Genomic DNA, 57226 nt, shown 5'->3' with positions numbered 1-57226 from the left:
GGTGCGCATGGTCGTGTCCGAGCTGCGCGGCGAGAAGATCGACATCATCCCCTACAACGACGAGCCCGCCCGGTTCGTGGCCAAGGCGCTCTCGCCGGCCCGCGTCCGCGAGGTGCTGGTCGACGACTCCAACCGCCAGGCGACGGTGATCGTCCCGGACGACCAGCTCTCGCTGGCGATCGGCCGCGAAGGCCAGAACGCGCGGCTCGCCGCGCGGCTGACCGGGTGGCGGGTCGACATCCGCTCGGAGACCGAGTTCCACAAGGACGAGGAATCCAGCTACGAGGAGGAGGAGACCGGCGGCCGCTGCGCCGCGATCCTCGCCAACGGCCGGCGCTGCCCGAACGCGGCGCTGCCGGGCTCGCGCTACTGCGGCCTGGACGCCCATCAGGCGCTCGCCAACAAGGACACCGACCGCGTCGGCGCGTAATTGGGGAAGGCAGCCCCTCCGCCCCACACCGATCATCCGACCTAATCACGAGCCCGAGCGGCGGTGCATCGGGTGTGGGGCGCGCTCTGCGAGAGCGCGTCTCATCCGGTTCGCTAACGTGAAGGGGCTCGTGGTACCTGATCCACGAGCGACCCTGCCTGGTCGCGGCGCATGGCTGCACGCTGCGCGCGACTGCTGGGAGGCGGCGACTGCACGTCGCGCCTTCAACCGCGCCTTCAAGGCGCCCGTTTCCATACCACAGGACACCGTAGACTTCACTCACACATGGCCAAGAAGCGCGTCCACGAGCTAGCCAAGCAGTACGACATGCCGATGCCGGAGGTCGTCAAGCGTCTGCAGGCATACGGCATCGAGGTCAAGGCTGCGGCCACCGCTGTGGACGAGAAGCTCGCCGACGCGGCGCTGACCGGCAAGGCCAAGCCCAAGGCGGCGTCCAACGGCGCCCCGGCCAAGAAGGCCCCGCCGGTCGTGCAGCAGCGCGCCGGCTTCGGCCACGGCACCGCGCGCGCCCCGCGCGCCGAGAACCTTCCCAAGCCGAAGGCCAAGCCCTCGCAGCCCCCGCGCGGTGAGGATTCCCGCCCACCCGGGCAGCGCAACGGCCAGGGCGGACCCGGCCAGGGCCAGCGCCCGAACCAGTCCCGCCCACCCGCAGGCGCCCGGCCGGCCGACGGCCAGCGCCAGCGCCCGACGCGCTCCTCGCTGCAGGGCGAGCGCGCTCCCGGCGCGGGCGGCGGCGTCCGGCGCGTCGTCATCGACTCGCAGGCCTCCCGCCGCGGTCCCGGCGGCGGCCCCGGCGGCCCGGGCGGCGGTCCCGGCGGCCCGGGCGGCGGCCCGCCCCAGCGGCCCCCGCGGCGTCGCGGCGGCCGGCGCCGGCGCGGCACCTACACGGAGCCGACGCCGCAGGACGTCTCGTCGCTGAAGGCCGACGTCATCAAGGTCAACTCCGGCTCGACGGTCAAGGACGTCGCCGAGTACCTCGGCGTGCCGGTCCCGGAGATCATCAAGAAGCTGATGGGGCTCGGCGAGATGGCGACGCTCACGCAGACGCTGTCCGACGACGCGATCCAGGTGATCGCCGACGAGTTCGACAAGGAGATCGAGATCGTCACGGCGGCCGACGACCCAGGGGCCGACCCCGAGTACGAGGACGACGACGAGGATCTCGAGCCGCGCCCTCCGGTCGTGACGATCATGGGCCACGTCGACCACGGCAAGACGTCGCTGCTGGACGCCATCCGCTCGACCGAGGTGGCGGCCGGCGAGGCCGGCGGCATCACGCAGCACATCGGCGCCTACCAGGTCCACCAGGACGGCAAGACGGTCACGTTCCTCGACACGCCGGGCCACGAGGCGTTCACCGCCATGCGCGCCCGCGGCGCGCAGTCGACGGACATCGTCGTGATCGTCGTCGCCGCCGACGACGGCGTGAAGCCGCAGACGCGCGAGGCGGTCGACCACGCGAAGGCGGCCGACGTGCCGATTCTCGTCGCGGTCAACAAGATCGACAAGGAAGGGGCGGCGCCCGACCGGGTCCGCACCGAGATGACGCAGCTCGGTCTCCAGCCCGAGGAGTGGGGCGGCGACACGATGTTCGTCGACGTGTCGGCCAAGACCCAGCAGGGCCTGCCGGACCTGCTCGAGGGCATCCTGCTGACCGCCGAGCTCGAGGAGCTGAAGGCCAACCCGGACACCGAGGCGTCGGGCGTCGTGATCGAGTCCAAGCTCGATCCGGGCCGCGGCGCGGTGGTGACCGTGCTCGTGCAGCGCGGCACGCTGAAGATCGGCGACGCGATCGTCGCCGGCGCCCACTGGGGCCGCGTACGGGCGATGTCGGACTTCACCGGCAAGCGCGTGAAGGTGGCGACGCCGTCCGAGCCGGTCGAGGTCCTGGGCTTCGACACCGTGCCGGAGGCCGGCGAGCACGTGCGGGTGGTCGAGAACGACCGCCGCGCCCGCTCGCTCGCCAACGAGCGCGCGACGCGCCTGAAGCTCGAGCAGCAGGCCCGCCGCGGCGGTATCAAGCGGTCGCTCGCGACGATCTTCGACCAGCCCGGCGCGGTCACGGACCTCAGCCTCGTGCTGAAGGCCGACGTGTCAGGCTCGCTCGAGGCGTTCGAGGACGAGATCGCCAAGCTGCCGCAGGACGAGATCAGCGTGCAGATCGTTCGCTCGGGCGTCGGCGGCATCACGGAGTCCGACATCAACCTGGCGGCCGCATCCGACGCGATCGTGCTCGGCTTCAACGTCCGCCCGGTCGGCGACGCGAGGCAGCTCGCCGACCGCGAGGGCGTCGAGATCCGCACGTACTCGGTCATCTACCGCGCGATCGACGAGCTGCGCGACGCCATGCAGGGCCTGCTGGCGCCGGAGACCGTCGAGGACATCGTCGGCCAGCTCGAGGTGCGCGAGATCTTCCGCGCTTCGCGGATCGGCACGATCGCCGGCTGCATGGTCACCGACGGCAAGGTCACGCGCGGGGCCAAGGTGCGCCTCATCCGCGACGGTGCGGTCGTCCACGACGGCGAGATCGGCTCGCTGCGCCGCTTCAACGACGACGTGCGCGAGGTCCTGTCCGGCTTCGAGTGCGGCGTGGTGCTCGCCAACTACTCCAACGTGGAGCAGGGCGACACCATGGAGGTCTACGAGACCCGCCAGGTGGAGCGGACCCTGTCGTAGGTTGTCCGGCGAACCCTCGTTCGTCGTGCTGATGCAAGTCCATCTGCACTTCCCTCAAGCAGGCTCGTTGAAGGGAAAGCGCGCTGAGCTGAACCGTCTGAAGGCGCTCCTGAGGGAGCGCCTTCACGTATCGGTCGCCGAAGTGGCGCATCAGGACGCATGGCAGCGCTCGACGCTCGCGGTGGCGATCGCGGCCGGCTCGGCGGCGGGCGCCGCGCACGCCGCCGACACCGTCGAGCGGGCGCTCGAGCAGCGGCTGCCGCAGGGGATGAGAGTGGAGCGTCGTCTGACCTCCTGGGCCGACCTGGAGTCACTAGGATGACCGGCGATCGGATGCGCCGGATCGACGAGGCCATGAGAGAGGTCTTGTCCGGTGCGATCACCTCTGAGCTGAAGGACCCCCGGGTCGGATTCGTCACCGTGACTGCCGTGAAGACATCGCCTGACCTGCGCCGAGCGCAGGTGTTCGTATCCGTGCTCGGCAACCCCGGCGAGCGGCGGCGCTCACTACAGGCGCTCACGAGCGCGCACGGCTATCTCCAGCGGCGCGTCGGGTCCGAGCTGCACATCAAGAACACGCCGACGCTCGAGTTCGTCTACGACGACACCGCGGAGCGCAGCCAGAGGATCAATGAGCTGCTGTCCGAGGAGGAGTCCTAGGTGGGCGAGAACGGCGCGCAACCAGCGCGTGAGGAGGTGCTGCGGGCGCTCCGCGAGGGTGACCGCTTCTGCCTGACGACGCACGAGCGCCCGGACGGCGACGCCGTCGGCTCGCTGGCCGCGATGCAGCAGGTGCTCTCCGCGCTGGGCAAGGACGCCGTCGCGTTCCTCGCCGCCGAAGAGTTCCCGCTGCCGTACGAGTACCGCTTCATCAAGCTCGAGGGCCTCGCGACCGAGCTTCCCACCGATCTGGCCGAGCGCACGCTGATCTTCCTCGACTGCGGGAACATCGACCGCACGCCGGCCGAGCTGCGCGCCGGCGACGCCCGCGGGCTGATCAACATCGACCACCATCACGACAACACGCGCTTCGGCACGCTGAACTTCGTCGACCCGCGCTCCTCGTGCACCGCCGAGATGGTCTGGGACCTCATGCACGGCCTCGGCGTCGATGCGACCAACGCCATCGGCGAGGCGCTGTACGTCGGCCTGGTGACCGACACCGGGCGCTTCATGTACGAGAACACCGGGCCGCGGGCGCACATGATGGCGGCGGAGCTGATCGCCGACGGCATCGACGCGCACGCGATCTATCGGCGCCTGTACGAGGGCATCCCGCAGGGCAAGCTCGAGCTGCTCGCGCGCGGGCTGACGAACGTCGAGCGCTTCGACGGGGGTCTGCTGACCGTGACACACCTGACGCGCGACGACTACCGCTCGACGGGCGCCGACGAGTCCTACTCCGAAGGCGTCGTCGACCATCTGCGGTCCGTCGAGGGGACGGCGGTCGCCGGGCTCGTGCGCGATCAGCTCTCCGACGCGACCCCGAAGCGCAAGGTCTCGCTGCGCGCGACCGACGACCGCATCGACGTGTCCAGGATCGCGCGGGCGGGCGGAGGGGGCGGACACCGGCGCGCGGCGGGCTTCTCCACCGACCTCGAGTTCCCCGCGCTCGTCGAGTTCCTCCGCGCGCAGGTTGCACAGCAGCTCTAGGCAATCCGCCGGTTCGCGCCCGCCCGTGGGCGCCGTCGAGGACGGCGTCATCCTGTGCGACAAGCCCGCGGGCGTGACCTCGCACGACGTCGTCGCGCGCGTCCGGCGGTCGCTCGGCCGCGGCGTGAAGGTCGGCCACGCCGGGACGCTGGACCCGTTCGCAACCGGTCTGCTGCTCGTGCTGGTCGGGCGCGCGACGCGCGTCCAGCGCTTCCTGATGGCGCTGCCCAAGCGCTATGAGACGGTGGCACGGCTGGGCTGGACCTCGACCACGGGGGATCCCGAGGGCGAGATCTCGCGCGGGCGCATGCCCGGTGAGCTCGTGCTCCCGACGGGGACGATCTCGCAGCGCCCGCCGGCCTACTCGGCGATCAAGGTCTCGGGCCGGCGCGCCTACGCGCTGGCGCGGGCCGGCGAGACCGTCGAGCTTGGAGAGCGTGAGGTCGAGGTGTACGCCTTCCTCGAGTCGGCGCCGCGCGACGGCGAGCGGGCAACGTTCACGATCGAGTGCTCCGCCGGGACCTACGTGCGTACGCTGATCGCCGACCTCGGCGACGCCTACTGCCTCGAGCTGCGGCGCACGCGGATCGGTGGATTCGACGTCGCGGACGCCGACGAGCAGCGGATCCTGCCGCTCGACGACGCGCTGTCGTTCCTGCCGGCCGTCGAGCTGGCCGGCGAGGACGCCCGCCGCGCCTCCCACGGCGTGGCGGTTCCGGGGACGGCGGAGGGCACCGTCCGGCTGCGCGACGCCGACGGGCTGATCGCCCTCGCGGAGCCGCGCGAGGGCGGCCTGATCAAACCCGTCGTAGGCTTCCGCGGCTAGTGGCCCCACCGATGGACGTCATCTGGCTCCCCGACGCGCAGAGCAAGGCCCGCCGCCTGGCGGTCGGCGAGTTCGACGGCGTGCACATCGGCCACCGCGCGGTCATCCGCGACGCGGACAGCGTCCTGACGTTCGAGCCCCACCCGCGGACGGTGGTGGCGCCCGAGTCGGCGCCGAAGCTGCTCACCACGCTCGAGCAGAAGGCGGACCTGATCGCCGCGCTCGGCGTGCGGGAGCTGATCGTGATCCCGTTCGACGGCACGTTCGCGGCCCAGACGGCGCAGGAGTTCATCGACCACGTGCTGGTCGAGCACCTGCAGGCGCAGCACGTCTCGGTGGGCGAGAACTTCCGCTTCGGCCACCGCGCGCGCGGCGACGCGGCGCTGCTCGCATCGCAGGACGCGTTCGAGACGCGCGTCGCGGCGCTGGTCGAGCTCGACGGCGAGATCGTGTCCTCGACGCACATTCGCGGACTGGTCGCCACCGGCGAGGTGGGGGAGGCGGCCCGTGCGCTCGGCGCCCCCTTCGGGATGCGCGGCGTCGTCGCGCACGGCGACAAGCGCGGGCGCACGCTCGGCTTCCCGACCGCGAACCTCGTGCCCGACCCCAGGCTCGCGGTGCCCGATCACGGGATCTACGCCTGCCGCGCCTCGGTGCCGGGCATGGGCGAGTGGACTGCGGCGGTCTCGATCGGCGTCCGGCCGACGTTCGTCACGGGCCGCGGCCTGCTCGTGGAGGCCTACCTGCTCGACTTCGAGGGCGACCTCTACGGCCGCGAGCTGCGGCTGGACTTCCTCGCGCGGCTGCGCGGCGAGAGGCGCTTCGACTCCGTCGACGCCCTGGTCGAGCAGATGCACCGCGACGTCGCCGAGACCGCGAGGATCGCCGCAGGTTGACGCGGCACTTATAGTTGACGATCGTCAGCTATGAATGCCACCGACCTGAACCAGAGCATCGGCCGCCGCGTGCGCGCGCATCGCGTCGCACAGCGGTACTCGCTCGGCGAGCTGGCGCGCGTCTCAGGACTCTCCAAGACGATCCTGGCGCGGATCGAGAGCGGTGAGGGCAACCCGTCGGTGGAGACGCTCTGGCGGCTCTCGCAGGCGCTGACGGTGCCGCTCGGCGCGCTGCTGGAGGGCGGGGACGAGTCCCCGCGCACGCGGGTCGTCCGCGCCCGCGCGGGCAAGGCCCTGGCCGCCGAGTCGGGGATGGCGTCGTGGCTGATCCACGCCGACGGGCGGGCGCGCCGGTTCGAGCTGCTCGAGCTGTCGCTCCCGGCCGGGGTGGAGCACCGCGGCAGCGCGCATCTGCCCGACACCGAGGAGGTCGTGCTGTGCCTTTCCGGGCGGGTGGAGGCGGGCCCGGACGGGGAGGCGGAGGAGCTCGGGGCCGGCGACGCGGTCTGGTTCGCGGCCGACGGGCCGCATAGATACCGCGCGCTCGGCGGCGAGGACGCGCGAGCGCTCTGCTGGATGCTCTACGCGGGGGCGGCGGCGTGAGCCGGCCGGTGATCGCGGGGCTGGTGGCGGCCGTCGTCGGCTACGCCAGCTCGTTCGCCGTCGTGCTCGCAGGCCTGCGCGCCGCCGGCGCGACGGAAGCCCAGGCGGCGTCGGGCCTGCTCGCCCTGTGCGTCGCGATGGGGCTGCTGTCGATCGTGCTGGCCGCGACGACGCGGATGCCGATCACGATCGCGTGGTCGACGCCGGGCGCGGCGCTGCTGGCCTCGGCGGGCGAGCCGTCCGGCGGCTACCCCGCGGCGCTGGGGGCGTTCGCCGCGGCCGGCCTGCTGATCGTGCTCGCGGGCCTGTGGCGCCCGCTGGCGCGCGCGATCGCGGCGATCCCGAGCGGGCTGGCGAGCGCGATGCTCGCCGGCGTCCTGCTCTCGCTCTGCCTCGCGCCGGTGCACTCGATGGTCGAGCTGCCGTGGTTGACGGCGCCGGTGATCGCGGTGTGGGCGCTGCTGACGCGCTTCGCGCGCCCGTGGGCGGTGCCGGGAGCGCTCGCCGCGATGGCGGTCGCCGTCGCGATCGGCCGCTCGCCCGACCTCGCCGGCCTGCACCTGGGGCCGCAGCTCTCGTTCACGCTGCCGCACGTCACGGCCGGGGCGCTCGTCGGCACCGCGCTGCCGCTCTTCATCGTGACCATGACCTCCCAGAACGTCACCGGCATGGGCGTGCTCGCGAGCTTCGGCTACCGGCCTTCGCTGCGGCGCATGCTCACGACCACAGGCGCGGCGACCGCCCTCGTCGCGCCGTTCGGCGGCCACCAGGTCAACCTCGGCGCGATCACCGCCGCTCTGACCGCCGGGCCCGACGCGGGGCCGGACGTCGGGCGGCGCTGGATCGCGTCGGCGACCAACGGCGCCGCGTACCTCGTGCTCGGCGTGCTGGCCGGCGCCGCGACGACGCTGCTCAGCGTCGTGCCGCCGCTGCTGATCGAGGCGGTCGCGGGGCTGGCGCTGCTGGGCGCGCTGGCGGGCGCGATCGCCGCCGCGGTCGCCGACCCGCGCCACCGCGAGGCGGCGACGGTGACGCTCGTCGTCAGCGCGTCCGGGATGACGGCGCTGGGCATCAGCGCGCCGTTCTGGGGCCTGTGCGCGGGACTCGCGCTGCTGGGCCTGGCCCGGGTGCGGGCGGCGCGGCCGCTGACCGCCACGTGAGCCGGGAGGGACCGATGACGGGTCTGCGCGGCGAGGAGAGCGGGTACGCGCCAAGGCGGCCCAGCGCGCCGCCGCGATCGTGGTCGCCGATGCGCTCTATAGCGCCAAGGACGCTGGGCGCGACCGCGTGATGGCTGCTACCCTGCACGGCCGCACATGACCATGACTGCAGAGGAAAAGCACGAGCTCGTCACGCGCTTCGGGAAGAGCGAGGCCGACACCGGGGCGACCGAGGTCCAGGTGGCGCTGCTCACGCACCGCATCAACCACCTGACCGAGCACCTGCGCGAGCACAAGCACGATCACCACTCGCGCCGCGGCCTGCTGATGCTCGTCGGCCGCCGCCGCCGCTTCCTGAACTACATGCAGAAGAACGACCTCGAAGGCTACCGCTCGCTGATCCGCGAGCTGGGCCTGCGCCGCTGAGCGCCATGGCGGTCGTCGAGGCCGGGCGGCCCGCGCCCGAGTTCTCGCTCCAGACCGCCGGCGGCGAGCCGTTCACGCGCGAAGCGCTGCTCGGCAGGACCACGGTCCTCGTCTTCTACCCGTTCGCGTTCTCGCCGGTCTGCACCGACCAGCTCTCGACGTACAACGAGCTGCTGGCCGACTTCGCGGAGCGCGGCGCGACGCTCTACGGCGTCTCCTGCGACGCGACCTACTCGCAGACCGCGTTCAAGGAGGCGCTCAACATCGAGATCGAGCAGCTCTCGGACTTCGAGCCCAAGGGCGCCGCCTGCGAGGCCTTCGGCGTCCTGCACCCGGGCGGCTTCCCGCAGCGCGCGCTGGTCCTGATCGGGCCGGACGCGGTCGTGCGGTGGAGCTATCAGGCGCCGTCGCCGGGCGATCTCCCGGGCGCTAACCTGATCTTCGACGCGCTGGACGCCTACGCCTAGCCTCGGCTCCGCCCCGCTGCCGCCGGTCGGTCCCGGCGACCACGTCCGCGGGGACGGCCCGGAGGTGATCGTCTACGGCGACTACGAGTGCCCGTTCTGCGCGGCGCTCGAGGCGCGGGTGCACGAGCTGCGACTGCGCGTGTGCTTCCGGCATTTCCCGGTGCGAGCCAGCCACCCGCGCGCGCATCCCGCCGCCTGCGCGGCCGAGGCAGCCGGCCGCCAGGGCGCGTTCTGGGCGATGCACGACGCGCTGTTCTCCGACCAAGGGCGCCTCGAGGACCCGCACCTGTGGGCGCGCGCGGAGCACCTGGGCCTCGACGTGGCCCGCTTCGACGCGGACCGCCGCAGCGAAGCGGTGGCCGAGCGCGTGAAGGCCGACTTCCGCGCCGGCGTGCGCGCGGGAGTCGTCACGACACCGACGATCTTCATCGCCGGCACCGCGGTCGCGGGACGTGCGACGATGGAAGCGGTCAGCCGGATCGAACCTGGATCCGGACCGGCGCGTAACCACTGATGGCCGTGCCCACCGACGCTCAGCTCATCGCCCGCATCTCGTCCGACGCCACCGGGGAGGCGCTGCGCGAGCTCTATCGCGCCTACGCCGGCGAGCTCTACGGGTTCGCGCTCAACGCGCTGGGCGATCGCGGCAGCGCCGAAGAGGTGGTGCAGGAGGTCTTCACGCGCGCCTGGCGTCACGCGGAGGCCTATGACCCTGCCCGCGGCAGCGTGCGGACCTGGCTCTACCAGATCGCCCGCCACGCGATCATCGACATGCGCCGGCGCGCCGCGGTCCGGCCGGCGCTCGCGCTCCACGAGCCGCGCGAGGAGGAGGACCCCGAGGGCCTCTCGATCGAGCGCGCGATGCTCGGCTGGCAGGTCGCCGGCGCATTGGAGAAGCTCACGCTGGAGCACCGGCAGGTCATCCGCCTCGCGCACGTGCAGGGACTGCCCGTGCGCGAGATCGCTGAGCGGCTGGGGCTGCCGGAGGGGACCGTCAAGAGCCGCACGTGGTACGCGCTGCGTTCGCTGCGGCTGATACTGGAGGAGATGGGGGTGCGGGCATGACGCACGTCCATGAGGACCTGGGGGCCTACGTCCTCGGGAGCCTGGCCGAGGACGAGGTCGAGCGCGTGCGCGCGCACCTGGCCGGCTGCGAGATCTGCGCCGCCGAGCACGCCGCGCTGGCCGGCCTGCCGGCGCTGCTCGATCTCGCGGTCGTGGCCGGCAGCACGGAGGACGACCCGCTGCCGCCGGCGATCGAGGAGCGCCTGCTCGACCGCTTCGCGGCCGACCACCCGCCTAAGCGCCGCGCGAAGCGCTGGCGCCCGCGCCTGATGCTGAGCGCCGGCGGGGCCCTGGCCGGCGCCGCGGTCGCCGCCGCCGTGCTGATCCTCGGCTTCGGCTTTCAGCGCGGCAGCGCGCGCCCCGCGGCGCAGTACCGGCTCGCGCTGAGCCCGGTCCAGGGCGGCCCCGCGGCGGCGAGGGCGCACGCCGCGCTGCGCACGGTCGACGGCGGGACGGTCGTGCGCCTGTGGGTCTCAAACCTGCCCGCGCAGTCCGGCGACGTCTACGAGGTGCTGTGCGAGTCCAAGGGCTGGAGCGCCAGCGCCGGCACGTTCCGCGTGGACAGCCAGGGCGACGCCTACGTGATCCTCACGACCGCCGCCAAGCGCGGAGACTACGACTGGATCCGTGTCGTGCGCAGGTCGCACGGGCACGCGTACCCGGTGCTCGGCGGCAGGCTCGCGTAGCTCACGCGGCGACGCCGGCGGTCAGCCGAGCCGCGGTCACGGACCCTCGTCGCGAGGTCAGCGCAGTGAGGTGAACGTCAGGTCCCAGCCCGTCAGCACGGGGTTGGTGACGCCCGCGACGTCCTTGGAGCGCACGATCGGCTGGTTGAGCCAGGTGCCCGGGATCGCGGCGGCCTGCGCGGTGACCTGCTTGTCGATCGCGCCCCAGGCGGCCGCCCGCTCGGCCGGCGAGGCCAGCGTCTCGGCCTTCCTCATCGCCGCGTCGACCTGCGGATCCTTCAGCTGCGGGAAGTTGGAGTTGCCCTGCGGCTGGATCGCCGCGCCGTTGAAGGTGACGTCGAGCATCGTCTGCGGGTCCGGGAAGTCCTTGTACCAGGACCAGCCGACACAGGCATTGGCCTTGCGCGCCGGCACCTGGCAGTACTGGGTGTAGAAGACGTCGTTGGACACGAAGCGCAGCCGGACCTTGAAGCCCAGCCGCTCGAAGCTCCGCTGCGCGACCTCGCCCTGCTGGCGGTAGGCCGGGGTGTTGATCGCCGGGATGTAGAGCGCCGCGCCGCCCTCATAGCGGCCGGACGCGTAGCCCGCCTTGCGGAAGTACTCGGCGGCGAGCTGCGGATCGCCGTTCGGGTGCGCGAGGAAGTCCAGCGCCGGGCCCTTCATGCCGCCCGCCTGCTGGAAGCCCGGCAGGCTCGGCGGGATGAAGTGGGTCGCGAGCGGGCCGCGCACCTTGCCGCCGGCGGACAGGCGGACCGCGTCGCGGTCGAACCCGGCGATCACCGCCTTGCGCACGTTGATGTCGTCGAACGGCGGGATCGAGGTGTTGAGCGGGATGTAGTCGATGCCGCCCGTGGGCACCAGCGCGAGCTGGTCCTTGTTGCGCGAGAGCGCCTCCTTGATGATCGGCGCGGGCACCGGGAACTCGCCGCTGGCCATGTGGCTGCCCGACAGCACCTGGCGCGAGGCGACCGTCGTGTCGGTGTTGCCCTCGCGCACGTCGATCGCGTCCAGGTACGCGGGCTTGTAGTCGGTCGCCTTGTCCCAGCTCGGGTTACGGACCAGCTTGATCTCGTGCCCGGCGCTGTAGCCGGTCGTGTTGCCCTTGGCGTCGTTGGCGATCATGTACGGGCCGGTCGCGACCTGGTGCGTGCCGTAGGCCGACGGCGAGTGGCGGTCGAACGGCAGCGCGTAGTCGCGCGGGACGGGCGCCGCGATCGGCATCGTCAGCGCGCCGGCGAGCACGCCGCCGCTGGGACGCGTGAGCTTGAAGACGACGGTGTGCGGGTCGGGCGTCTGGATGCCCTTGATCTCCGTCCCGGGCGCCACGCCGGTCTTCGCGCCTTCGATGTCCCGGAAGTAGACGCCCGCATAACCGTTGTTGACGGTCTTGAAGAACGCGCGCTCGATGCCGTACTTGACGTCCGCGGAGGTCACCTCGCGGTTGACCGGCGGGGAGAACTTCACGCCGGGGCGCAGCTTGACCGTCACCGTCCGGTGGTCGGCCGACACCTCGGGCAGCGCCGCGGCGAGGTCGGGAACCGGGTGCGTCGGATCGTCCGGCTTGTAGTTCACCAGCGGCCGCTGCGTCGCATAGACGATCAGATAGCCGCCCGTGTAGTAGGTGATGCCGGGATCGATGTTGTCGACGTCACCGGAATAGAGGAACGTCAGCGTGCCGCCGGCCTTGGCATGCGGGGCGCCCTGCTGCTGCGAGGACGCCGTGCCGCCGCCGCCTCCGCCACAGCCGGCGACCACGGCTGCCAGGACCACGCAGAACCACGAGAACCGGAGCGCTGAGGACATGGCGAGCGATCGTACGCTGGCCACCGGCGCCGCGCCAGGGCGGAACGCACCCTGCGGTCTCCGGCCGAACCGCAAGGATTCAAGGGACGCGGGTGAGGCCTGCGGCGGCCGCGCCCCGCTCCAGCGCCTCGAGGCCGTAGGCCTCGACCGGCCCGAGCGCGCCCGTGCCGAGGACCGGATGGCGGGCCGCCCACGCGATGAACGACGCGGTGAAGTCGTAGGCGTCGACGCCGCTGAGGTGGACCTCGGACAGCTTCGCGCCGCCCGCGTCATAGGCCTCGGCGGCGATCCAGGAGGTGCCGCCGGGTGTCGTCCCCGCCTCCGGACCGCGCAGCAGCGCCGCGGCCTGCTCGGCCCAGAACTGCATAGCCGCGCGCGCGAAGGGCAGCTTCGCGACGTACTCGCCGACCAGCGTGCCGGCCTGCAGCGGGCGCGCCAGCGGCCCGAACCACCCGAGGTACACGTTGACCTCGCTCAGCTCCGGATAGGCGGCCGGCAGCCCGAAGTGCTCCGCGCCGCCGACCGAGACGGCCTCGCGCCGGCGTCCCTGGACGTCGAAGGAGCGCACACGCTCGGCGCTGCGCACGGTCGTCAGGCGCCCGTCGCGGTAGGCGAACGCGTCGGTGAAGGTCACGCCGACCATCGATTCGCGCGTGCCGGACGACATCGAGGAGAGGCCGGCGCCGAGCGCGTAGTAGCCGACGTCGACCCGCGCCGCCGCCCCCGCGGCCTCGACGGCCAGGGCGCCCGCGAGCGCGCCCGGGACGAAGTCGTAGCCCATCGCCGGCAGCAGCGCCGCTCCCGACCGCCGCGCCGGCCCGTCGAACTCCTCGAACACGCGCCGGATGAACGGCGGCTCGCCCGTCGAGTCCAGGTAGACCGCGCCCGCCGCCACGGCGGCGCGCACGGCCGCGCGGCCCCACTTCATGAACGGGCCGACGGTCGAGATCAGCACGTCGCCCTTGCCGACGAGGTCGAAGACCGAGTTCTGGCGCATCGCGTCGGCGTGAGCGGTCTCCAGGCCGCCGAGACGCTCGGCCAGCTCCGCCAGCCGCTGGTCGTCGCGCCCCGCGAGCACCGGGCGGGCGCCCTGGGCCACCAGGCGCTCGGCCACGAGCCTGCCCGTGTACCCCGTCGCGCCGAATACCACGATCCGCGCAGCCATGAGGCCCGAGGCTACCCGTCAGCGCCGGAATGCCGCGCAGCTTCTAGACTTGTTCACAACAACTACCGAAGCGTCAAGACGATGCAGAGGGGCCGCCAAAACGTGGCGGCCGCAGAGAAAGAGGACACCTATATGTCTGAAGTGCACCGGGTCACCGTCGAGATCGGTGGTACCGAGATCGCCTTCGAGACCGGCAAGATGGCCAAGCAGGCCTCCGGCGCCGTGACGGTCACCGCGGGGGACACCGTCGTCCTGAGCACTGCCACCGCCGGAAACCTGCGCGACGTCGACTTCCTCCCGCTGACGGTGGACGTCGAGGAGCGCATGTACGCCGCGGGCAAGATCCCCGGCTCGTTCTTCAAGCGCGAGGGCCGCGCAGGTGAGAAGGCGACGCTGATCGCCCGCCTGATCGACCGCCCGCTCCGCCCTCTGTTCCCGAAGGGCTGGCGTCGTGAGACGCAGCTGGTCGCGCTCACGCTCAGCGTCGACCAGGTCAACCCCTACGACATGCTGGCCATGAACGGCGCGTCCGCCGCGCTGATGGTCTCCGACATCCCCTTCCCGACCGCCGTCGGCGCCGTGCGCATCGGCAAGGTCGAGGGCGGCGACTTCGTGGTCAACCCCACGGAGGAGCAGCTGCTGACCGCCGACATGGACCTCGTGGTCGCCGGCACCGATGAAGCGCTGCTGATGGTCGAGGCGGGCGCCAACGAGGTCTCCGAGGCGGAGATCCTCGACGCGCTGGACATCGCGCACTCCGCGATCAAGAAGCTGACCGCCGCGCAGCGCGAGCTGGCCGAGAAGGCCGGCAAGCCCAAGCTCGAGATCGAGGTCCCCAAGGCCGACGAGGACCTGATCGGCCGGATCGCCAAGTCGCACGGCAAGCAGCTCGACGAGGCCACCTCGGTCGAGGACAAGCTCGCTCGCCAGGACCAGACCAAGCAGGTCGAGGCGCTGGTGCTCGCGCAGTACTCGGGCGACGTCGAGTCCGAGACCTACGAGGAGTACCGCCAGCGCGCGCAGATGGCGTTCGACGCGCTCGAGAAGCGGGTCATCCGCGAGCGCATCGCCAAGAAGAAGAAGCGCCCGGACGGCCGCTCCGAGAAGGAGATCCGGCCGATCTCGATCGACGTCAAGCCGCTCCCGCGCACGCACGGCTCCGCGCTCTTCACGCGCGGCCAGACGCAGGCGCTGTCCGTGGTCGCCCTCGGCACCACGCGTGAGGAGATGCGCCTGGACAACCTCGGGCTCGAGACGTCCAAGCGCTACTTCCACCACTACAACTTCCCGCCCTTCTCCGTGGGCGAGGCCGGCTTCATGCGCGGCCCCAAGCGCCGCGACATCGGCCACGGCGCGCTGGCCGAGCGCGCGCTCGTGCCGATGATCCCGTCGCAGGAGGACTTCCCGTACACGATCCGCGTCGTGTCGGACATCCTGGAGTCCAACGGCTCCTCGTCGATGGCCTCCGTCTGCGGCTCCTCGCTGAGCCTCATGGACGCCGGCGTGCCGCTCAAGCGGCCGGTCGCCGGCATCGCCATGGGCCTCATCAAGGAGGGCGACGACTACACGATCCTGAGCGACATCGCCGGCGTCGAGGACCACCTCGGCGACATGGACTTCAAGGTCGCCGGGACGTCTGACGGCATCACCGCCCTGCAGATGGACATCAAGATCACGGGCGTCACGTTCGAGATCATGCGCGACGCCCTCGCCCAGGCGAAGGAAGGCCGCGACTTCATCCTCGGCAAGATGCACGAGGCGATCGGCGCCCCGCGCGAGCAGCTGTCGGACTTCGCGCCGCGCATCTCCTCGATCCAGATCGATCCGGAGAAGATCGGCCTGCTGATCGGCAAGGGCGGCGAGACGATCCGGTCGCTGCAGGAGGAGTACGAGTCCCAGATCGACGTCAACGACGAGGGCCAGGTGCTCGTCTACGCCGTCACCGGCGCCCAGGGCGACGCCCTGATCGACCGCATCCGGTCGATGACCAAGGAGGTCGAGGTCGGCGACGAGTACACGGGCAAGGTCGTCAAGACGACCACCTTCGGCGCCTTCGTCGAGCTCGCCAAGGGCACCGACGGCCTGCTGCACATCTCCAACGTCTCGCCGGGCAACCGCGTCGCGACGGTCGAGGAGGTGCTCAACAAGGGCGACGAGATCTCCGTCCGCGTCGTCGAGGTCGACAAGGAGCGCGGCCGTATCGGCCTGCGCCTCGCCGAGGACCCCGACATCGCCGGCAAGACCGCCGAGGAGCTGACCGCGGTCGGCACCGGCGACCCGACGATGGGTGGCGGCGGCAGCCGCGACCGCGGGCCGCGCGGCGGCGACCGCGGGCGCAACGGCCGCGGCGGCGGCGGCGGCGGCGGCGGGCGCGGACGCGACCGCGACCGCGGGCCGCGCGGCGACCGCGACCCCGACCGCCGGTAACGGCCATCGCCGAGCACCGCATCACGCAGCTGGATTCCGGGCTGCGGATCGTCACGGAGGACATGCCCTCCGTCCGGTCCGCGGCCCTGGGCTTCTTCGTTGCCACGGGCTCGAGGGGCGAGGCGCCGGCCGAGGCCGGGCTGTCGCACTTCCTCGAGCACCTGCTGTTCCGCGGCACGGAGCGCTACGCGTCGGCCCAGATCGACCAGCTGTTCGACGGCATGGGCGCCGAGCTGAACGCCGGCACCGACAAGGAGAGCACCACCGTCTACGCGCGGATGCTCGACCAGCACCTGCCGGCCGCGTTCGACGTCATGGCCGACATGGTGTGGCGCCCGGCGTTCACCGACGTCGATCCCGAGCGCGAGGTCGTGCTCGAGGAGATCGCGATGTACGAGGACGACCCGCAGGACACCGTCTTCGACGTCCTCGGCGAAGCCGTCTTCGGCGAGCACCCGCTCGGGCGGCCGATCATCGGCCGCGCGCCGGTGATCCGCGACACCCCCGTGGAGCAGATCGCCGAGTACCACTCGCGCCGCTACGTCCCGGGGCAGGTGGTGATCGCGGCGGCCGGATCGGTCGACCACGACGCGATCGTCGCGCTCGCCGAGCGCACGCTGCGCAACGGCGCGGCCGGCGACCCGGTGGCGGCGCCGCAGCCGGCGCCGTCGGAGCTCGTCCCGGCGATCCGCTTCCAGCGCAAGGACACCGAGCAGTGCCACGTCTGCCTCGGCGGCGTCGGGCTGCCGCGCGGGGACGAGCGCCGCTTCGCCGCCCGCGTGCTCGACGCGATCTTCGGCGGGCTGTCCTCCTCGCGGCTGTTCCAGGCCGTGCGCGAGGAGCGCGGGCTCGCCTACTCGGTCTACTCGTTCGCGGGCCAATACACCGACACGGGCCAGATCGGCCTCTACGTCGGTACGCGGCCGGACAACCTGCGCGACGCGATGAAGGTCGTCTCGGCCGAGCTGGGTCGCCTGCGCGAGACGCCCGCCACCGAGGAGGAGCTCGTGCGGGCGCGCGAGAACGTCAAGGCGCGCGTCGTGCTCGGGATGGAGTCCACCGGGGCGCGGATGCACCGGCTCGGCGGCTCGCTGCTGTTCGACCTGCCGCTGCTGGACACCGACGAGGTGATGGCGCGCATCGACGCCGTCACGCTCGACGACCTGCGCGCGCTGACCGACGAGCTGTGGGCGCCGGGCGCGCTGTCGGCGGCCGGCATCGGGCCGGACGAGGACGCCTTCCGGGCCGCCGTCGACGACATCGCCGACGCCGTCCCTGCGTAGATGATCCGCGTCGCCGTCGCCGGCGCCGCGGGGCGCATGGGGCAGACCACCTGCGCGGCGGTCGAGGGCGCGGACGACATGGAGCTGACAGGCCGGGCGGATCCGTCGCTCGGCACGTCGGTCGCCGACGTCCTCGACCGCGCCGACGTGCTGGTCGACTTCACGATCCCCACCACGGTGGTCGAGAACGCGCGCCAGGCCTCGCATGCCGGCGTGCACGTGGTGATCGGCGCCACCGGCTGGGCGCAGGACGACCTGTGCGCCGCGGTCGACGGTGCGCCGGGGAAGGTGTTCGCGGCGCCGAACTTCGCGATCGGTGCCGTCCTGATGATGCGCTTCGCGGCCGAGGCGTCGAAGCTGATGCAGGCCGCCGAGATCGTCGAGTACCACCATGCGGCCAAGCTCGATGCGCCGTCGGGCACCGCGGCCCGCACCTCGGCCCTGATGGAGGGCGACGTACCGATCCACTCGGTCCGGCTGCCGGGCATCGTCGCCGACCAGGACGTCATCCTCGGCGACACCGCCCAGACGCTGACCATCCGCCACGTCACCACCGACCGCACGAGCTTCATGCCGGGCGTACTGCTCGCGGTCCGGCGCGTGGCCGAGCTGCCCGAGTCCCCCGTGATCGGGCTCGAGCGGCTCCTATGGCCCTAGCACGCCCAGCCCCGGACCGAACGGATTCTCACGGGTTCCGCCCGCCCCGGGGCTGGACGTGCTCGTCGCAGTAACCGACCATGCGGTAGAGCGCTATCTGCAGCGCGTGCGCGGCGCCCTGGACGCGCGGACGGAGATCGCCGCGCGCGTGTCGCGAGCCGTCGACGCGGGGCGGACGGAGCCCGGCGAGCGCGGCGCGATCCTCGTGCGCGACCAGGAGCGCCCCGATCTCGTCTACGTCTGCATGCACGATCGCCCGCGCGGGGAGCTGATCGTCGTGACCCTGTGGGAGGAAGGGGACGACCCGGAGGTGCCGAAGCGGTTCACCGATGTCCTCCGGCGACGCTGACGTCAAGCTCTCGCACCCCGACAAGGTGCTCTTCCCGGACGACGGGATCACGAAGGCCGACCTGGCGGACTACTACGCGAGCGTGGCGGACGTGATGGTGCGCCACACCAAGGACCGCCCGATGAACCTGTGGCGCTGGAACTCGGGGATCGGCGGCCAGCGCGTCGTCCAGCAGGAGATCCCGAAGGGCGCGCCGGAGTGGGTCGCGCGCGTCGAGGTCCCGCGCCGCAAGGGCGGCAACGTCGTGCACGCGATGATCGACGACGCCCGGACGCTGCGCTGGCTGGCCAACCAGAACTGCATCACGCCGCACGTGTGGCAGAGCCGCGCCGACCGGCTCGACCGGCCCGACCGGATCGTCTTCGACCTCGATCCCTCCGAGGACGAGGCGCAGTTCGAGGACATCCGCGCCGGAGCGCTCGCGCTCGGCGACCACCTGCGCGAGCTCGGGCTGGTGCCGTTCGCGATGACGACCGGGTCGCGCGGCATCCACGTGGTGGCGCCACTGCGGCGGACCAAGGCGGCCGACGAGGTCCGGTCGCGCGCCGGCGAGATCGCGGAGGAGTTCGCTTCCGGACACGACACGCTGACGACGTTCTGGCGCAAGGACAAGCGCGACGGGCGGATCCTGGTGGACACGGCGCGCAACACGTACGCGCAGACCGTCGTGGCGCCGTACGCAGTGCGAGCCCTGCCTAGCGCCCCCGTGGCGACCCCGCTCGAATGGGACGAGCTGAACGATCCCGATCTGCACCCGCGCCGCTGGACGGTGCGCGACGTCGCCGCCCGCGTGGCGGATCGCGGAGACCCCTGGTCGGACATACGCCGAGAGGCACGCAACCTCCCGGCGCGCTGACCGATCACCCCGTGTGACGCGGGGCCTCTCCTGAACACGGAGCCGGGATCCGGGGGGTTCCCGGCCGCCCCACGCATACAGCACGGACGAGGGGCCCGTCGCCGACGGGCCCCTCCGCTGTACGGTCGCGCGCAGCGCCGCCTTCGGAGGCGCTCCCGGCGGCTCCGCCGGCGCGTCCTGTACCCCCAGCTAGGCGCCGCCGCCCCTGACCAGCGGAGATCGCTCGCAGGCTGACCGGCGAGCGTGCCATCCTAGGGGCCATGCGTCCCTACGAAGGCCTGCTCACGGCCATGGTCACCCCCTTCCGCAGCGACGGCTCCGTCGACGAGGAGGCGACGGTCGCAATCGGCCGCCACCTGCTCGCCAACGGCTCGCACGGGCTCGTGGTCGCGGGCACCACGGGCGAGGCCGCGACGATGGACGACGACGAGCACATCGGCGTCGTCGAGCTGATCGCGCGCGAGCTGGGAGAAGAGGGCGCGATCGTCGCCGGAACCGGCTCCAATGACACCCGGCACGCGATCCACCTGACCGAGCGCGCGGTCGCCGCCGGGGTGGACGCCGTGCTGTCGGTCACGCCCTACTACAACAAGCCGAACCGGCGCGGGATCCTCGCGCACTTCAACGCGATCGCCAAGGCGGCCGCCGGTACGCCGGTGATCCTCTACAACATCCCGTCGCGGACGGCGGTCAACATGCCGCCCGACCTGCTCGCCGAGCTGGCCGAGATCGAGGGCATCGAGGCCGTCAAGCAGGCCAACAGCGATGAGCTGCAGCCGATCGACGGGCTGGCGATCCTCGCCGGCAACGACGACATCTACGCCCGCTGCCTGGACATGGGCGGCGCCGGCGGGATCTGCGTCGCCTCGCACGTGGTCGGGCCGGAGATGCGCCGGATCTACGACGAGCCGGAGGCGCGCGCCGAGATCGACGCGTCGCTGCACGAGATCTACGCGGCGATGTTCGTCACGGCAAGCCCGGCGCCGGTCAAGGCCGCGCTGAAGATGCTGGGCCACGACGCGGGCACGCTGCGGCTGCCGCTCGTGGAGTGCGACGAAGCCGAGCGCGAGCACGTCCGCGCCGCGCTCGCTCGCCACGGGCTGCTGCAAGAGGTCCACTCCGCGTGAGCGGGGCGCTCCGGGTCCTCCCGCTGGGAGGCGTCGGCGAGATCGGCAAGAACCTGACGGTCGTCGAATACGAGGACCGCATCGTGGTCGTCGACTGCGGCCTGCGCTTCCCGACCGCCGAGATGATGGGCATCGACCTCGTGCTGCCCGACTTCACGTACCTGCGCGAGCGGGTCGCCGACATCGAGGCGATCGTCATCACCCATGGCCACGAGGACCATCTCGGCGCGCTGCCGTGGGTCCTGCGCGATCTCGGGCAGGACAAGATCCCGGTCGTCTACGGCGGCCAGCTGACGGTCGCGATGGCGCGCTCGAAGCTGGACGAGCACAAGCTGCGCGACGTCAACCTCGAGGTCCTGCCGATCGGCGACGTCGCCGACGCCGGCCCGTTCAAGCTCGAGCGCATCCATCTGACGCACTCGATCCCCGACAGCTCGGGCATCGCGCTGACGACCGAGCTCGGGACGATCCTCTTCACGGGCGACTACAAGTTCGACCAGACGCCGGTCGGCGGCGCGCCGGCCGACATGGCGCGGCTGGCCGAGCTCGGCCGCGAGGGCCTGCTGCTGCTCTGCGGCGACTCCACGAACGCCGATCGCGGCGGCATCTCCGCCAGCGAGTCGGTCGTCGGCCCGCACCTGGACCGCCTGTTCGCCCGCTGCCCGGGTCGCATCGTCGTCACCTGCTTCGCCTCCAACATCCATCGCGTCCAGCAGGTCGTGCACGCGGCGGCGGCCAACGGCCGCAAGGTGGCGCTCGTCGGCCGCTCGATGCGCAAGAACGTCAACATCGGCCGCAGCCTCGGGCACATCGATATCCCCGAGGGGATGCTGCTGCCGCCGCGCGAGATCGACCAGTGGCCGGACGAGAAGATCGTCGTCATCTCCACCGGCTCCCAAGGCGAGCCGTTGTCGGCGCTGCGCCGGATGGCCTACCGCGACCACCCGCAGGTGGAGCTGCGCCGCGACGACACCGTGATCTTCTCGGCGACGCCGATCCCGGGCAACGAGCGCGCCGTCAACGAGACGATCGACCGCCTGTACCACGTGGGCTGCGAGGTCGTGACCGCCGCCGACGCGCCGATCCACGCCTCCGGCCACGGCTACGCCGAGGAGGTGAAGATGATGCTCAACCTCACGCATCCGCGCTACGTCATGCCGGTGCACGGCGACTTCAAGCGGATGATGATCCACGGCAAGCTCGCCGAGGCGGTCGGCGTGCCGAGCGAGCACATCTTCCGCACCGAGAACGGCCAGTCGCTGGAGATCGACGGGCGCGGCGCCCGCCTGGGGGAGAAGGTGACCTCCGGGATGATCTTCGTCGACGGCGTGGACATCGGCGACGTCGCCGACGTCGCGCTGCGCGATCGCCGGATGCTCTCCGCCGATGGCATCTTCATCGTCGTCGCGACGGTCTCCGAGCAGGACGGCTCGTCCGTCGTGCCGCCGGAGGTGCTCGCGCGCGGCGTCCCATTCCTGGACGGCAACGCGGCGTTCATCGAGGAGCTGCGCGAGGCGGTCGAGGACTCGCTGGATCGCGCCGCCGAGCAGCGCATCACCGAGGTCGACGTGCTGGAGAGCTTCCTCCACGACGACCTGGCGACGTTCATCTACGACCGGCTCAAGCGCCGTCCGATGGTGCTGCCGGTCGTCGTCGAGGTGTGAGCGCGACGGATTCGGTCCCGCCCGGCCCACCCCCGCCGACCCGCACGCCGCGCTGGTAGGCGGGCCTCAGGCAGGCGGCGACCAGCACGAGCACGATGACCCCCGCGCCGGCGATCGTGTACGCCGTGCGCGGGGAGCTGAGCTCCACGATCACGGCGCCGACGAGGAACCCGACGCCGGGCATCGCCGCGCCGATCGACTCCAGCAGGCCCGATACGCGCGCCTGGTACTCGGGCGGCGTGGACTCCTGGAGGGCCGTCATCACGGCGATCCACTGGACGCCGTTGCCCGCTCCGCCGATGACCGACATCAGGCACGCGACCATGAGCGTCTGCGCGCTCGCCATGCCGAGGTAGGCGAGCCCGACGGCGCCGCTGGAGACCAGCAGCAGCCCGAAGCCGGAGCGGTTGCGCAGGCCGAGGAAGAGCAGGCTGCCGAGCAGGATCCCGGCTCCCCAGGCGGCCAGCAGCACGCCGAAGCCGGCGCTCGTGGTCCCGAGGCTCTCCTTGGCGTAGATCACCTCGATCGGCACGACCAGCGTGAAGCAGATCAGCGCGAGCGACTGGCCGGTGAGCAGCACCCGGGTCCGCACGCTGCCGCGGGCGTAGGCCAGGCCGTCGCGGAAGCGATCCAGCCAGCGCTCCTGATCGCTCTCGGCGCGCGCGCTCGGCAAGTCGCGCGTCGCGGCCATCACCGCGGCGATGATCAGGAACGACGCCGCGTCGACCAGCAGCGCGGCGGAGACGCCGATCTCGGCGATCAGCAGACCGCCGAGCGCCGCGCCGAACACCGAGGAGATCGCGAACCCGAGGTTCATCAGCGCGTTGCCGGCGCCGAGCAGGTCGCGCGGCTGCAGCACGGCCGCGACCGCGCCGCGCGTGAGCCCGCGCCCCGTGATCGCGAGCATCCCGTCGATCAGGCCCAATGCGAGGACCGGCGCGAGCACGAACCGGTCGCCCGACGCGAAGAGCGCGAGGCCGGCGAACGCTGCCGCCTCCGTGACGTAGAGCCCCGGGAGCGCCCGGCGCAACTCGAACCGGTCCAGGTGCGCGGTCAGCGCCGGGGCGATCAGCGCCGGCAGGAACTTCGCGGCGAGGAAGAACCCGGCGGTCGGCGCAACCGCTTCCGTCCTGTCGAACACCAGTACGGCGAGCGCCACCAAGCCGATCGAATCACCCAGTTCGTTCAGGGTGTACGAACCTAAGAGGCGCCCGAAGGGTCGCACCGCCAGGGGTTCGAGACGCCTCCGCACCACCGCCTCACTCTAGCTCGCGGAGCAGTGGGCCGAAACACAAGCGATGCGGCGCAGCGCTGCGTTCAACCAATGCCACAAGGTGCCGATCACGGGGAGAGTGTTGACGCGACGCACAGAGACGACGGTCGTGGCGGCCGCGCTGCTGTGCGCCGGCGTGGCCGGCGCCGCGGCTTCCAGTCGCGCGAGCGATTGGCACCCCATCCCGCTCGTCGTGTTGCTGATCGTGCTGGCACATGGCAGCGAGCTGATGACGCTCGACATGCGGGGCGTACGGATGTCAGGCTCGTTCTTGGCGTTCGTTCTCGCGATGGCCTTGCTTGGCCCTGCGCCCGCCGTCGCCATCAGTCTCAGCTGCGCGGTCGTCGATGCCGTGCTCACCCGCCGCTCGCTCGACCGGGCGCTGCTCAACTTCGCGATGTACGCGACGTATCCCCTTCTGGGTGGTCTCGCGATCGTCGCCATTGCGGGCGCTGCGCCCCCGGATGGTGATGCCGCGTTCGGATTCTCAGCGCTTGTGCTGATCGTGTTCATGTTCGCCAACGCGCTGAATTTCGGCATGACGGCAGTCCTAGGCGCGTTCGCTTACAGCATGCGGTGGCGCGATCTGTTTCGCGCGTTCGTGCTCTCGTTGCCATCCGCCTCCGCCACGGCGCTGCTGACCGCAGCCGTGGCGTTCTCGTACAGCCGTATCGGGCTCGCATCGATTGCGCTGGCTGCGGTCGTGCTGTTCGTGTTCTTGAACATCCTGCGGACCAGCGTTCAGGCCCAGGAACGCGGCGAAGAGCTCGAACAGCGCACGAAGGAGCTCGCATCGCTGCAGGTCGGACTCCTGACGACGGTGCTACAGACGCTTTCAATGCGGGACGCGATGACGGCGCGCCATTCGGCCGCCGTCGCGCGCTATTCGCGCGAGGTGGCGCGCATGCTCGGGCTCTCCGAGCGCGAGCAGGACCTGATCCACACGGCGGCGCTGCTGCATGACATCGGAAAGTTCATCCTGCCCGACTCGGTGCTGTTCGCCGATCGCAAGCTGACCAGCGAGGAATGGGAGCTGATCAAGCTGCACCCCGAGCAGGGCGCGATGCTCGTCGACCGGATCGAGGGCTACGGGCCTGTCGCAGAGATCATCATGCACCACCACGAGCGCTTCTCGGGCGGCGGCTACCCCGCCGGGATCGCGGGGGAGGCGATTCCCATGGGCTCTCGCATCATCTCCGCCGCGGACACCTATGACGTGATGACCTCGCGTGATTCCTACCGGCGGCCGGTCAGCTCCGAGGCCGCGCTGGCCGAGTTGCGGCGTGTCGCCGGCACCCAACTGGACCCGATCGTCGTCGAAGTCTTCGAGCGGATGATCCTCGAGGGCCGCGTGAAGTTCAGCCACGACGATGAGGCCGACTTCGAGTCCGAGCTGGCGTTCGAGCGCCGCGTCGCCGAATACGCCCGTCCGCGCGTTGCGGCGTAGACGTTCGTCCGATACTGACGCGCGGCTGCTCTGCCGTTAACGAGAACGAGCGCCCGAGGCGCTCGCTCCATCAGAGATCCAGAGGGCTTAGAACTTCCAGCTCATTGTCCTCGTCCTTTCTTCCCCGCTCAGCGCGGCAACGCCTCTGCGGAATCGACCGTCCTTGACTGACCGAGGCACAGGTTGCCGAGCACCGGCAAAGTCTCGGTAAAGCGAACCCTCCTTCTTTCAGAGTGTCACTAGACGGACAAACGGACGGTCGGAGCTCCGCATCCTTCAAGTCGAGCGGGGTCGCTGCCGAGTACCGGGGTGGTTTGCGACGAGCTCGCTTCATCCTGCTCGTGGAAGTGCTGGCGCTGACCGCCGGCGCGGCGCTGGCGGTCGTGTCGTCGCGGGCTGCGGACTGGCGGCCCGGCTACCTCGTCGTGCTGCTGCTGATCCTGGCGATCGGCAGCGAGGCGATGACGATCGAGCTGCGGCGCGTGCGCATGTCGGGCTCGTTCCTCGCGCTCGTGCTCGCGATGGCGCTGCTGGGGCCCGCTCCCGCCGCCGCGATCGGCGCGACGTCGGTGCTCGTCGACGACCTCGCGCGCCGGCGCCCGCTGCGCGACGCGCTGTGGAACGCGATGACGTTCGTCGCCTTCCCGTTGATCGGCGGCTGGATCATCCGGGTCGCCACGGCCGGCAGCGCGTTCGGCGACGAGCAGGCGCTCGGGTTCGCGGCGCTCGTCGGGCTCGTCTACATGCTGATGAACGCGACCAACTTCGCCTCGGTCGCGCTGTACCTCAAGACCGTCCGCGGGATCAACTTCCGCGAGTCGTGGCAGACGGTCTACGTGACCGTGCTCCCGTTCGAGTTCGCGACCGCGCTGCTGACCTCGGCGGTCGCGTTCAGCTACAGCCGCATCGGCGTCGGCGCCGTCGGACTGCTCGCGGTCGTCCTGTTCGTCTTCCAGTACCTCATCCGCGCCGGCGTGGAGGCGTATGAGCGCGGGATCGAGCTGACGCGGCGGACCAAGGAGCTCGCCTCGCTGCAGGTTGGCGTGCTCTCCACGGTGCTGCAGACGCTGTCGATGCGGGACGCGATGACCGCGCGCCACTCGGCCGCCGTTGCTCGCTATTCGCGGGAGGTGGCGCGCATGCTCGGCCTGCCCGAGCGCGAGCAGGAGCTCATCCACACGGCGGCGTTGCTGCACGACATCGGCAAGTTCATCCTGCCCGACTCCGTGCTGTTCGCCGATCGCAAGCTCACCGACGACGAGTGGCAGCTGATCAAGCTGCACCCCGAGCAGGGCGCCAAGCTCGTCGAACGGATCGAGGGCTACGGCCCCGTCGCGGAGATCGTGATGTACCACCACGAGCGGTTCTCGGGCGGCGGATACCCGGCGGGGATCTCCGGCGAGGCGATCCCGCTCGGTTCGCGGATCATCTCCGCCGCCGACACCTACGACGTGATGACCTCGCGCGACTCCTACCGGCGCCCGGTCAGCTCCGAGGCCGCGCTGGCCGAGCTGCGCCGGGTCTCCGGCACCCAGCTCGACCCGCTCGTCGTCGAGACGTTCGAGCGCGTGATCCTCGAGCGCCGCGTCAAGTTCTCGCACTCCGACGCCGCCGACTTCGAGTCCGAGCTGGCGTTCGAGCGCCGCGTCGCAGACTACGCGCGCCCGCGCGTCGCCGCCTAGCGCACCTTCATCGCCAGCAGCGCGAGATCGTCGCGCGGCGGCTCGCCCCGCAGCGCCTCCTGCGCCAGGCGCTCGACGATCTCCTGCGCCGAGCCCCCGCGCCTCGCGGCGACCGCCGCGTCGAGCTGCGCGGGCGTCCAGACCCGCCGCGGCGAGCCCGCCTCGGTGAGGCCGTCGGTGTAGAGCACGAGCGCGTCGCCGCCGGCCAGCCGCACGGAGCGCTCCTCGAGCCGGATCTCGGGCAGGGCGCCGAGCAGCGTGCCGGGCACCCCGACCTCCTCCACCGAACCCGTCCCGCGCAGGATGCGCGGCGTCGGGTGGCCGCCGCAGGAGACCGTCGCCGTCACGCCGTCCCCGTCGAGGTCGAAGCGCACGCAGGCGATCGTCGCGAAGCGGATCGCGCCGGTGCGCTGGCGCAGCATCGCGTCGTTGAGCCAGTGCAGCATCCGCGCCGGCGAGCGGTGCTGCACGACCGCCGCCCGCAGCGTGTAGCGGGCCAGCGCGGTCACGGCGGCCGCCTCGGCGCCCTTGCCGCAGACGTCGCCGATCACCGCGAACCACTGCGAGGCGCCGGTCGAGAACACGTCGTAGAAGTCGCCGCCGACCTCGTAGCCCTCACCCGCCGCGCGGTAGAGCGCCGCGCTCTCCAGCGCCCCGATCTCCGGCAGCACGGGCGGCAGCAGCGAGGCCTGCAGCGTCTGCGCGATCGCCGAGCGCGTGCGGTAGAGCCGCGCCGTGTCGACGACCGCGCCGGCGTGCAGCCCGAGCTGCTCGGCGAGCGCCAGCTCCTGCGGCCCGAACGCCCGCCGAGAGCCGGTCAGCGCGATCGCGCCGACGATCCGCGCCGGCGCACGCATCGGCACGACGATCGCGTCGTCGCGGAGGTGGGGGAGGCCGGTGCGGACGACCTCGTGGATGCGCGCCGCGAGCGCGGCGTCGGCCGACGGCGCCGGCTCGGCCGCGAGCCGCTGCAGCTCACGCTCGCCGAGCACGTGCAGCTCGCACCCGTCGGCGATCTCCGGCACCGCCAGCCGTGCGACCGCCGGGAGCGTCTCCTCGAGCTCGAGCGAGGCGCCCAGCGCCCGCGCGCTGTCGGCGAGGAAGCGCTGCGCGCGCTCGGCCTGCTTGAGCTCGGTGATGTCCTCGATCACCGTGATCGCGAGCCGCGCCTCGCCCTGCTCGTCGAGCACCGGGCTCGCCTTCACGCGCGCCCAGCGGTCGTCCTCGTAGCGCACCACCAGCGGCCGCGGGCGCTCGCCCGCCAGCGCGCGGCGGCCCGGCAGGCGCTCGGCCGCGACCGCGACGCCGTCCTCGTCGGCCAGCTGCAGACGCCGCGGATCGGGTGGCGCGCCGAGCAGCCGCACGGCGGTCGCGTTGGCGTAGACGACGGCACCGCTCGCGTCCTCCGCGAAGATCGCCTCCGAGACGCCCTCCAGCACGGCGCGCTGCTCGGCCTCGCTCTTGCGCATCAGCTCGTGCAGCTCGAGGTTCTCCAGCGAGGCGGCGGCCTGCGCCGCGAGCCGCTCGAGCAGCTCGCGCTCGTCCGCGTCGAACGGCCGCGCGGCGCGCTCGACGGTGAGCCGTTCGCGCTGGCCCGGCAGCGGGACCGAGAGCGCGCCGTCCGCGGCCGGCTCCTCCTCGCTCAGCCGCGCGCGATCGGCCTGCAGCGCGCCGACCGTGGCGGTCACGAGCAGGCGCTCGAGCTCGGAGCGGTCCAGGCGCGACGCGACCGCCTCGCCGATGCGCCCGTAGGCGTGCTGCAGCTCGCCGGCCGAGCGCCGGTACGCGCGCCCCAGCTCCAGCTCGCGCTCGATCCGCGTCGCGCGCTCGTGCCCGATCGCCGCCAGCAGGACCGCAGGGCCGAGCACGAGGACGAACGCTGCTGGATGGCCGTCCGAGGCGAGCACGACGAGCACGCCCACCGGCGTCAGCAGCGCGTCGACGACGTGGATCAGCCCCATCACGGGCGCGAGCCGGCCCGGCGGGATTCCCGCCCCGAACCACTCGCGCGCGCTCGAGACGGCGAAGTCGGTCGCGAACTGGGCGGCGAGCGCGAGGACGACGACGCCCCACGAGCGGTCGGGGGCGAACAGCGCGATGACGACGGCGGGCCCGACCGAGTACCAGCTGTCGGCGAGCGCGACCAGCGCGCGCTCGGGATGCGCGCGCCGCGCCGCGATCGCTCGCAGCTCGCCGATCAGCTCGCCGACGGCGACCAACGCGGGGACGGCGAGCGGCGGCGCCAGGAACAGCAGCGGGATGAACGCGAGCTGCGTCGGCCCGACCAGCCCGGGGCCGAGCTGCAGCCTGATCTCCCCGAGCGTGGCGTAGGTCGCGACCAGCCCGGCGATCGTCAGCGCGCTCGGCCATGGGTCGTCCGAGCGCGCGAGCAGCAGCCCCGCAACGAGCACGAACAGCACCGCGGCGGCGGACTCCGTCCTCCGCTCCCGCGGCTCGAGGCGCCGCGCAACTCCCGGCTCGCGCCGCTCGAGCAGCCGGTCGGCCGTGTCGATCGCGGCGCGCGCCCACCCCCGTCCTGCGCGCTGCATGCGCGCACACCCTACTTGCATAGACTCGCGCGCCATGGCGCGCGTCAGCGACACCCTGCGAGTCCCGCCGGGAGCGCTCGACCTGCGCGGCATCGACGCCCGGTCCACGCCCGGCTTCAAGGGCGGCAAGGGCAAGGCGCAGGCCGCGATGGCCGCGCACGCCGAGAGGCTCTCGACGCTGCAGGAGCAGCTCTACGCCGAGGGGCGCCTGGGCGGGACGCGCAGCGTGCTGCTCGTGCTGCAGGGGATGGACACGTCCGGCAAGGGCGGGACGGTCCGCCACGTCGTCGGCCTGCTGGACCCGGCGGGCGTGCACGCCGCCGCGTTCGGGCCGCCGACCCCGGAGGAGCGCCGGCACGACTTCCTGTGGCGGATCCGCAAGCGGGTGCCGCGGCCCGGCCAGGTCGGCGTGTTCGACCGTTCCCACTACGAGGACGTCGTCACCGTGCGCGTGCTCGGGCTCGCCGAGCGCCGCACGTGGATGCGCCGCTACGACGCGATCAACCGGTTCGAGGCCGAGCTCGCCGCGGGCGGGACGCGGATCGTCAAGTGCTTCCTGCACATCTCGCCCGGAGAGCAGCGCAAGCGCCTGCTCGCGCGCCTGGACGACCCGACCAAGCACTGGAAGTTCGACCCGGCCGACCTCGACGCCCGCGAGCGCTGGGACGAGTACCTGGACGCCTACGAGGACGCGCTCGAGCGCTGCACGAGCGAGGTCGCGCCATGGCACGTCGTCCCCGCGGATCGCAAGTGGTACCGCAACTGGGCCGTCACGGCGCTGCTGATCGAGCACCTGGAGGAGCTGGCGCTGCGCTGGCCTGAGCCGGACCTCGACATCGAAGCCCAGCGCCGCCGGCTGCTGGCGATGCCTTAGCTTTCGGGACGCTGGACGGACGTCGGATACAGGGCGGAGCTCCAGCGGCCGTTAACGAGCACGAGCGCCTTGGAGGCGCTCGCTCGCAACTGCGGCTCGGGGTTCCACAGACCTCGGAGCCCATGTTCCCACCTTCCTCCCTCTCGTCGCGCGGCAACGCGGCTCGAGGGTTCGACCGTCCTGCTGACCGGGGCTGCATTGTGGGTCCTGGACGCACTGTTCTGAACCGGACATGCGTCCAGGAGCATGCGGCCGGCGCTCGGCGCGGCCGATCACCAGGAGAGAGATGTCCAGGTTCCGCACGATCGCCTGCACCATGGTCGCCGCGCTGTGCGCGCTCGGCCTCTCCGTCGGCGCCGCCCTCGCCGAGGGCCAGAGCGCCCAGACGCGCCTGGACAAGAACGGCAGGCCCGTTCCCACGGGCGTCTGCTTCCTGCACAAGGTCCTCTAGGTTCGCGGCCGTCAACGGCGAACGGGCGGCCCGCCGGGCCGCCCGTCACCGACGAACCGGCCAGAGCGCCTACGCGAGCGCCTTGGCGACGGCCTCGAGCACGCGGTCGGCCTGGAACGGCTTGACGACGAAGTCCTTCGCGCCGAGCTTGATCGACTCGAGCACCTTGGACTCCTGCCCGAGCGCGGAGCACATGATCACGCGCGCGCCCGGGTCGAGCTGCACGATCTCCTTGAGGGCGGAGAGGCCGTCCTTCTCGGGCATCGTGATGTCCAGGGTCGTCAGCTCCGGCTTGAGCTCGTGGAAGCGCGCGATCGCCTCCTGGCCGTTGCCCGCCTCGCCCACCACCTCGTGGCCGCCCTGGGTCAGCACGTCGCTGACCATCTTGCGCATGAAAGCGGCATCGTCGACTACCAGGATTCGGGCCATCGGGCCACCTCCATTCCGGATTCCATATGTGCGTTGGGGTTGTCGAGCACGTGATCGATGCGCACGGCCCAGTCGGTTCCATCGACCACCACCAGACGACCGGTGGCGAACTTGGAGCCGTTGACGTACAGGTCGATCGGCTCATCCGCCTGGCGATCCAGCTCGACCACCGCCCCCGGGGGGAGGCCGACCAGCTGAGCCGAAGGCATCCGCGCGCGCCCGAGCTCGGCCCAGACACGTACGGGGATCCCCGCAAGCGACGGCGACGAGGCCAGCGCGCGCGAGGAAGTGGCGCTGCCCGCCGGAGCGGGCCCATCGTTGAGGACCTCCGAGCCCAGCTCGTCGAGCGCGCTCGACATGCGGATCACGAAGGCATTGGGGATCAGCTGGACGAGCCTGGCCGGCTCGCCGCAGATCGAGAAGGAGGTGTGCACCGCGTGGGGGGTGCTCGCGTACGCGCCGGCGAAGTCGTCGGAGGACGTGAACGTCTTCGTCTGGGGCGTGCCGATCTCGACCTCGGTGCCGAGCACCGACGAGGTCGCGCCGGCGGCCATCGCCATCATCTGGTTCATGGCCTCCGAGACGGCGGACTCCTCGAGCTCGGAGAGCTCGGGCGCGTCCGGATCCTCCGGCTGCTCCATGCCCATCATCGCGGCGGCCAGCTTCTTGGCGCCGTCGTGGGTGATGATGAACACGTTGCCGCCGGTGACGCCGTCGATGTAGGAGACCGACATCGCGACGGCCGGCACGCGCAGGCCGTTGAACGCCGCCTTGGCGTCCGCGGCGACGGTGGGATCGCCGACCGTCACCTTGCCGGGCGCGAACATCTCGAGCACGCCGACGCACGCCTCCGCGGTCGAGCTGCCGAGCCGCTGCAGCGCATCACCCGCGCTCATACGTACCACCCCCGGGAGTTTCGCCCTCTGGGCGAACACTCCAAGCGAAACGAGGCCGCAGGCCGAGGCTTCGCCCTCATCGCACGGCTCCCGTCACCTGGACCGCGCGGCGGCTGCCGTTGCGGCCGGGCTTTGCGGTCTTGACCGGCACCTTGTCCGCGAACAGCGTCACGCCGCCGGAGGCCGGCGCGTTGAGCCGCAGCAGGTCACCCTCGCGCAGCGCGAGCACGGCTTCGATCGGCATCTCGACGGCCGCCACCTCGGCGCGCAGCGTCATCTCGACGTTGCCCACGGCGCGGCGGACCGAGTTGCGATCGCCCTCGTTCTGGACGCCCCTGGTCTGCTCGCGCGCGCCCAAGGAGTCGGCCACCGGCGCGATCGCCGACCACGGGATCAGCAGCGCGAGCGTGGCGGACGTGCCCTGCAGGCGCGCCTCCATCATCAGCGACAGCGTCGGCTCGGAGACCGAGACCATCTGCGCCGTCTCCATGTGCGAGTCGACGCTGTCGAGCCTGAGCTCGAGCCCGGCGACGTCGGTCCAGATCATCGTCAGCTGGCCGAGCAGGCGCTCGAAGAAGTGCTTGCCGAGCGCGAGGTCGATGTCGGTCATGCGGCGCTCCTTGAAGCCGCCGTTGATCGATCCGCCGAGGAGCAGCTCGATCGCTCCCAGCACGAGGCTGCTCTCGGCGACCAGCAGCATGCGCGTGTCGATCGGCTGCGCCTCGAAGATCGCGGCCAGCGAATTCGACGGCACCTGCGTATGCGCGTTGGCCCACGTCAGCTGCGTGCTCGTGAGCAGCTCGAGCTCGAGCGGCACCCGCAGCTCCGCCGACAGGCGCGTCGAGGCGGTGCGGCAGAAGGCCTCGAGCGTGCGGCGCAGCCGGCGCTCCTGATCGGCCGTGAACTTCGTCGGGCGCGTGAAGTCGACCGCGCGCATCCGGCGGCGCCGCTGCGGCGCCGGGGTCTCGTCCGACAGCCGGCCGTCGCGCGCGGCGTCGACCAGCGCGGCGATCGCGTCAGGGCTCAGGACCTGGCCGCTCATGCGCCCACCAGCGCGCCTTGGGGCGTCATGACGTTCGCTTCCTTTCCGCCGGCTTCGCGCACGCTGATGCGCATGTCGTCGAGGTGCACGCGGATCGTCCGCCCGCGGTTGCCACCGGTCTCCGCCGCGATCACCGGGATGCGCTGCGCCTCGAGCTGCTCGCGCACCGCGGCTTCGTTGCGCTGGCCGACCTCGAGCGTGCCCGAGCTGACCGCGAACATGCTCGCGCCCCCGACCAGCACGGCCTCGAGCTTCTGCTTGCGGCCGCCGAGGCGGACGACGCGGTGGATCAGCTCCGGCACCGCGAAGTCGGCGAACTTCATCCGGTTCTGGCCGGCGGAGTGCCCCTCCGACGCGGGCAGGACGACGTGGGCGAGACCGGCCACGCCGGTCCGCCGGTCGACGAGCGCGAGCCCGATGCACGAGCCGAGGCCGAGCGCCACGAGCACGTCCGCGGAACCGGCTGAAGCTGCCAACTCGCCCATCCTGACCATCGTCTCCGCCATCACCTACAGACCCAGGCGCGCGAGGAGCTGCTCCACGCCACCCTGGTCCGGGACGAGCAGGAACGAGACCGAGCAGTCCTCGCCCTCGACGACGAGGTCGGAGTCCAGCAGCAGCGCGACGTCGCCGGCGGCGGCGCGCGTAGCCAGCACCGACTCGACGATGGCGGCGAGCATGTCGGTCGCGATCGACGGCGGGGTCGGCTCGATCGACATGCCGGTCATGCCGGCCAGCGCGTTGATGTAGGAGGTGCCGACGATGTTGCCGATCTCCAGCAGCGCGGACTCGCCGAGCTCCGAGTCGGCGGGGACGCCGAGCATGCCGCACATCAGCGCCGCGTGGCGCGGGCTGACGAGCAGCAGGACCGTCGCCTCCATGTCGCCGAGGACCCCGAGCACGATGCCCGTGACGTCGTCCTCGGCGTTGCCGATCGTGCCCACGGCCTCCGGCATCGGCAGCACGATGGCGTTCGGCACCGAGATGTCGACGCTGCGGCCGAGCATGCTCGAGAGCGCCGTGCTCGCCGTGCCGGAGCCGATGTTGGCCAGCTCGCGCAGCGCGTCGAGTTGGAGATCGCTGTACTGGGTGCTCACGGAGGTCCTTTCTCTCAGTCTCAGACCGGCAGGGGGACGTCGGCGACGGCGTCGCAGTCGACGATGAGGGCGATCTGGCCGTCGGACAGGACGGCGGCGCCGGACAGCGCGGCGCCTTCGGCGACCTCTGGGGGCAGCGGACGGGTGACGAGCTCGTGCTGGCCGACGAGCTTCGTGACGACGATCGCGAGCCGCTCGTTGCCGCCACGCACGACGACCGCGTAGTCGGCCGGCGGCGTCTCCGGGCCGCCGAAGCGGACGGAGGCGTCCACAATCGGCAGCACGCCATCGGAGAGGACGAGCATGCGCCGGCCGGCGACCGAGCGGACAGCCTGGTCGGACAGCCGCACGGTGCGCTCGATGCGGTCCAGCGGGATCGCGAACGGGCGCCCGTCGGCCTCGACGATCAGCGCGGCCATGATCGCGAGCGTGAGCGGGAGGCGGATCTGCGCGCAGGTGCCGGCGCCCTTCTCGGAGGTCATGACGACCTCGCCGCCGAGGTCGCGGATCGTCGCGCGGACCGCGTCCATGCCGACGCCGCGGCCGGAGATGTCGCTCGTCGTCTCAGCTGTGGAAAACCCCGCGCTGAACAGGAGGTCGATCGCCGCCCGGGTGTCGATCGAGTCGATCTGCTCCGCGGCGATCAGGCCCTTCTCGGCGGCCTTCTTGGCCACCTTGGCCGGGTCGACGCCGCGGCCGTCGTCCTTGACCTCGATCACGACGTTGCCGCCGGCGTGGCGCGCGGAGATCTCGAGGATGCCGGTCTCGGGCTTGCCCGCCGCCTTGCGCTCCTGCACGCGCTCGAGGCCGTGGTCGAGCGAGTTGCGGACCAGATGCACGAGCGGATCGCCGAGTGCGTCGACCACGGTGCGGTCGAGCTCGGTGTCCTTGCCGACGAGCTGCAGCTCGACATGCTTGCCGAGCTTCTGCGAGAGATCGCGGACCAGGCGGGGGAAGCGCATGAACACGGCCTCGACGGGGATCATCCGGACCTGCATGACCATCGACTGCAGCGCGTGCGACGTGCGCGTCAGGCTCTGCATCGCCTGCGAGAGCCCCGGCACGTCGGCGCGGGCGGCGAGCGCCTCGACCTGGGTGCGGTGCAGGACGAGCTCGCCCATGTAGTGCATCAGCTGGTCGAGCCGCTCGGAGTCGACGCGGACGGTCGAGGAGCCCTTGTGACCACCGCTGCGCTTCTCCGCCGGAGCGGCCTTCGCGGCGTCCGGGGTCGCGGCGACGGGCGTCGCGGCGTCCCCGATGTTCTCGTCGCCGGTCTCGACCGCCGCGTCGGCGATCGCCTCGAAGACCTGCACGTCGTCGACGTCGGGCACCGCGCCCGCCGCCTCGGCGAGCTCTGAGTCGGTGCGCTCGGACACGACCCAGGCGTCGATCTCGCGGCCCTTGAAGGTGTCGACGTCGTCGGGCGCGGGGATGCACGCCAGCGTCTCGCCCATGGTGGCGATCGCCGAGAGCAGCATGTAGGCGCGCACCGACGGCATCTGCACGTCCTCGCGCAGGCTCGCGGAGATCTGCACGACCCGGCGGCCGTCGGCGAGCTCGGAGAGGTTGTCCGGCCGCTCGGCGCCGCGGGGCAGGCCGGCCGGCTCCTCGGGCGCCTCGTCGGCGTCGCGGATGAGCCCCTTCAGACGAGCGATCAGCGGCTCGGGCTCGATCTCCTCTGCGCCGGTCGCGTCGATCGCGTCGACGGCGGCCGAGAGCGCGTCCAGGCACTGGAGCAGGCAGTCGATCGCCTCGCGCGAGAGGCCGCCCCGGCGCCGGCGCAACAGCTCGAAGACGTCCTCCATCTCGTGCGTGAGCGCGGCCATCCCGGCGAAGCCCATGGTCGCGCTCATGCCCTTCAGGGAATGGGCGATGCGGAAGATCTCGTCGACCGTCTCCTGGTCGTCGGGGGTCTCCTCGATGCGGACGACGGCGAGGTTGAGCTCCTGGAGGTGCTCGCGGCCTTCGGCCAGGAACATCGGGAGGTACTCGGAGGTCTCCATCAGCTCTTCCGGTAGATGAAGTGGAACGGGGAGGTGAGGCCGAGCCCGCGTGGGTCGGCGACACGCTCGGAGGTGCCGACGAGGAGGTAGCCGCCGGGGGTGAGCGCCTTGACCAGGCGCTGGTGCAGCGCGTCCCGCACCGCTTCGGTGAAGTAGATGACCGTGTTGCGGCAGAAGACCACGTCGTACCGTTCGGCCGGAACGGGCATGCGCAGGAGGTCGCCGGTCTCGAAGCGAACCATTCGCTGCAGCTCGGGTGTGGCCACCCAGCCGCCCTCCGGGCGGGGGGAGAAGTGCCGCTCGAGCATCCGGGGCGGCGCGGTGCGCGCGTCCTCGGGCGTGAACACGCCGGTGCGGGCGCGGGCGACCATGCGCTTGTCGAGGTCGGTCCCCTGGATCTCGACGCGCACATGCGGCACCGTCTCGCGGCACACGGCGGCGATCGTGTAGGCCTCGGCGCCGTAGGAGGAGCCGGCGCTCCAGATCCTGATGCGGCCCTTGGGCGCCAGCTCGGGCAGGATCGAGCGTCGCAGCGCCTCGAACTGGTCCTCGTGGCGCCACAGGTGCGAGACGTTGATCGTCACGCGGTCGAGGAACGCGTCGAGCTCCTCGGGCTCCGTGCGCAGGCGCTTGCCGTACTCGCCGAGGTCCGGCGTGCCGCGGCGCTGGGTCCAGGTGCGCACGCGGCGCTCCATCTGGGCGCGCTTGTACTGCGCGAGGTCGACGCCGCAGAGCGTGCGGACGAGCTCGCACAGCGCGGCGAAGTCGTCGGCCTTCAGGCCGGCGGAAAAGCCGGCGGAGGGCGTGGCGGCCCGCGGCGGCGCGGATATGCGGGCGGGGAGCGTCACGCCGCGGCCTCGCGCGCGATCGCGGCGGGCAGCTCGTCGAGCGGCAGCACCTCGTCGGCCAGGCCGGCCTCGGCGACCGCGCGCGGCATGCCGTAGACGACGCACGTCGACTCGGCCTCGACGAGCACGCGACCGCCGGCGGCCTTGACCGCCTTGGCTCCGTCGAGCCCGTCCTTGCCCATCCCGGTCAGCACGACCAGCAGCAGCGAGGGGCCGTAGATGCGCGCCGCGTCGAGGATCGTGAGGTCGGCGCGCGGGCGCAGGCCGCCCATCGGCGCCGCGTCGGAGAGCCGCACGCGCTTGTCGTCGCCCAGGCGCAGGTGCGCGCCGCCGGGCGCGAGGAGAAGGTGGCGCGGGTCGAGCGCCTCGCCGCCCGTCGCCTCGGCGACCTTCAGGCGCGAGGCGGAGTCCAGGCGCGCGGCCAGCGAGGCGGTGAAGCCGGCCGGCATGTGCTGGACGATCAGCGCGCCGATGCCGAGCGGCGACGGCAGCTTCGGGATCAGCTCGCCGAGCGCCTTGGGGCCGCCGGTCGAGGAGGCGATCAGCACGAGCTTGCGCGCGCCGGCGCGGAGGCGGCCCGGCGCGGCGGCGGCGCGCGGCGGGACCGGCGTGGACACGTGCGGGCGCACGGCCCGGCGCAGCGACGCGCGCCGGCGGGCGCGGCCGCTCTCGGTCGCCGCGCCGACCTTGCGCGCGAGCTCGTGGGTGAAGGAATCCATCGACTCGCCCAGCGCGGGCTTGGCGACGAGGTCGAACGCGCCCTCGGCCAGCGCGTCGACCGCGCGGGCGCCATGGGCGGGAGAGAACGCGGACACCACCACGACCGGCAACGCCTCGGCCTTGCCCTCGCGCAGGGCGCGCAGCACGCCGATCCCGTCCATGCCGGGCATGGCGAGGTCGAGCGTGAGGGCGTCGGGCCGGTGCGCACGGCACGCCTCCAGCGCCTGATCGCCGTCGGCCGCGGTGGCGACGACGTCGAAGCCCTGGCGGCCGAGCGCATCCGACAGGATCCGGCGCATCAGGCGCGAGTCGTCGGCGACGACGATCCGCTGCCGTGGGGTGGTGGCGGCCACGGCGGCCTAGGCGGCGGCGAGATCGTCGGTGCGCGCCCCGGCGAACAGGCCCTCGGGGTTGAGCAGGATCACGAGCCGGTCGCCGATCTTGGCGATCGCGTCGATCGTCTCGCCGTCGGCCGTCGGGACGTCCTCCAGCTGGTCGGTCGTGACGGTCAGGACCTCCTCGACGTCGCCCACGACGACGCCGGCCTGGCCGGTGCCCGTCTCGACGATCACGATCTTGCCCGACTCGGACTCCGTCGCCCTCAGGCCCATCCGGGAGGCGAGATCGAAGATCGGGATGATCTTGCCGCGCAGGCCGATGACGCCGCGGATCCACGGCACCTCGGACGCGACCGTGCGCGGCTCGGTGAAGCGGATGATCTCGTGAACCGCCCCGATCGGGAGCGCGTACTCCTCGCTTCCCAGCGAGAACACCACGAGCTGCTGTGAGGTGATGTCGGACATGTCCCCCCTCTCATCGGCGGGACCGTCCCCAGCATTAGCTCCGGTGCGGTTCAGCGCCGGGAGGGGAATCTCACGACGAAGCGGGCGCCGCGGCCGTCCAGCGGCGGCTCCAGCGTGACGCGCCCGTGGTGGCTGTCGGCGACCGCCTTGACGATCGAGAGCCCGAGCCCGGAGGAGCCCGAGCGGTCGCCCTCGCCGCGGAAGAAGCGCTCGAAGACCTTGTCGTGCAGCTCGCGCGGGATGCCCGGGCCGTCGTCCTCGACGGCGAGCACGACCTCGCCGTTGCGGCGCTCGACGGTCGCCTCGACCGCGGTGCCCGGATCGGTGTGGCGCAGCGCGTTCTCCATCAGGTTCAGCACGAGCCGGTGCAGCTCGTCGCGCGCCCCCTCGATCTCGACGCCCGGCGGCGCTGAGACGGAGATCTCGTGGTCGCCCGCGACCGGCTCGAGCTCCGACGCGGCGTCGGTCACGACGTCGGACAGGTCGACGGCGCGGTGGGGCAACTGGCGGCCGGCGTCCGCGCGCGCGAGCAGCAGCAGGTCCGCGACCAGGCGGCGCATGCGGCGCGAGGAGCGCAGGGCGGAGGCGGCCGTCTCGCGTTGCTCCCCGAGCGTGGCCTCCTCCAGCAGCTCGAGGTTGGCGAGCACGGACGTCAGCGGGGTGCGCAGCTCGTGCGAGGCGTCGGCGACGAACTCACGCTGGCGCGTGAGCGCCGCCTCGGTCTCCGTGCGCGCCTCGTCGAGCGCGTGCAGCATCGAGTCCAAGGTCTCCGCGAGCTCGGCGACCTCGTCGTCGGCCTCCGGCTTGGGTATCTGGATCGAAGTGTCCCGCGTGCGCGCGATCCGGCGGGCGGCGAGCGTCAGCTCGGAGATCGGCTCCATCGCACGCCGCGCGGTCGCCAGGCCGGCCAGCAGGGCGAGCGCCGCGCCGGCGAGGACGCCGAGGCCGAGGAAGAGCTTCACGCGGTTCGCCGTCGAGCGGACGCTCGAGATCCGCTCGGCGTACTGCATCAGCAGCTCGATCCGCGCGTCGTCGGTCTGCATGTGCCGCGTCTCGACGCGCCAGCCGTTGAAGGTCGTGTCCCCGAGCACCGGGGTGCCCAGGTAGGGCGCTCCGCGCGACATCGACAGCGACGCGGGCTTGAGCAGGTGTCCGTACCTGTCGACGATCCGGATCGCGGCGTTGTTGGCCGAGGCGTACTGGTTGAGACCCGGGCCGTGCGGGCTCAGCTTCGGGTTGCCCTGGTCGTCGTACGCCTCCACGCTGTACGTGAGCCCGTTCGACAGGCGATCCGCGGCGGTGCTCACCCGGCGATTGAAGTTCTGGTAGATCGCCTGGGTGGTGAGCGTGCCGACGATCACCGCGAATCCGCACAGGATCACGAGTGTGAGTGCCGCTGAGCCTCCCGCGAGACGCCAGCGGATCGGCTGGCGCTTATACGCGGAGTACGTAGCCCGCGCCGCGGACCGTATGGAGGAGTCGAGGCTCCCCACCGGCTTCCAGCTTTCTCCGAAGGTTCGAGACAAAGACCTCAATGGTGTTCGTGATCGAGAACGGGTCGTAGCCCCAGACTTCGTCGAGCAGCTTCTGGCGCGAGATCACCAGGCGCTCGTTGCGCATCAGGTACTCGAGCAACTCGAACTCGCGCTGCGTGAGCTCGATCTGGCGCTCGCTGCGCGCGACCTCGTGCGTGTCGGGGTTCAGCGTCAGGTCGCCCACGCGCAGCGGGGCCATGCCGCGCGGGGGCCGGCGCCGGAGCAGCGCGCGCATGCGGGCGAGCAGCTCCTGGCGCTCGAACGGCTTGACGAGGTAGTCGTCGGCGCCGACGTCCAGCCCCTCGACGCGCGACTCCAGGGCGTCGCGGGCGGTGAGCATCAGGATCGGCGTGTCGTCGCCGTCGTCGCGCAGCCGGCGCGCGACGTCGATCCCGTCCAGGCGGGGGAGACCGAGGTCGAGAACGATCACGTCGGGCAGGAACGCGTGCGCCTCGTCGAGGCCACGCACGCCGTCGGCGGCGAGCTTGACCTCGTAGCCTTCCAGGCGCAGCGAGCGCTGGAGGACCTGGGCGATCTCCTCGTCGTCTTCGACCACGAGGACGCGGACAGGACGTGCGGCGGCATCCATCGCACTTGATGGTACGGCGGTTGACGGCGTTCTCTCCCAAGCTTCAGTTGCCGTTTAGCAAGTCCTCAGCAGGGCTCTCCCCGGCGGCGTCGAAGGTGCCCCGCGCCAGATGCCAGCAAGCAAGCAAGCAGTCCGCAAGAAGCCGGCCGGCCGCAGGCGCCGCCCGGCCGACCACTGGAGGCTGCCCGAGCTCGAGCAGCGCCACGTCGACCTGATCGGCCTCGGGCTGATCGCGCTCGGCGCCTTCTTCGCCTTCCTCGTGTACTTCGGGTGGGACGGCGGGCGCGCCGGCTCGCAGGCCGTCGAGGGCCTGCGCTGGCTGCTCGGCGCCGTCCACTACGTGGTGCCCGTCGCCCTGGTCGCCGCCGGCGCGATCCTGATCCTGCGCCCGATGCTGCCCGCCGTGCGGCCTTTCCGGGCCGGCGCGATCTGCCTGTTCGCCTCGTTGACGCTCGGCCTTGCGGCCGGCACGCTGGGGCTCGGCCCCGGCGGCGAGCGGCCGGCCTGGTGGGACGCGCGCTGGGTCAAGACGCGCGGCGGCATGACCGGCGAGCTGCTCGACTGGGTCGTGGGGACGCTGACCGGCAGCGTCGGCGCCCACATCCTGGCCGTCTTCCTGTTCCTCGCGGGCGTCCTGCTGCTCACCGGCGCGTCGGTCGCAAGCGTGATCAAGGCGACGTCGGACTCCGTCTCGACGACCACGCGCGCGATCCGCGACTCGGGCGCGCAGGTGCGCACCAAGGTGCAGCGCCGTACGGGCGACGACCTCGCCACGCTCGAGCGCTCGACGCGCGTGCGGGTCGCCGAGGCTCCCGAGTGGGACGGCCCGGGCGAGTTCACCGGGCCGCGGCCCAAGCGCAAGCCCGAGATCGAAGAGCCGCCTTCATTCGACATCTTCGCGCCCGAGCCCGAGGCTGAAGCGGAGCCTGAGGCTGAGCCCCCGCCGCAGCCGCCCAAGCGCGGTCTCGACCTCCCGGAGCCCGAGCTCGAGCCGCGGCTGGCCGAGGATCCGCCCGAGGACGAGGACGGCGTCAAGCGCGGCCCTGTCGATCCCGTCGGACCCGAGCAGCTCACGCCGCAGGGGCGCTACCGCTCCGACGTCACCGACTCGCCGGACTTCGTCTGGGAGCTGCCCGACCCGGCTCTGCTCACCCGCTCCTCAGAGGACGCCTCGCGCCCGGACACGGTCGGGCAGGAGAAGGTCGCGGCGCAGCTGATCGAGGCGCTCGGGCACTTCAACGTCGAGGCGCGCGTGATCGGCATGGTCGCGGGCCCGCACATCACGCGCTACGAGCTGCGGCTCGCGCCCGGCATCAAGGTCGGCAAGGTCGCCCAGCTCAAGGACGACCTCGCGTACGCGCTGGCCGCGGCCGACATCCGCATCCTGGCGCCGATCCCGGGCAAGCAGGCGGTCGGCATCGAGGTGCCGAACGCGCGCCGGCGGATCGTGCACCTCGGCGACGTCTACCAGACGCCGCCGGCCGACTGGTCGCCGCTCACCGTCTGGCTCGGCAAGGACGTGGCCGGGCGCTCGATCGGCGCCGACCTGGCCAAGATGCCGCACCTGCTGGTGGCCGGCACGACCGGCGCCGGCAAGTCCGGCGCGGTCAACGCGATGCTGTCCTCGATCCTGCTGCGCGCCACGCCGCACGAGGTCCGGATGGTGCTCGTGGACCCCAAGCAGGTCGAGCTCACGCACTACGACTCGATCCCGCACCTTCTGACCCCGGTGATCACGTCCCCGCGGCAGGCGGCGACCGCGCTGCAGAACCTCGTGCGCGAGATGGAGCAGCGCTACTCGCAGATGGCGCTCGCGCGCACCCGCACCCTCAAGGACCTCAACGAGGTCCGGGCGCGCCGGGACGAGCCCGCCCTGCCGTACGTCCTGTGCGTGATCGACGAGCTCGCCGACCTGATGATGGTCGCGCCCGCCGACGTCGAGGACTCGATCATCCGGATCGCCCAGAAGGCGCGCGCGGTAGGGATCCATCTCGTGCTCGCGACCCAGAGCCCGCGCGTGGACGTGATCACCGGCATGATCAAGGCCAACGTGCCCTCGCGCATCGCCTTCGCCGTCTCCTCCCAGACCGACTCGCGGGTGATCCTCGATCAGAACGGTGCGGAGTCGCTGCTCGGCATGGGCGACATGCTGTTCTCGCCGGTGGGCTCCTCGCGCCTGCAGCGGATCCAGGGCGCGTTCATCGACGAGGCGCAGATCGAGCAGCTGACCGAGTCCTGGCGCCGCCAGGGCGAGCCGGAGCTGCGGGAGGACCTGCTCCAGGAGGTCGAGGCAGCGGTCGAGGAGGCCCCGGCGCCCGACGAGTTCGATCCCGACGAGGACCCGCTGCTCGCCGACGCGATCCGCCTCGTCGCCGAGATGCAGACCGCGTCGACCTCGATGCTGCAACGCCGGTTGCGGCTCGGCTACACGCGTGCGGGCCGCTTGATCGACATGCTCGAGCGGCGCGGCGTCATCAGCGGCTACGAGGGATCCAAGCCGCGTCAGGTGCTCGTGACCGAGGCCGATCTGCCTCGCGTGCTGGCCGCGTTGGCGGGCGACCCGCAACCGGTTCCTGACGACGACCAGTAGGACGCTTGTAGCCTCGAAGCTCATGCCGGAGATCGGTGAGACGCTTCGGGAGACGCGCATGCGTCGCCGCATCGACATGACCGAGGTCGAGGCGGCGACGAAGATCCGTGCGAAGTATCTCCGTGCGCTGGAGAACGAGGAGTGGGACCTGCTGCCGGGTCCCACCTTCGTCAAGACGTTCCTGCGCACGTACGCCGAGTACCTCGAGCTCGACTCGCGGCTGCTGGTGGAGGAGTACCGGCGGCGCTACGAGCGCCCCTCCACGCAGGATCTGCGGCCGTTCAAGCCCGGCGCGGCGGCGCAGCGGCGGCGGCGCCGGCGCGGCCCGTCGGGCCCCGCGATCGTCGTCGTGCTCGGCACCGTCGTCCTGCTCGCGGTGCTGTACGTGATCGGGACCAAGTGGGGCGGCGACCAGAACGAGCCGCCGCCCGTCGTGGCCACCGCCACGGCGACCGCGACGCCGGCGGCGACGCCCAAGCCCACGAAGAAGGCGAAGAAGAAGCACGCCGCGCCGAAGGTCGTATCGCTGAGGCTGACGGCGCGCCAGGTCGTCTACGTCTGCGTGGTCGACGCGCGCGGCCGCGCCGTCGTCAACGGCGTCAACCTGCAGGCGGGCAAGAGCACGAGCACGCTGCGGTCCTCGCGCTTCCGGCTGAACCTCGGCAACGCGAACGTCAAGCTGACCGCGAACGGGAAGACCTATCCGGTGGCCAACACCGGCAACCCCGTGGGGTACGAGCTGCGGCCGGGCAGGACGCCGAAGCGGCTGGCCGACACCGTGCGCGCGGGGCTCTGCCGCCGGTGAGCCTGCGCGCCGGCATCGTCGTGACCGGCACGGAGGTGCTCAACGGCACGATCTCCGACCGCAACGGCCCGTGGCTGTCCGAGCAGTTGCGCGACGCGGGTGTCCAGGTCGCCCACATCCTCGTGACCGGCGACCGGCCGGACGACCTGCGCTCGGCGCTGGACTTCTTCGCCGGCCTGGACCTGATCGTCACCAGCGGCGGGCTCGGGCCGACCGCCGACGACCTGACCGCCGACGTCGTGGCCGCGTGGGCCGGGCGCGAGCTGCGCCACGACCCGGCGCTCGAGGAGCGCGTCTGGGCGCGCGTCATGCGCGTGCGGTCGCGGCTGCGCGGGGCCGACGAGGAGGCGCTGCGGGCGGGTGCGCGCAAGCAGGCGCTCGCGCCCGACGGCGCGGCGGTGCTCGAGCCGGTCGGCACGGCGCCCGGGCTGCTGGTCGGAGTCGAGGACGGGCCGCTGATCGTCGTGCTCCCCGGCCCGCCGGGCGAGCTGCAGGCGATGTGGGCGGCAGCGGCGGAGACCTCGCCGCTGCGCGAGCTGCTGGCGGGGGCGGGACGCTACGAGCAGCGCATGATGCGCTTCTACGGGCTGCCCGAGCCCCAGATCGCCGCGACGCTGCGCGAGCTCGACCCACCCGACTCGCTGGAGATCACGACCTGCCTGCGGCGCGGCGAGCTGGAGCTCGCGACGGTCTTCGCGCGGCCGGCGTGGGGCGCCTACGAGCGCTTCCACGCGCAGGTCGTCAAGCGCCACCACGACACGCTGTTCTCGCCTGACGGCGCGACGATCGACGAGCTGGTGGCCGACGCGCTGGCGGGGAGGACGGTCGCGACCGCGGAGTCGTGCACCGGCGGGCTGATGGCGGCGCGCCTGACCGACCGCGCGGGCTCCTCGGCGTACGTCCTCGGCGGCCTCGTCGTCTACTCCAACGAGGCCAAGTCCGATCTCGCGGGCGTGTCCCCGGCGGTGATCGCGGCACACGGGGCGGTATCGCCCGAGGTCGCGCGGGCGCTGGCCCACGGGGCGCGGTGGCGCCTGGAGGCCGACGTCGGGATCGGGATCACCGGCATCGCGGGGCCGGGCGGCGGGACGCCGGAGAAGCCGGTCGGCACCGTCTGCCTGTGCGTCTCGACGGGCGACCGGATCGAGGAGGAGGCCGTGCGCCTGCCCGGCGGGCGCACGGACGTGCGCGAGCGGACCACGACGGTCGCGATGCACATGCTCCACCGGCTGCTGTCGTGAGCCTCGGCGCCGGCGAGCGCCCGTGGCGCCTGTTCGTCGCGCTCGACCTTCCCCCCGGCGTGCGGGCCGCCCTGGCCGCGGCCGGCGCCGCCGCCGATCCGGACGTCTGGCGGCCGGTCGCGCCCGACTCGCTGCACCTCACGCTCGCGTTCCTGGGGTCCCGGCCGCCCGCCGACGTCGAGGCGATCGCCCGCGTCCTGGAGGCGCAGGCCGGCACGCCCGCGCCGCGGCTGGCCCTCGGTGACGCGCTGCTGCTGCCGCCGCGCCGCGCGCGCGTGCTGACCGTCGCGCTGGAGGACTCCGGTGGCGCCCTGGGGGAGCTGCAGGCGGGTGTCAGCAGCGGGCTCGAGGCGGCCGGCGTCTATACGCCTGAGCGGCGGCCGTACCGGGCGCACATCACCGTCGCGCGCGTGCGTCCGCATGCGCAGCCGCCCCGCGCCGCCGAAGCCCATCTCGAGCGGCTGGCCTTCAGCGCCGGCCGGCTCACCCTCTATCGGTCGCAGCTTCACCCCAAGGGCTCGCGCTACTCGCCGCTGCGCGCCGTGAGCCTCGCTGGCTGACCGCTAATCTCGCAATCGCATGGTCTCCGCCACGGCCCGCAGGGCAGCGCTCCCGGCGCTCCTCGCGCTTGTCTTCCTGCTGGCCGTGCCCAACGCGGCCCGGGCGCTGACGTGGAAGGCCTGTCCGGATTTCGACGGGGTCCGCTGCAGCTCGGTCAGCGTTCCGCTGGACCGCACGGGCGCCGATCCCGGGCAGATCGCCCTGCGGGTCGCGCGCGTCGGCAAGACGTCGGGCAGGACGCTGATGTACCTGTCCGGCGGCCCCGGCGGCGCGGGCGTCAGCGAGATGCTCGGCGTGATCCCGATCGTCGAGCCGCTCGCGCGCCGCTACCGCGTGATCGGCTTCGACCAGCGCGGCACCGGCCGCTCGGGCCTGCTGCGCTGCCCCGCGCTGGAGCACGACCCGCACCTGCGCTCGACGACGGCCGCCGCGCGCTGCGCGGCCTCGCTGGGCGCCGCGCGCAGGCACTACACGACGCCGGACTCCGTGCAGGACATGGAGGCGATCCGCCAGGCGCTCGGCGTCGAGAAGCTGACACTGTTCGGCATCTCCTACGGGACCGAGCTCGCGCTCGAGTACGCGCGCACGTTCCCGGCGCACGTGGACCGGCTGATCCTCGACTCGGTGGTCGACCCTGATGACGCCGACCCGTTCGGGACCGCCGGCTTCCGCGCCATGGCGCCGACGCTCGCCGCCCTGTGCCCGTCGAAGTGCCGCGGGATCTCGAGCGATCCCGCGGGCGATCTCGCCAAGCTCGTCGCGAAGGTCCGCGCGAGGCCCATGCGGGGCCGCGCGTACGACTCGCGCGGGCGCCCGCACACGATCCGGATCGGCCCGACGGCGCTACTGGACCTGATGTTCCAGGCCGACTACGACCCGGCGCTGCGCGCGGCGCTCCCGGCCACCGTCACGTCCGCGCTGGCCGGCGACGGCGCGCCGCTCGCGCGGCTACTGCGCGAGAGCGCGCGCCTCGACGACCTCGGCCCGCCGAGCGAGTTCTCCTCCGCCCGCTACGCCACGATCTGCGAGGAGACGCCGCTGCCGTGGGATCCCGGCACGCCGGTCGAGCAGCGCGCCGCCGTGACGCAGCAGCGGATCGCGGTCGCCGGCCCGGACGCCTTCCGGCCGTTCGACCCCCAGTCGGTCGTCGAGGACGAGATCGATCTGTGCCTGCGCTGGCCCGACGTCCCGCGCCCACCGTCGCCTGCGCCCAAGCCGCCGTATCCCGCGGTCCCGACGCTGATCCTCCAGGGCGGCGAGGACCTGCGCACGCCGCCGGAGGTCTCCGCCCGGGTGGCGGCCGAGATCCCGGGCGCCAAGCGCGTCGTCGTGCCGGGCGTCGGCCACGCCATCACCGGCGCCGACCCGAGCGGCTGCGGCCAGCGCGCGCTGCTGCGCTTCGTCGCCGGCCGGAGCTTCCCCGCCACCTGCCGGCGCGTGCCGACCGGCGTGCCGGGCGTGCTCTACGGCCCACGGAGGTTCGAGTCGCTGCGCGGGTTCCCCGGCGTGCCGCGCAAGGTCGGGCGCACGCTGCGCGCGCTGGAGGCGACGTTCGACGACCTCCGCGTGGTCACCTCCGCGGCCGTGCTCACGAGCGCGGGCGGCGGGTTGCGCGGCGGCACCTGGACCGCGCACGGCGGACGGCTCACGGTCGATCGCTACACGGTGGTCGGAGGCGTGACGGTGACCGGCGGCGGCACCTCGCGCCTGACGCTGCGGATCGCCGGGTCCAAGGCCGCGCACGGCACGGTGACCCTGCGCTCCGGCGGGCGCCTGGCCGGAACGCTCGGCGGGCACCGCATCGCGGTCCGCCTCAGCACCAGCGCGAGCAGTGCCAAGCGCAGGGCGCGCATAGCCCAGTTGGCGCGCTGACACTTTCGTCTGGTCATATTGCAGACCCATCCGCCACCGGCTACGTTCGGCCCTTCTGTGCTGCCGACCCGCCGCGCTCGCGTTCTCATCGCCGAAGACGACGACAGCCTGCGAACGCTGATCCGGCTCTCAGTCGACGTGGGCGAGATCGACGTCGACGAGGCCGCCGACGGCGAGGCCGCGATGCGGCTCGCGCACGCGAACCCGCCTGACGTCGCCCTGCTGGACTGGGCGATGCCGCGGATGACCGGGCTCGACGTGTGCCGCGCGCTGCGCGCCGACCCGCGCTCGGCCGGCGCGGTGATCGTGATCGTCACCGCGCGCGTGCTCACGGGCGACCGCGAGCAGGCGCTGGAGGCGGGCGCCGACCACTACCTCGGCAAGCCGTTCTCGCCGGTCGAGCTGCTGGATCTGGTGCGCCATGCGCTCTGAGCGCGCGCTCGCGGCGGCCGCCGACCTCTCGCTCGCGCGGGCCGGCGGGCTCCCGCTCGCCCACTTCCGGCCGGAGCACGTGAGCGACCAGGTCGCGCGGGCGTGCGCGCGAGAAGGCGCCGGCGACGCCGGATCGCTCGCGCGGATGCTGGCTCGCGACCCGGTCGCCCGCACCCGCTTCCGGCGTTCCGTCGCGATCTCGTACGGCGCGATGTTCCGCGATCCGGAGCAGTTCCGGCTGCTCGAGCAGGTACTGCTGCCGCGGCTGCTCGAGGACGGGCGCCGGCTGGCGGCATGGTCGGCGGGCTGCGCCGACGGCTCGGAGCTCTACACGCTCGGGATCGTGCTCGAGCGCATGGGGGCGCTGGAGCGCGCGCTGCTGCTCGGGAGCGACCTGCTGGAGGAGAACATCGCCGCGGCGCGAGCGGGTCGATACGAGGGTCACGACATCTCGCCCGAGGTGCGGGAGCGCGTGCGCTGGGAGCGGCGCGACATCGTCGACGATGGCCCGCCGGCCGGGCGCTGGCGCCTGGTCATGTGCCGCAACGTGGCGATCTACCTCGGACCGGCTGCCCGGCGCAGGCTCTACGAGGCGCTCGTCTCGGCGCTGGCGACCCGCGGCGTGCTGCTGCTCGGCCGCAGCGAGCGGCTGCTGGACGCCGCGTCGCTCGGGCTGCGGCCGGTCGCGCCCCACGCCTACGAGCGCGTGCATTGACCCGCAGCCTGCGCACCCGCACGGTGGCGGCGGCGGCCGCGATCGTGCTCGTCGTCGCCTGCGTGATGGCGGCGCTGCTGGTCGCGATCGGCCGCCAGCGCGACTCGGCCGAGTCCGCGCGCCATTCCCAGGTCGTGATCGCCACCGCCAACGAGACCGAGAAGGCGCTGCTGGCGGTCCAGACCACGCTGCGCGGCTTCCTCGTGGCCGGCAGTCGCGACCTGCTCGCGTCCTACGAGCGGGTCCGCGCCGAGCTGCCCGACGCGGCGAGCGAGCTCCAGACCCTCGTGGCGGACAACCCGGACCAGCTGCGGCGCGCACAGGGCGTCCGCGACGACGCCGTCGCCTACGTCGAGAACTACGCCGACCCGACGATGACCACGACGCGCGAGCTCGGCGTCGCCTCCGGCCGCCGGGCGGCCCGCGTCCAGCAGGGCAGCGCCCGCGCCGCGTCGTTGCAGAGCAAGATCGCCGGCCTCCTGCGCGCCGAGGACGTCCTGTCCACCGCGCGCCGGCGCAACGCCGAGTCCGCGTCGCACCGGGCGATCCTGGTCGCCGTCGTGGGCCTGGCGGGGTGCATCCTGCTGCTGGGACTCGGCGCGACGTACGTCGCCCGCGCGGTTGTCAGACCGGTGCGCCGGCTGGCCGGCGCCGCCGACCGCGTCCGCCGCGGCGACCTGGGCGTCGAGGTCCCGGTGACGCGCCGCGACGAGGTCGGCCGGCTGGCCGAGTCCTTCAACGCGATGGCGCGCTCGCTCGAGCAGAGCCGCGGCGAGCTGGAGAGCCAGAACGCGGAGCTCGAGATGCAGGCGATCGAGCTCGAGGAGCGCCAGGCGGATCTGACCGACGCGAACCACGAGGTCCGCGCGCAGCGCGACGAGCTGGAGCGCACCGCCGCGCAGCTCGCCGAGGAGAAGCGGCGCGCCGAGCTGTACGGGAAGTTCGCCGACCGGCTGGCGGCCGAGGGCAAGACCGACGCGCTCGCCAGGATCGTGCTGTCGCGCTTGGCGGAGGCGGCGGGCGCGGACGTCGGCGTGCTCTACGCGCAGTCGTGGCGGGACGAGTCGCGCTGGATCCGGGCGGCGGTCCACGGGCTCGACCCGGCGCAGCTGCCGGACAGCACCGTCGTCGGCGGCGAGGGCGCCGCGGCGCAGGCGGTCGCGCGCGACGGCGTCGTGCACGTCGCGCACGAGCACGCGCGGCTGCGGGTGCGCACGCTGGCCGGCGAGGCGTCGGTGCGGTGGGAGCTGCATGTCGCGCTGCGCCACGGCGAGCGGGCGATCGGCGTCGCGACGCTCGGCGCCGTGGCCGAGGCGGCGTTCGACGTGGGCGAGACCGCGTCGCTGCGGCGCCTGTCGAGCCAGGCCGCCGTCGCGCTCGCCGAGGCGAGCGCGTACGAGCAGCGCCGCTGGCTGGCGCAGATCAACAGCGTCGTGCTGGACACGGTGCGCGAGGGGATCGCGCTGGTCGGGCTCGACTCCGAGCTGGTCTTCGCCAACACCGCCATGGAGTCGTTCGCGGGGCGGCTGGCGATGCCGATCAGCCAGGCCGTCGGGGCGCGCGGAGCGGATCTCGACGCGGCGCCGGTCGATCCGGACGCGCTGTTCGAGCGGTGGGAGCACCTGCTCGCCGACGGCGAGCAGCCGGCCACCGACGAGCTGGAGGTCGCCGACCCGCCGCTGGTGCTGGAGCGCTACAGCGCGCCGGTGGACGATCTGGACGGCCGCCGCATCGGCCGCCTCGTCGTGCTGCGCGACGTCACGCGCGAGCGCGAGGCGGAGCGGCTGAAGTCCGACCTGATGGCGACGGTGTCGCACGAGCTGCGGACGCCGCTGGCCAGCGTGCTGGGCTACGCGGAGCTCCTGCGCACGCGCGAGCTGACGCCGGCGATGCGCGAGGAGATCCTCGGGACCGTCCACGCCGAGGCCAAGCGGCTGTCGGTGCTGATCGACGACTTCCTCGACCTGCAGACGATCGAGCAGGACCGGCTCGTGCTCGTGCGCGAGCCGTTCGCGGTCGGAGACCTGCTGGCCGAGCAGGTGCGCACGTTCTCGGGCCAGAGCGCGGCGCACACCGTCGAGCTGCACTCCACGCGCGACGGGGCGACGGCGGTCGGCGACCGCGCGCGGATCGCCCAGGTGGTGGCGAACCTGCTGTCCAACGCGATCAAGTACTCGCCGGGCGGCGGCTCGGTGGGCGTCGCCGTCGAGCGGCGGCCGGACGAGGTGCTCGTCTCGGTCTTCGATCAGGGCGTCGGGATCCCGGCGGCCGAGCAGCCGCACGTGTTCGAGAAGTTCTTCCGCGTCCAGCGCGCGGACCTGCGCGTGGGCGGGACGGGGCTAGGCCTCGCGCTGTCGCACGAGATCGTGGTCGCGCACGGCGGCCGGATGGGCTTCGAGAGCGTCGAGGCCCAGGGCTCGCGGTTCTGGTTCACGCTTCCGTCGCCCTGAGTGCGACGATTGTGCGACGAAAGCGTGCCGAAACACGTGTTCGACGCGAATCCGTCCGGTCGCGGCCCTAGCGTGCTTGGCATGAGCAACCAGGAGCCGTCAAAGGCACGTGATACCGCCCTGGCGGGCGCCCTGTCCCAGATCGAGAAGCAGTTCGGCAAGGGCAGCGTCATGCGGATGGGGGATCCGGGGGCTCAGGTCAAGGTCGAGGCGATCCCGACGGGCGCCCTGTCGCTGGATCTGGCGCTCGGCATCGGCGGCATCCCACGCGGCCGCATCGTGGAGATCTTCGGCCCGGAGTCCTCCGGTAAGACGACGCTGATCTACCACATCATCGCCGAGGCCCAGAGGCTCGGGGGCGTGTGCGCGTTCATCGACGCCGAGCACGCGATGGACCCGCTGTACGCGCAGAAGATCGGCGTCAATATCGACGAGCTGCTGGTCTCGCAGCCCGACTACGGCGAGCAGGCGCTGGAGATCGCGGACATGCTGGTCCGCTCCGGCGCGGTCGACGTCGTGGCGGTGGACTCCGTGGCGGCGCTGACGCCGCGGGCGGAGCTCGAGGGCCAGATGGGCGACCAGAGCGTCGGCCTGCAGGCGCGGATGATGTCGCAGGCGATGCGCAAGCTCGCCGGCAACCTGAACCGCACGCAGACGCTGTGCGTGTTCACGAACCAGATCCGCGAGAAGGTCGGCGTCATGTTCGGCTCGCCGGAGACGCAGCCGGGCGGCCGTGCGCTGAAGTTCTACGCGTCCCAGCGGCTGGACATCCGCCGGATCGAGACGCTGAAGGACGGCACGGAGGCGATCGGCAACCGCGTCCGCGTGAAGGTCGTCAAGAACAAGGTCGCCGCGCCGTTCCGCCAGGCGGAGTTCGACATCGAGTTCGGCACCGGCATCTCGTCGTCGGGTTGCATCCTCGACCTCGGGATCGAGCACTCGGTGATCACCAAGTCCGGCTCGTTCTTCTCCTATGGCGACGAGCGGCTCGGCCAGGGCCGCAACAACGCCAAGGGCTACCTGGACAGTCATCAGGAGGTCGCGAAGGAGATCGAGGCCAAGATCTACGAGATCCTCGGCGTCAACCAGGATCTCGTGGAGCCGATCGAGAACGGCGACCGCGAGGCGGCGGCGGCGCTCATCGGCTGAGGCCGCGAGGCTGATGGACCCCGACCGCGAGGTCCGGCGCGGAGAGGCGTTCGACGTGGCCTGGCGGCTGCTGGGGCACCGCGACCGGACCGAGGCGGAGATCGTGCGCGCCTTCCTGAAGGCGCGCGTGGAGCCGGAGCTCGCCGAGGAGGTGCTCGGCGAGCTGCGCGAGGGCGGCTATGTCGACGACGCCCGCTTCGCGCAGCGCTTCGCGGAGGACCGCCGGCGCCTGGACGCGTGGGGCGCCGATCGGATCGAGCGCCGTCTGCTCGAGCTCGGCGTGGACCGCGAGCACGTCGCGGCGGCGCTGGGCGAGGGCGGCCACGATGAGCTCGAGGCGGCCGTCGCGCTGCTCGAGCGACGCTTCCCCGCGCCGCCGTCGACGCCGCGCGAGCGCGACCGCATGCTCGGCGTTCTGGTGCGCAAGGGCTACGACCTCGAGCTCGCGCACGACGCCCTGCGCCGCTTCGCCGGCGCGGCGGTCGAGTAGGGTCGCACATTGCGTGCGGACACTCGCGGTACTACGATCCGCCCCAGCGACAGACCGGGCCCATCCGGGTCTCAGAAAACTGCAGCAAATCAGCCATTTTGAAAGCGGACACCAGCAGCATCAGTCTTGACGGCCATCCTGCGACCACCAAACTAGCCGCCATCTGACGCGGCGGCCTCTGGCCGCCTATATGCGGGGCATCCTCGCTTCCTTGGCCCCGGGCATGGCCCCGGTCTGGCGCCTTGCACATTGGGACATGGACTCGCACCGCGCCTTGGGGCGCGGCGTACGAGGAGAGGAAACGACAATGGAAATCGTGATCGCGGCGGCCGTGCTCGCGGCCGGTCTTGTGATCGCGGCGCTGCTCCTGGTGAAGCGGGCCCCCGGGCTCGCGACGGCATCGCGCGCTCCCGCGAGCTCCGCGGCGGCGCCGGCCCCTCAGGAGGCGCACGCGCAGGGCGACGGGGGAGACGCGCTCGCACAACGGCAGGAGATGGGTCGCCTCGAGGAGCGCCTCAGCGGCAAGGAGGCCGCGCTGGAGACCCGCATCGCGCAGCTCGACGAACGCGAGCAGCGGCTCGAGCAGCGCATCACGGCGGCCGAGGAGGCGCACGAGCGGCACGTCCGCGCGCTCGAGCGCGTCTCGGGCCTCTCGGCGTCGCAGGCCAAGAACCTCCTGCTGAAAGAGCTCGAGGACCAGATCCGGCACGATTCGGCCCGGCTCGTCCGCCAGGTCGAGGAGGAGACCAAGCGCGACGCCGACCGGCGCGTGCGCAACATCCTCGCCGTCGTGATGCAGAGGCTCGCCGCCGGCCATGCGGCGGAGACGACCGTGTCGGTCGTCCAGCTGCCCGCGGACGACATGAAGGGCCGCATCATCGGCCGTGAGGGGCGCAACATCCGCGCGCTTGAGCACCTCACCGGCGTCGACTTCATCATCGACGACACGCCGAACGCCGTCATCCTCTCCGGCTTCGACGGCGTGCGTCGCGAGATCGCGCGGATGACGCTCGAGAAGCTGCTCTCCGACGGCCGCATCCACCCGGCGCGGATCGAGGAGACCTACTACCAGGCCAAGTCAGAGCTCGAGAGCCACATCGCCGAGTCCGGCGAGCAGGCCGCGCTCGACGCGAACGTCCAGGCGCTCGACGCCGAGCTCACGCGGACGCTCGGCCGCCTGAAGTACCGCACGAGCTACGGCCAGAACGTGCTCGCCCACTCGATCGAGTGCGCCCACCTGGCGGCGATGATGGCCGCCGAGCTCGGCGCCTCGGTCAAGACGGCCCGGCGCGCGGCGCTCCTGCACGACATCGGCAAGGCGGTCTCGCACGAGATCGAGGGCCCGCACGCGCTCGTCGGCGGCGACCTGGCACGCCGCCACGGCGAGTCCGAGGCCGTCGCGCACGCGATGGAGGCGCATCACAACGAGGTGGAGCCGCAGACGGTGGAGGCCGTGATCGTCCAAGCCGCCGATGCGCTGTCCGGCGCCCGCCCAGGCGCCCGCGGCGAATCGCTCGAGCAGTACGTCAAGCGGCTGCGAGAGCTCGAGCAGATCGCCACGCGCCACGACGGGGTCGACAAGGTCTATGCGATGCAGGCCGGCCGCGAGATCCGCGTGATGGTGCTGCCGGACACGCTCGACGACGACGGCGCGGTCCTGCTCTCGCACGAGATCGCCCGCGAGATCGAGCAGGAGCTCGAGTACCCGGGTCAGATCAAGGTGACCGTGATCAGGGAGTCGAGGGCGACCGACTACGCACGCTGAGTACCCTCAACGCTCGCGATGAAGTCGTTCCACGTCACCACGTTCGGCTGCCAGATGAACGAGCACGACTCCGAGCGCATGAAGGGCATGCTCGAGTCGCTCGGCTACGCCGAAGCGGCGGCCCGCGACGACGCCGACCTGATCCTCTTCAACACCTGCTCGATCCGCGAGAAGGCCGACGACCGCTTCGTCGCGCATCTGTACGAGGCCAGGGCGCTCAAGCGCAGGGACCCCGAGCGCGTGATAGGCGTCGGCGGGTGCTGGGCGCAATCCCAGAAGGACGCGGTGTTCCGCCAGTTCCCGTTCGTCGACGTCGCGTTCGGCCCGGGCCAGGTCCACAAGCTCGCGGAGTTCCTGACGGCCGACAGCCTGACGGCGCAGGGCTTCTTCGAGTTCGAGGGCTTCACCGGCCACCTCCCGGCCAAGCGCGAGCGGGAGTTCCAGGCCTGGATCCAGATCTCCGCCGGCTGCAACATGAAGTGCGCGTTCTGCATCGTGCCGACGACGCGCGGGCGCGAGGTCAGCCGGCCGTTCGAGGAGCTGGTGGCCGAGATCGAGGTGCTCGCCGCCGACGGCGTCAAGGAGGTGACGCTGCTCGGTCAGAACGTCAACAGCTACGGCCTCGGGCTGCGGCCGCAGCCGCGCAGGTTCTCCGAGCTGCTCTACGCCGTCGACGCGATCACAGGCATCGAGCGGATCCGTTACACGAGCCCGCATCCCGCGCACATGCGCGAGGACGTCATCCGCGCGCACGCGGAGCTCGACAGCGTCTGCGACCACATCCACCTCCCGCTGCAGTCGGGCTCCTCGCGCGTCCTGAAGCGCATGCGCCGGACCTACGGGCGCGAGCGCTTCATGGACCGCGTCGCCCTGATCCGCGAGCACGTCCCTGACTGCGCGATCACGACCGACATCATCGTCGGCTTCCCGGGCGAGACGGAGTCCGACTTCCGCGAGACGCTCGAGGTCGCCGAGGAGGTCGGCTTCGACGGCGCGTTCACGTTCATCTACTCACCGCGCAAGGACACCGAGGCGGCCGCGTTCAGCGACGAGTTCATCCCGCACGAGGTCGCGGTGGAGCGCATGGAACGGCTCGTCGAGGTCGTCCAGCGGCGCGCCCGCGAGCGCGCGCAGCGGTTCGTGGGCCGCACCCTCGACGTGCTCGTCGAGGGCGCGTCACGGCAGGACCCGACCCGCCTGCGCGGGCGGTCCTCGCATAACAAGGTCGTCAACTTCGACGGCCTGGGGGAGCCGGGCGAGATCGTCCCGGTGACGATCGCCTCCGCGACGAGCCAGACACTCGCCGGCGAGGCGTCGTTCCTGTCCCGACTTTCTTGACCATATCGACATCGAGCTGGCGCGTTCGCGGTCGATGACCGTGGCATGACCTTGACGATCCGCGGGAAGCTGTTCGCCGGCTTCGCCGCTGTGCTCGTGCTCACGATCGCCGCGACGGGCGTCGCGCTTGACGGCATGGGCAACATGAACCACCGCACCGACCGGCTCGTCGGTACAGACATGCCCGCGCTCGTGGCGGCGCGCACGGTCTCCCAGCAGATCGATCAGTTCCGTTCCGCGCAGCTCGCGCACGCCGCCTCCGCGACGCCGAAGGCGATGGAGTCGCCGGAGAAGAACATGACGACGCTGCAGGCGTCGGTCACCAAGGGCCTCGACGGCTACGGCGAGCTCGCGCTCGGCGCTCGCGACCGGGCCCTCGCGAGCCAGGTCCAAGCGAGTTGGAACGCCTACCTGGCGGGCACCGCCGACTTCGTCGCGACGAGCCGCGCGGGGCGCAAGGCCGACGCCAACGCGCTGCTCTTCGAGCAGCGCGACAACTACCTGTCGATGCGCGACAAGACGCTCGCCTGGTCGGCCGCGGTCGAGAAGATCGCCGCCGGCGACGGGGCCACGGCGCAGTCGGCCTACGACTCGTCCCGCACGCTGCTGATCGTGCTCGGGCTCTTGTCGATCGTCGCGGCGGCGGCGATCGCGTACGTGATCTCGCGCAACATCTCGGCGCGCGTGGCGCGCATGCTCAGCGCCGCCGACGGCATCGCGGGCGGCGACGTCGCCCAGCGCATCCACGATGACTCCAAGGACGAGCTCGGCCAGACCGCCGCCGCCTTCGAGCGCACGATCGCCTACCTGCGCGAGATGGCCGAGGCGACCGAGCGGGTCGCCGACGGCGACCTGACCGTCGACGTCGCGCCGCGTTCGGAGCGCGACCTGCTCGGCAACGCGCTCGCCAAGCTCACCGACGGGCTGCGCGACATGATCGGCGACGTCGCCACGGGCGCCGGGACCGTCAGCGCCGCGTCGCAGCAGATGGCGACGACGTCCGACGAGGCGGGCCGCGCGGTGAGCGAGATCGCGAGCGCGGTCGGGGACGTCGCCCAGGGCGCCGAGCGCCAGGTGCGCATCGTGGAGTCCGCCCGCACGTCCGCCGAGGGCGCCGCCCGCGGCGCCGCCGAGAGCGCCGAGAGCGCGCGTCAGACCGCCGGGCAGGCCGACGCGGCCCGCCAGATCGCGCGCGACGGCGTCAGCGCCGCCGAGCAGGCGACGCAGGCGATCCGCCAGGTCGCCGATGCCTCCCAGGAGGTCACGGGCGCCATTCGCGACCTGTCGGCGCGCAGCGAGCGCATCGGCGGCATCGTCGACACGATCACCGGCATCGCGGA

General features: G+C 72.3%; 54 protein-coding genes (2 of these 54 cut by a window edge). 39 read left to right on the top strand and 15 right to left on the bottom strand.

What is annotated here, in order from left to right; genetic code table 11:
- The 15 genes from nusA to H958_RS47455 all read left to right on the top strand — a co-directional run.
- Window positions 1–430 carry the 3' end of a transcription termination factor NusA gene (nusA, locus tag H958_RS36215; RefSeq protein WP_037409756.1) on the top strand. It extends 839 nt beyond the left edge of the window, so the window shows 430 of its 1269 coding nt (coding positions 840–1269); the start codon falls outside the window, past its left edge; its stop codon occupies window positions 428–430.
- The gene (locus H958_RS49030; protein WP_407641135.1) at window positions 387–743 is read left to right on the top strand and encodes a YlxR family protein; all 357 of its coding nucleotides are present in this window, start codon (window positions 387–389) and stop codon (window positions 741–743) included. Before nusA ends, H958_RS49030 begins: the two co-directional genes overlap by 44 nt.
- Entirely contained in the window at window positions 716–3127 is a 2412-nt protein-coding gene (infB, locus tag H958_RS0110065) for a translation initiation factor IF-2 (RefSeq protein ID WP_028058583.1), read from the top strand. The genes H958_RS49030 and infB overlap by 28 nt, the downstream gene beginning before the upstream one ends.
- A 1-nt stretch (window position 3128) precedes the next feature.
- On the top strand, window positions 3129–3449 hold the full coding sequence (locus tag H958_RS36210; RefSeq protein WP_037409755.1) for a DUF503 domain-containing protein: 321 nt from the start codon (window positions 3129–3131) through the stop codon (window positions 3447–3449).
- Window positions 3446–3787: a 30S ribosome-binding factor RbfA gene (rbfA, locus tag H958_RS0110055; protein ID WP_028058582.1), complete on the top strand. Its 342-nt coding sequence runs from the start codon at window positions 3446–3448 to the stop codon at window positions 3785–3787. The genes H958_RS36210 and rbfA overlap by 4 nt, the downstream gene beginning before the upstream one ends.
- Window positions 3788–4780 (top strand): DHH family phosphoesterase, encoded by a 993-nt coding sequence (locus tag H958_RS0110050; RefSeq protein WP_028058581.1) that lies wholly within the window; start codon window positions 3788–3790, stop codon window positions 4778–4780.
- A gap of 25 nt (window positions 4781–4805) precedes the next feature.
- Window positions 4806–5606 carry a tRNA pseudouridine(55) synthase TruB gene (gene truB / locus H958_RS0110045; protein WP_028058580.1) on the top strand — a complete coding sequence of 267 codons (801 nt, stop codon included), beginning with the start codon at window positions 4806–4808 and terminating at the stop codon, window positions 5604–5606.
- Between the two features lie 11 nt (window positions 5607–5617).
- Entirely contained in the window at window positions 5618–6502 is an 885-nt protein-coding gene (locus tag H958_RS0110040) for a bifunctional riboflavin kinase/FAD synthetase (RefSeq protein WP_028058579.1), read from the top strand.
- 30 nt (window positions 6503–6532) lie between these two features.
- Window positions 6533–7105, top strand: coding sequence for a helix-turn-helix domain-containing protein (locus H958_RS0110035; RefSeq protein WP_028058617.1), 573 nt, complete (start codon window positions 6533–6535; stop codon window positions 7103–7105).
- Window positions 7102–8265, top strand: a complete 1164-nt coding sequence (locus tag H958_RS36205) for a benzoate/H(+) symporter BenE family transporter (protein ID WP_028058578.1) — start codon at window positions 7102–7104, stop codon at window positions 8263–8265. The genes H958_RS0110035 and H958_RS36205 overlap by 4 nt, the downstream gene beginning before the upstream one ends.
- A gap of 156 nt (window positions 8266–8421) precedes the next feature.
- On the top strand, window positions 8422–8691 hold the full coding sequence (rpsO, locus tag H958_RS0110020) for a 30S ribosomal protein S15 (RefSeq protein ID WP_028058577.1): 270 nt from the start codon (window positions 8422–8424) through the stop codon (window positions 8689–8691).
- Between the two features lie 5 nt (window positions 8692–8696).
- Window positions 8697–9158, top strand: coding sequence for a redoxin domain-containing protein (locus H958_RS0110015; RefSeq protein ID WP_028058576.1), 462 nt, complete (start codon window positions 8697–8699; stop codon window positions 9156–9158).
- 64 nt (window positions 9159–9222) lie between these two features.
- Entirely contained in the window at window positions 9223–9672 is a 450-nt protein-coding gene (locus H958_RS36200; protein WP_051324042.1) for a DsbA family protein, read from the top strand.
- Window positions 9672–10223: a sigma-70 family RNA polymerase sigma factor gene (locus tag H958_RS0110005; RefSeq protein WP_081685747.1), complete on the top strand. Its 552-nt coding sequence runs from the start codon at window positions 9672–9674 to the stop codon at window positions 10221–10223. The genes H958_RS36200 and H958_RS0110005 overlap by 1 nt, the downstream gene beginning before the upstream one ends.
- Complete coding sequence (locus H958_RS47455; RefSeq protein ID WP_051324041.1) at window positions 10220–10909, top strand: zf-HC2 domain-containing protein; 690 nt, start codon at window positions 10220–10222, stop codon at window positions 10907–10909. The genes H958_RS0110005 and H958_RS47455 overlap by 4 nt, the downstream gene beginning before the upstream one ends.
- Window positions 10910–10966: 57 nt before the next feature.
- Here H958_RS47455 and H958_RS0109995 read toward each other — a convergent pair whose 3' ends face one another.
- Complete coding sequence (locus tag H958_RS0109995) at window positions 10967–12712, bottom strand: ABC transporter substrate-binding protein (RefSeq protein ID WP_028058574.1); 1746 nt, start codon at window positions 12710–12712, stop codon at window positions 10967–10969.
- A 79-nt stretch (window positions 12713–12791) separates the two neighbouring features.
- Window positions 12792–13877 (bottom strand): NAD(P)H-binding protein, encoded by a 1086-nt coding sequence (locus H958_RS0109990; protein WP_028058573.1) that lies wholly within the window; start codon window positions 13875–13877, stop codon window positions 12792–12794.
- Window positions 13878–14009: 132 nt separating this feature from the next.
- Here H958_RS0109990 and H958_RS0109985 point away from each other — a divergent pair, with 132 nt between their 5' ends.
- From H958_RS0109985 to H958_RS0109955, 7 genes are all read left to right on the top strand, one after another.
- Window positions 14010–16304, top strand: a complete 2295-nt coding sequence (locus tag H958_RS0109985) for a polyribonucleotide nucleotidyltransferase (RefSeq protein ID WP_028058572.1) — start codon at window positions 14010–14012, stop codon at window positions 16302–16304.
- A gap of 5 nt (window positions 16305–16309) precedes the next feature.
- Window positions 16310–17587, top strand: a complete 1278-nt coding sequence (locus tag H958_RS36190; protein WP_322090764.1) for a M16 family metallopeptidase — start codon at window positions 16310–16312, stop codon at window positions 17585–17587.
- Entirely contained in the window at window positions 17588–18244 is a 657-nt protein-coding gene (locus H958_RS0109975) for a 4-hydroxy-tetrahydrodipicolinate reductase (protein WP_028058571.1), read from the top strand.
- Between the two features lie 58 nt (window positions 18245–18302).
- On the top strand, window positions 18303–18593 hold the full coding sequence (locus H958_RS0109970) for a hypothetical protein (protein WP_156027868.1): 291 nt from the start codon (window positions 18303–18305) through the stop codon (window positions 18591–18593).
- Complete coding sequence (ligD, locus tag H958_RS0109965) at window positions 18574–19449, top strand: non-homologous end-joining DNA ligase (protein ID WP_028058569.1); 876 nt, start codon at window positions 18574–18576, stop codon at window positions 19447–19449. The genes H958_RS0109970 and ligD overlap by 20 nt, the downstream gene beginning before the upstream one ends.
- A gap of 260 nt (window positions 19450–19709) precedes the next feature.
- Entirely contained in the window at window positions 19710–20576 is an 867-nt protein-coding gene (dapA, locus tag H958_RS0109960) for a 4-hydroxy-tetrahydrodipicolinate synthase (protein ID WP_028058568.1), read from the top strand.
- Entirely contained in the window at window positions 20573–22240 is a 1668-nt protein-coding gene (locus H958_RS0109955) for a ribonuclease J (RefSeq protein WP_028058567.1), read from the top strand. The genes dapA and H958_RS0109955 overlap by 4 nt, the downstream gene beginning before the upstream one ends.
- On the opposite strand, the gene H958_RS0109950 is transcribed toward H958_RS0109955, so the two are convergent.
- Window positions 22197–23465: an MFS transporter gene (locus H958_RS0109950; protein ID WP_231379216.1), complete on the bottom strand. Its 1269-nt coding sequence runs from the start codon at window positions 23463–23465 to the stop codon at window positions 22197–22199. The genes H958_RS0109955 and H958_RS0109950 overlap by 44 nt on opposite strands.
- 157 nt (window positions 23466–23622) lie before the next feature.
- Between H958_RS0109950 and H958_RS43095 the strand changes: the two genes are divergently transcribed.
- Window positions 23623–24960, top strand: a complete 1338-nt coding sequence (locus H958_RS43095) for an HD-GYP domain-containing protein (RefSeq protein WP_051324039.1) — start codon at window positions 23623–23625, stop codon at window positions 24958–24960.
- A gap of 314 nt (window positions 24961–25274) precedes the next feature.
- A complete protein-coding gene (locus H958_RS43090; RefSeq protein WP_156027866.1) occupies window positions 25275–26642 on the top strand; it encodes an HD-GYP domain-containing protein in 1368 nt (455 codons plus the stop codon).
- Here H958_RS43090 and H958_RS43085 read toward each other — a convergent pair.
- Complete coding sequence (locus H958_RS43085) at window positions 26639–29191, bottom strand: SpoIIE family protein phosphatase (protein WP_028058564.1); 2553 nt, start codon at window positions 29189–29191, stop codon at window positions 26639–26641. The two genes, H958_RS43090 and H958_RS43085, sit on opposite strands and share 4 nt — an antisense overlap.
- A 34-nt stretch (window positions 29192–29225) precedes the next feature.
- On the opposite strand from H958_RS43085, the gene H958_RS0109930 reads away from it, so the two are divergent.
- Window positions 29226–30065 (top strand): PPK2 family polyphosphate kinase, encoded by an 840-nt coding sequence (locus tag H958_RS0109930; RefSeq protein ID WP_028058563.1) that lies wholly within the window; start codon window positions 29226–29228, stop codon window positions 30063–30065.
- 286 nt (window positions 30066–30351) lie between these two features.
- Entirely contained in the window at window positions 30352–30516 is a 165-nt protein-coding gene (locus H958_RS46145; RefSeq protein ID WP_156027865.1) for a hypothetical protein, read from the top strand.
- A gap of 69 nt (window positions 30517–30585) precedes the next feature.
- On the opposite strand, the gene H958_RS0109920 is transcribed toward H958_RS46145, so the two are convergent.
- The 11 genes from H958_RS0109920 to H958_RS0109870 form a co-directional block, all read right to left on the bottom strand.
- Complete coding sequence (locus H958_RS0109920) at window positions 30586–30945, bottom strand: response regulator (RefSeq protein ID WP_028058562.1); 360 nt, start codon at window positions 30943–30945, stop codon at window positions 30586–30588.
- Window positions 30927–31841 carry a FliM/FliN family flagellar motor switch protein gene (locus H958_RS0109915; RefSeq protein WP_028058561.1) on the bottom strand — a complete coding sequence of 305 codons (915 nt, stop codon included), beginning with the start codon at window positions 31839–31841 and terminating at the stop codon, window positions 30927–30929. Before H958_RS0109915 ends, H958_RS0109920 begins: the two co-directional genes overlap by 19 nt.
- 76 nt (window positions 31842–31917) lie before the next feature.
- A complete protein-coding gene (locus H958_RS0109910) occupies window positions 31918–32883 on the bottom strand; it encodes a flagellar motor switch protein FliM (RefSeq protein ID WP_028058560.1) in 966 nt (321 codons plus the stop codon).
- Entirely contained in the window at window positions 32880–33368 is a 489-nt protein-coding gene (locus tag H958_RS36170; RefSeq protein WP_196807298.1) for a chemotaxis protein CheD, read from the bottom strand. The genes H958_RS0109910 and H958_RS36170 overlap by 4 nt, the downstream gene beginning before the upstream one ends.
- 24 nt (window positions 33369–33392) lie before the next feature.
- Entirely contained in the window at window positions 33393–33980 is a 588-nt protein-coding gene (locus H958_RS0109900; protein WP_028058559.1) for a chemotaxis protein CheC, read from the bottom strand.
- Between the two features lie 20 nt (window positions 33981–34000).
- Window positions 34001–35983, bottom strand: coding sequence for a chemotaxis protein CheA (locus H958_RS43080; RefSeq protein ID WP_028058558.1), 1983 nt, complete (start codon window positions 35981–35983; stop codon window positions 34001–34003).
- Window positions 35983–36831: a CheR family methyltransferase gene (locus tag H958_RS0109890; RefSeq protein ID WP_051324036.1), complete on the bottom strand. Its 849-nt coding sequence runs from the start codon at window positions 36829–36831 to the stop codon at window positions 35983–35985. The genes H958_RS43080 and H958_RS0109890 overlap by 1 nt, the downstream gene beginning before the upstream one ends.
- Window positions 36828–37904 (bottom strand): chemotaxis-specific protein-glutamate methyltransferase CheB, encoded by a 1077-nt coding sequence (cheB, locus tag H958_RS0109885; RefSeq protein ID WP_028058556.1) that lies wholly within the window; start codon window positions 37902–37904, stop codon window positions 36828–36830. Before cheB ends, H958_RS0109890 begins: the two co-directional genes overlap by 4 nt.
- Window positions 37905–37910: 6 nt before the next feature.
- Entirely contained in the window at window positions 37911–38354 is a 444-nt protein-coding gene (locus tag H958_RS36160) for a chemotaxis protein CheW (protein WP_051324035.1), read from the bottom strand.
- Between the two features lie 50 nt (window positions 38355–38404).
- Window positions 38405–39736 carry a sensor histidine kinase gene (locus H958_RS36155; protein ID WP_051324034.1) on the bottom strand — a complete coding sequence of 444 codons (1332 nt, stop codon included), beginning with the start codon at window positions 39734–39736 and terminating at the stop codon, window positions 38405–38407.
- 52 nt (window positions 39737–39788) lie between these two features.
- Window positions 39789–40478, bottom strand: a complete 690-nt coding sequence (locus tag H958_RS0109870) for a response regulator transcription factor (protein WP_028058555.1) — start codon at window positions 40476–40478, stop codon at window positions 39789–39791.
- A gap of 109 nt (window positions 40479–40587) precedes the next feature.
- On the opposite strand from H958_RS0109870, the gene H958_RS36150 reads away from it, so the two are divergent.
- From H958_RS36150 to H958_RS0109805, 13 genes are all read left to right on the top strand, one after another.
- Window positions 40588–43068 carry an FtsK/SpoIIIE family DNA translocase gene (locus H958_RS36150; RefSeq protein ID WP_051324033.1) on the top strand — a complete coding sequence of 827 codons (2481 nt, stop codon included), beginning with the start codon at window positions 40588–40590 and terminating at the stop codon, window positions 43066–43068.
- A 22-nt stretch (window positions 43069–43090) separates the two neighbouring features.
- The gene (locus H958_RS0109860; protein ID WP_028058554.1) at window positions 43091–43873 is read left to right on the top strand and encodes a helix-turn-helix domain-containing protein; all 783 of its coding nucleotides are present in this window, start codon (window positions 43091–43093) and stop codon (window positions 43871–43873) included.
- The gene (locus tag H958_RS0109855) at window positions 43870–45114 is read left to right on the top strand and encodes a competence/damage-inducible protein A (protein ID WP_028058553.1); all 1245 of its coding nucleotides are present in this window, start codon (window positions 43870–43872) and stop codon (window positions 45112–45114) included. Before H958_RS0109860 ends, H958_RS0109855 begins: the two co-directional genes overlap by 4 nt.
- Window positions 45111–45674, top strand: coding sequence for an RNA 2',3'-cyclic phosphodiesterase (gene thpR / locus H958_RS36145; RefSeq protein WP_051324032.1), 564 nt, complete (start codon window positions 45111–45113; stop codon window positions 45672–45674). The genes H958_RS0109855 and thpR overlap by 4 nt, the downstream gene beginning before the upstream one ends.
- A gap of 19 nt (window positions 45675–45693) precedes the next feature.
- Window positions 45694–47547 (top strand): alpha/beta fold hydrolase, encoded by a 1854-nt coding sequence (locus tag H958_RS0109845; RefSeq protein ID WP_028058552.1) that lies wholly within the window; start codon window positions 45694–45696, stop codon window positions 47545–47547.
- A gap of 57 nt (window positions 47548–47604) precedes the next feature.
- Complete coding sequence (locus H958_RS0109840) at window positions 47605–47979, top strand: response regulator (protein WP_028058551.1); 375 nt, start codon at window positions 47605–47607, stop codon at window positions 47977–47979.
- Window positions 47969–48694: a CheR family methyltransferase gene (locus tag H958_RS0109835; RefSeq protein ID WP_028058550.1), complete on the top strand. Its 726-nt coding sequence runs from the start codon at window positions 47969–47971 to the stop codon at window positions 48692–48694. The genes H958_RS0109840 and H958_RS0109835 overlap by 11 nt, the downstream gene beginning before the upstream one ends.
- Window positions 48691–51144 (top strand): HAMP domain-containing histidine kinase, encoded by a 2454-nt coding sequence (locus H958_RS0109830; RefSeq protein WP_028058549.1) that lies wholly within the window; start codon window positions 48691–48693, stop codon window positions 51142–51144. Before H958_RS0109835 ends, H958_RS0109830 begins: the two co-directional genes overlap by 4 nt.
- An 81-nt stretch (window positions 51145–51225) precedes the next feature.
- Complete coding sequence (recA, locus tag H958_RS0109825; protein WP_028058548.1) at window positions 51226–52293, top strand: recombinase RecA; 1068 nt, start codon at window positions 51226–51228, stop codon at window positions 52291–52293.
- Between the two features lie 13 nt (window positions 52294–52306).
- Window positions 52307–52783 carry a regulatory protein RecX gene (locus tag H958_RS36140; protein ID WP_051324031.1) on the top strand — a complete coding sequence of 159 codons (477 nt, stop codon included), beginning with the start codon at window positions 52307–52309 and terminating at the stop codon, window positions 52781–52783.
- Window positions 52784–53090: 307 nt separating this feature from the next.
- Window positions 53091–54548: a ribonuclease Y gene (gene rny, locus H958_RS0109815; RefSeq protein WP_028058547.1), complete on the top strand. Its 1458-nt coding sequence runs from the start codon at window positions 53091–53093 to the stop codon at window positions 54546–54548.
- An 18-nt stretch (window positions 54549–54566) separates the two neighbouring features.
- The gene (gene miaB, locus H958_RS0109810) at window positions 54567–55886 is read left to right on the top strand and encodes a tRNA (N6-isopentenyl adenosine(37)-C2)-methylthiotransferase MiaB (RefSeq protein ID WP_028058546.1); all 1320 of its coding nucleotides are present in this window, start codon (window positions 54567–54569) and stop codon (window positions 55884–55886) included.
- A 45-nt stretch (window positions 55887–55931) separates the two neighbouring features.
- A protein-coding gene (locus tag H958_RS0109805) for a methyl-accepting chemotaxis protein (RefSeq protein ID WP_028058545.1) crosses the window boundary here: on the top strand, window positions 55932–57226 show its 5' portion. The gene runs 526 nt beyond the window's last position; only the first 1295 of its 1821 coding nucleotides appear in the window; it begins with the start codon at window positions 55932–55934; its stop codon lies off the right edge, out of view.

Origin of the sequence: Candidatus Solirubrobacter pratensis (assembly GCF_000425945.1) — a bacterium.
Taxonomy (GTDB): Bacteria; Actinomycetota; Thermoleophilia; order Solirubrobacterales; family Solirubrobacteraceae; genus Solirubrobacter; species Solirubrobacter pratensis.
The sequence above is the reverse complement of the archived record's forward strand: the minus strand, read 5'-3'. Positions and strand labels throughout refer to the sequence as shown.

Excerpts from the sequence above, each read along its gene's own strand:
- rpsO (WP_028058577.1), top strand. The coding sequence starts at position 8,422 with ATGACCATGACTGCAGAGGAAAAGCACGAGCTCGTCACGCGCTTCGGG.
- ligD (WP_028058569.1), top strand. The coding sequence starts at position 18,574 with ATGTCCTCCGGCGACGCTGACGTCAAGCTCTCGCACCCCGACAAGGTG.
- H958_RS43085 (WP_028058564.1), bottom strand. The coding sequence starts at position 29,191 with ATGCAGCGCGCAGGACGGGGGTGGGCGCGCGCCGCGATCGACACGGCC.
- H958_RS0109870 (WP_028058555.1), bottom strand. The coding sequence starts at position 40,478 with ATGGATGCCGCCGCACGTCCTGTCCGCGTCCTCGTGGTCGAAGACGAC.
- H958_RS0110015 (WP_028058576.1), top strand. The coding sequence starts at position 8,697 with ATGGCGGTCGTCGAGGCCGGGCGGCCCGCGCCCGAGTTCTCGCTCCAG.
- H958_RS0109860 (WP_028058554.1), top strand. The coding sequence starts at position 43,091 with ATGCCGGAGATCGGTGAGACGCTTCGGGAGACGCGCATGCGTCGCCGC.
- H958_RS46145 (WP_156027865.1), top strand. The coding sequence starts at position 30,352 with ATGTCCAGGTTCCGCACGATCGCCTGCACCATGGTCGCCGCGCTGTGC.
- miaB (WP_028058546.1), top strand. The coding sequence starts at position 54,567 with ATGAAGTCGTTCCACGTCACCACGTTCGGCTGCCAGATGAACGAGCAC.
- infB (WP_028058583.1), top strand. The coding sequence starts at position 716 with ATGGCCAAGAAGCGCGTCCACGAGCTAGCCAAGCAGTACGACATGCCG.
- H958_RS0109835 (WP_028058550.1), top strand. The coding sequence starts at position 47,969 with ATGCGCTCTGAGCGCGCGCTCGCGGCGGCCGCCGACCTCTCGCTCGCG.
- H958_RS0109910 (WP_028058560.1), bottom strand. The coding sequence starts at position 32,883 with ATGAGCGGCCAGGTCCTGAGCCCTGACGCGATCGCCGCGCTGGTCGAC.
- rny (WP_028058547.1), top strand. The coding sequence starts at position 53,091 with ATGGAAATCGTGATCGCGGCGGCCGTGCTCGCGGCCGGTCTTGTGATC.
- H958_RS36140 (WP_051324031.1), top strand. The coding sequence starts at position 52,307 with ATGGACCCCGACCGCGAGGTCCGGCGCGGAGAGGCGTTCGACGTGGCC.
- H958_RS0109915 (WP_028058561.1), bottom strand. The coding sequence starts at position 31,841 with ATGAGCGCGGGTGATGCGCTGCAGCGGCTCGGCAGCTCGACCGCGGAG.
- H958_RS0109990 (WP_028058573.1), bottom strand. The coding sequence starts at position 13,877 with ATGGCTGCGCGGATCGTGGTATTCGGCGCGACGGGGTACACGGGCAGG.
- H958_RS0110035 (WP_028058617.1), top strand. The coding sequence starts at position 6,533 with ATGAATGCCACCGACCTGAACCAGAGCATCGGCCGCCGCGTGCGCGCG.
- H958_RS36170 (WP_196807298.1), bottom strand. The coding sequence starts at position 33,368 with ATGGGCGAGTTGGCAGCTTCAGCCGGTTCCGCGGACGTGCTCGTGGCG.
- H958_RS0109995 (WP_028058574.1), bottom strand. The coding sequence starts at position 12,712 with ATGTCCTCAGCGCTCCGGTTCTCGTGGTTCTGCGTGGTCCTGGCAGCC.
- recA (WP_028058548.1), top strand. The coding sequence starts at position 51,226 with ATGAGCAACCAGGAGCCGTCAAAGGCACGTGATACCGCCCTGGCGGGC.
- H958_RS43080 (WP_028058558.1), bottom strand. The coding sequence starts at position 35,983 with ATGGAGACCTCCGAGTACCTCCCGATGTTCCTGGCCGAAGGCCGCGAG.
- H958_RS36160 (WP_051324035.1), bottom strand. The coding sequence starts at position 38,354 with ATGTCCGACATCACCTCACAGCAGCTCGTGGTGTTCTCGCTGGGAAGC.
- H958_RS47455 (WP_051324041.1), top strand. The coding sequence starts at position 10,220 with ATGACGCACGTCCATGAGGACCTGGGGGCCTACGTCCTCGGGAGCCTG.
- H958_RS0109985 (WP_028058572.1), top strand. The coding sequence starts at position 14,010 with ATGTCTGAAGTGCACCGGGTCACCGTCGAGATCGGTGGTACCGAGATC.
- H958_RS0109845 (WP_028058552.1), top strand. The coding sequence starts at position 45,694 with ATGGTCTCCGCCACGGCCCGCAGGGCAGCGCTCCCGGCGCTCCTCGCG.
- H958_RS0109920 (WP_028058562.1), bottom strand. The coding sequence starts at position 30,945 with ATGGCCCGAATCCTGGTAGTCGACGATGCCGCTTTCATGCGCAAGATG.
- rbfA (WP_028058582.1), top strand. The coding sequence starts at position 3,446 with ATGACCGGCGATCGGATGCGCCGGATCGACGAGGCCATGAGAGAGGTC.
- H958_RS0109930 (WP_028058563.1), top strand. The coding sequence starts at position 29,226 with ATGGCGCGCGTCAGCGACACCCTGCGAGTCCCGCCGGGAGCGCTCGAC.
- dapA (WP_028058568.1), top strand. The coding sequence starts at position 19,710 with ATGCGTCCCTACGAAGGCCTGCTCACGGCCATGGTCACCCCCTTCCGC.
- H958_RS0110005 (WP_081685747.1), top strand. The coding sequence starts at position 9,672 with ATGGCCGTGCCCACCGACGCTCAGCTCATCGCCCGCATCTCGTCCGAC.
- H958_RS36150 (WP_051324033.1), top strand. The coding sequence starts at position 40,588 with ATGCCAGCAAGCAAGCAAGCAGTCCGCAAGAAGCCGGCCGGCCGCAGG.
- H958_RS0110040 (WP_028058579.1), top strand. The coding sequence starts at position 5,618 with ATGGACGTCATCTGGCTCCCCGACGCGCAGAGCAAGGCCCGCCGCCTG.
- H958_RS0109975 (WP_028058571.1), top strand. The coding sequence starts at position 17,588 with ATGATCCGCGTCGCCGTCGCCGGCGCCGCGGGGCGCATGGGGCAGACC.